Genomic DNA, 56,901 nt, shown 5'->3' on the forward strand with positions numbered 1-56,901 from the left:
GCTATGTTGCACACAATAGGTGGCGAGACGCTGCCTTGAAGTTCGCGGCTGACTTTATGCGCTCGCGACCGATTGTGTCCCGAGAGACAATGGAGCCGGCGTAGACGTCGGAAGGCGATGACGATTCCCCTTAGCGACGATTGGATCATTCAACGCTTTGTCCGGCTCGTGCGACCGGGCGAGGGAGAGGATATCTACGAATCATGGCCCGGCTACGATCGGGCGATGTCGCAAGCCGATGCCGAGCGGGCGCTGGATGAGTGCGCGCATCGGTGGCCGGACTTCGAGTTTCGTGCACATAGGATTCGCGTCCACGAGAAAGTCGCCGCCGATGCGATAGCTCGCGCACGTCGTAGTGCGAGCAGCGAATAACCCGGAAAACGGACTGGCGCGCGGCGCCGACTAGGTGATGGGATGACCCTACATGCTTTCGACTTCTCTGAAACGCCTATTGTCGAGATGTGGCTGACGCGACGATTGCCGTTCGATACGAAAACGGTCGAAGAGAAGGGCGTGTGCGCACGTCTAAAGGCGGCCATAAAGCGGATGCCGAACAATGAGTCGAAAATATTGTCCGGGGTCTACACTTCGCGTCAAGCTGGTCGATTCGACATTGAGAATGTCTTGGCCTACAACGTCGGCATGTCCGCGTTTGCGCAAGCGGGCCAAAACGGTATGCGCTTCCAACGCGTATGGGCCGCGCCGTCTGCTTCGCCTTCGGGCGAGCAGTTCGAACACCACCACGCTTACGAGCTCGTGCTCCCACCTCAGAGACCGATGAACGGAGCAAGCCTTGAAGTGCAATTGACCACGCTCGACGACGTGGCGCGAGTCTGGTGGGCAGTGTCAGGTACCTCAGCTGTCAGTATATCCTCGGACGTTAAGCTCCCGATTGCGGGCAGGTTCGCTATGCACGTCGAAGTTGGAATGTTCGAAAAAAAAGCGGCTTCATAACATTGTTAAAAAGTTACTCGATGGCATCGTCGCCGGTTTGCGGCCGAGGCGGTAAATCGCCTAGCGTGCTGCCTGTCACTCCCTGCTGGCGATGTCGAAAATCGCCTGTCGAAACCGGCAACCGCGTTGCTCGGGACTCGAGGCGGGCTCGTCCGTCCATACAGAGATTTTGTGCAATGGCACCCGGAGGATGACCGATGTGATTCGATTACCGTTATTGTGGGTGGCACACCCGGAAGATGCACGATTACGGTGACGGATCTGAATGACGTGGATTCGGAAATCCGCTATAACGCTAGCAAAACGCTATGCGAATTGACCACGAATACATTAAACGGATGATCGATATCATCCTGAGTCATCCGAGCCCTACGTTTGCCATCGAAGATTTCGACGACGCTGGACTTTCGTTTCAAACGGCCGAGTTCGAATTTCACATGAAGCATTTTGAGGACCAAGGTCTTATCGAGCAGGACGACGGAGACCGCGGATTCGGTTTGACGAAAAGCGTAGATGGATACGCGTCATGGTCGGTTTTGCCGCTTCGGCTGACTTCGAAGGGGCACGACTTTGCCGAAGCGGTCTCGGAGAAGACTGTGTGGGATAAAGTAAGAACGGAGTTGCCTGGCGCGGCTATGTCTAGCCTGGTTACAGTTTCGGTCGGCTTGTTCCAAGCGTACGCGAAGAAGAAGCTTGGTCTGAGCTGACGAAGCGCATCGGAAAACAACGGAGGAAAGGAATGCAGGAAGGGACGGTTGTTGCGGTGAATCAAAGGCGCGGCATGTTTATCGCTCAGATCGACGAAGGCGACTTTGCCGTCTTCGAATTGCTCGCAGGCATAGACATCGCGATTGGCGATCGAGTTGCGGGTGACCTCGAAGCGTTGGGGCGCGAGGAATTGCGGCATCTTGGCCAGCGCCGCCGTTTCGCGGTGTATGGCCAGAGCGGCCCGAGTAGTCTCGCGGCGTGCCGCCGATTGGTTGGAATTTGATCGCAAAATTGGCGGGCACGGCAATGGACGACAAGAGCAAGGTGGTGCGTGAACTTAAAGATGTGCTGAAAACTATAGAGTCTGCGCAGAGCGTTGTGGCGAACGAACTCAGCAAAGGCGGGAATCTCCCGTACGCATACAGCGAGTTGCGAGACGCCCACGACAAACTCAAGCGCGTGCTTCGGAATCTCGCATAGGAAAACAGGATGCCCGGCATCGAGAGGATCGAAAAATGAAGCGCGTGATAGCTGTGTTATGGATCGCTGCCGGGTTAGCCGGTTGTGGCGTAGCCGCGGCGCCTTGCCGGATTGCGTCGGCTGGGCTGAAGGTTATCCCGCTGGTCGGGCACGTTGCCGCCGCGCCAACGGATGCGTGCGCTGCGGCAATCGATTGAGACCGGAAAACGAGGGATAGGTGAAAATGGATCGCGCTACTTCGTCGCGGCTGCGTCAATCTATTGATGATCTCGACCGCTTAACATTGACTCTTCCGCAAGAGAGTGATGGATTTTTATTCCTGACTCAGATCATCCAGCAGTTGCGGATTCTTCAGGACACAGTGACTGCGGGGGATGCCCGTGAAACTGTGTTTGTGTGTTCAGAGCAGATTGCATCGCTTGGGCGAGCGCGTGCTGTGTTCGCGCATTTTGGTGGCCTCGGCTTGTGTGACCAAACCCTTGAAATTGTCACGGCTCTACAGAAGGAGGCGCATGTCTTCGCCGCCATTCAGCCCCAACATCACAGCCCCAGCAAGATGATTCACGGGTAGTGATCGGGGAAGCGTCTGAACAGACCGGGAAACAGGAAGGTAATCGGAAGAGCCTCGTGATGACCACTCTGCACTCATTGATCCCCGATGTGGACGTCCTGCTCGCGCTTGCGCCCATTCTCCTACGCTTTGCCAAGCAAGCCCGAGTGAACAATAACAATATGTTCACGACAGCCAGCCACCCCATACCCTGACCTGACCGAGCACGTCCTGTACGCCGTTCGGGTCGTCGAGCACGGGTCGTAAGGAAATGACCGACGAAGCTCGCGATCCGGTGAGTTTCCACAGAGTCCAGGAGCGCTTCAAGGAGGTGCTCGAGATGCCTGACCTGGACGCGAGCCGCACTATTCGCTCGCTCAAGGAAAACGTTTGGCAGGTCTACGGCAAGCTCACAAAGGCGTATCCGCAGTTCGACGACGCGCAGCTGGCGGCGCGCGCCATCGAGGCCGTCCGCGGTGCCTTTGATAATCGCGAGACGGGCAGCACCTGAGCGCCCTGGCAGGCGTTGTAAGGCGCGCTGCAGGACGAAGACGCACGCCTCAAAGATCCGGCCACGCCAATCCTCCCCATACGTTGCGTCATCAACTGTCCCGGGTAAAATTGCCTGGCAGGGGAGTTCGATAGAACCGCACCGCGCCGCGGCTCCTTGGGGGGAGCACGACCACGCAGCCGACGAAGCCCTGCAAAAATATAACTAACCTGAGAATACCGATGGCCAATACGCTTAAGCAATTCCGATCCATGATCGAGCATGTCGATCTTCCCGGACATGACGAGGTTGTCCGGATGGTCCGGCGATGGATGACAGCGCAGGAAGTGCTCGGATCTATTGTTCCGATTCTCGTCGTGTGTGTCGCAGTCAAGTTTTTTTCGGGCCCAACATGGGCTGTCGTGCTGTCTGTCGCAGGTCTTCTGTTTGCCCGCTTCCTCGCCTGGCTATCCGAGACGATCGACCCATTCAAGATGATCGCCGCGAGCGTCCCGATCGGGGCGGGTATCGCGTGGCTGACGACAAAAGACAGCGGCGCGACATTCGAAGTCGCCTTCATCTCCCTGTTCGTGCCACACGCCTGCATGCTGATTGGCCTGCTGTGGCATTGGTCAACGTTTCTCGGCACGCCGGTGACGGCGCCGGTCGTGGCGTTGATATCCAGCTCCATGAACCGGACGGTGGAGCGGAAGTTCCCGGCATGGCGCGCGTGCTCGCTCGTCTTCCAGCGAAACGCCATCCGGTTTAATACGGGCAACAAGCCGGTCTTTGTCGCTAGCAAGTCGCTACGGCGTGAAGGCGAAGCGCAACGCGTCGGCACGCCGGTATTTACCTATGCGCAATTCTCCAATCGGGCACTCGTCGCCTCCACGATGCAAGCCGCCATCGATCAAGCGCAGGCAAGCGGCGCGGAACCGCCCCAGTGGTTGAATCCGGCAACGGGGTTGCCGACTGTCGGCAACATCGCCGGTGGGATCGATGTGGGGGGAAATCAGTGGGGGCACAACCAGCTCGTCGACATCAATCCGGGCTCCGGTTTGCCAACGATCGGAGGGCCGGGGACCATCGACGTGGCCGGCAACGCCTGGGGTCACGATAACAACATGTAAGAGGGCGAAACTCGCCGCTGTTTGCCGCGGCGGAAAATTGAAGGGCCGGCAAAACACGAACTGTTCTGCCGGCCCTTCATGCGTTCGCCAATACCGTGAACGACGTCGCGAACGTCTCACGTTGTTGGGCGCGTGTAATACGTCTAGGTGGTTGAAAACCGCCTAAACTCGCAAAACGCGTGCCATTGGCTTTCGTTCAAATGTTCTGTTACCTTTTGCGCCACTAGCTGGGCATCCGAAGACGTTAGATCTTCCGCCGGTATTTTTCCTAGCTCCTTGGTCATCTCCAGGAACTCGGGGGGGAGCGTGACGAGGTATTCGGCCGGAATTTTAGGAATTTTCCAGATCGGCGACAAATATTCCCGTGGAATTTTGCTGATAGTTGTCCGCAGGTATTCTTCTCTTACCAGGCGCTTCCATATTTCACGCGCCTCCCCTAGTTCGGTTGCTTGAACACCGAACAGATATTCCGTCGGTATCTGATCAAAAGCCACGTATGCCTTCACGAACTCACGCGGAATGGAGTGGACAGCTATCGAGGTGCCAGGCTCGGCGTTGATTCGCCATTCGGCCTTAAAACGCTCCAGGTACTCCGGAGGAAGGTCCACCAGATACTCCGCTGGAATCTCGGAGAATGGTCGTCGGTATTTCCGATAGTCCGAAGGGACGCCTTCAGTGACCTGGTTGATGAAGTGTTCCGCCCGACTATCGTTCCATGAATACTCAAGCGCCTTTTGAAGCGTCGGGTCAATATCGGCCAGATATTCTGGGGGAATCTGATCGAACGGCACGTAAGGAGGGCCCTTATACTTCTCCGGAATGCTGTCGATGAACGATTTCCAGTCCTCGTACGGTACATATGTCCACTCGATTGATTCATCCGGTTCGCCAGTGTTCCGTGGATCGAGCCCGATCGATGGGACGTCCGGCGCGAAGTCCACCGGGAACATGACCCTGTCGTAATCGGGATCAAAATCAATGCCCAGCACTGGAAACTCCTTCATCAAGAGGTAGTTAAGAAAACCTTGATGCTGACTGTCGGTGATCGTGCCCGCGTGAGCCAGTGCGTTTCGCAGCTTCCGTATGCCGAGAACGTGGAATTGCTTGTACACCGCACGAAAAGCGTGCTTCAACTGTCCGCCACGCTGGTTCATCTGATCGTGGAGGACGTTCATTTTTTCGGTCAGGTAAAGGGTTCGGATCTTGTCCCTTTCGGCCGTGACGATCGTCCCCTCGGCATTCCTGTAGGAGCCGTGGATCCCTTGCTCGTGTTGATCGATGATCAACTGGGTAATTTTCTTCTCGAAGACACGCAAAAGCTCCAAAGCCTGGCTTTCCATCCTGTCCTGGAAGTCTTCAGCGTCTTTGTCTTGTTGATGGTCCATTTTTCTAGTTCTGGTCGCGAGTTACAGCCCAGGCCGGGCCACGCTTAAATCTATCCGAGGGCACGAAGTCTCCCTACGGAGTCGGTCTTGATAAACCCGTCTGCCGAGTCTGCGGCGATTCTGTACAGCTCTGTGGCCCTTACCGGATCGCGCGGCACTCCTTGGCCAAGATCGTAGCACTGGGCGAGCGAGTACACAGCAAATGGCCACGCCCAGGTATTGCTGAGCGCCCCCTGATCGACGGCCCTTTGGAACCAGTGCGCGACGCGTTATGAGTTTTGCGGGGTACCTCGTAAAACTCATAACGCGTCGCGACACAGAATTGTGCGTCCAGATGTCCTGTGCGGAACTGCCGTCCGAATGTCTGACAACGGAATCGGACCAAGGTCTCCTCTTGGCCGAATGCTGCTAGGACGGCCTTGGCCGGGCGACCCAAAGCGAGCTCTTAGCCTTCGACCGTCCGGTCACTCGTTACGGCTTTTTGCTTGAATTTTTGGTGGCCTGGGATGGAATCGAACCAACCCGTGGCGCGCGAGCCGGCACAGCGCACACCGTCAGACTGTGATCAACGTCTGCTCGCCGGGTTTCATTACCGAGACCTGCAGCGAGGGCGCCACGTGCGAGGCAGACTGGCGGTATTGCTCGGCCGCCTCGACACCCAGCACCAGCCCGTTGTGCGCATAATGCACCGGGATGCCATGGGAAACCCCCGCCCACGCGCTGGCCCGTGAGGTTGCAGACTTATATCCGGCCTGTGCTGCGGACGATGATCCGCTGGGCCCTGATGGAATCTGCTGGGGAAGGCCTCATCTCCGACGAGTCCTCGAAGGACAAGACGACGTCCAGGTTTGCTTCCCCACGGTCCGACCTGTTTCGCCATCACATGTGTATCAGCCTGCGCAACCTGTTAGCGACCACATCTCCATAGTTGGTTGATCTTCTACGTAGCATGCGCCACGTAACCGGGTTGATACGCACAAGCATGGGCAAGCAGCACCCAGATCGTGCGTGCCATCTTGTTGGCCAGCGCAACGACTACCACGTTGAACGGCCGTCGCGCGAGCAAGCCCCGCAGCGAATTACTCACGTGCTTCGAGTGCCCGAGCACCGCTATGCGCTGCAGCCTTCGTGGGCTGCACACAAGCAAGAGTGAAGTGAGCAAGGAGGTGGCCAGCGCATCGCGCGCCACCTCCTTCCATCAATTCTCCTTCTTGTAGACAACGGTGAGATGGTTCTTCACCTGATTCTTGCCAAGTTCATAGTCGGGGTCCACCGTCGCGAGATTGTGAGCCGCGATGGCCCGCCGACGCCACGTCGGCGAGCGCCTTCACGCCGCCGAAGAGCGAGCCTGCCATTGCCGCAGAACGGTGTTCCGTATAGACCTGGCAGCTCAATCCGGCTTTCTCCATGTGGTTCTCGACTTTTTCCGCCACCGAACTCATAGGCTGAATGCTGATGATCTGAAACGACGTCCTCGAAGCAATCAGACTGTCCAGCTTCTCGCTGGTCAATTCGTCGGGGGTGTATCGCGCCTCAATAGACATTGTATTCCCCTGGTTTGACGTGACGATTCAAGCACCTGGCGTTGCGGCTATCCTCGCGCCAGGTGAGCTCGCACGCTTCGATATGTCGGCGCAGCAGGTTTGGACTTTAGGCGTGCGCGGATCCAGCGTCTCATCACTAGTCGGGGTGCTGTTCGTAGTCCGCTGCCGCGGAACGCACCCGCGGCCGCATGACATTGACGAACGTATTCACGCGCTCCGCGAGCCACCCGTATGCTTGTTCCCGTATTTCAGGCGTGTCGAGTCCGGGAACGGTGCGGCGGTCCACGATCAGAGGACGTCCGTCCCGTTCGGTCAATTCCGCCGTGCCCCCGAGTTCGACCTTCACGGTTGGCCAGTCGTCGGCAATGACCCGTCTTGCGTAGGCGCCCGCTCCGCTTGCCGTCGAGAGCAGTTCCACACCAATCTCGCTCAGCTTGCGGTTTCGATAGACGTTTATCCAGGATGTGCCGCCGGGTGCCGGCATCATGAAGTTGAGATATCCCTGGCGGGGGGCCCCCGGAACGCGTTGTTCTGGATCGTCGAGATTCAACCGGTCGAGCAGCCCCTGCCAGAACTGCTGTTGCTCGCTGCCGAGCCCAGAGTTCGCATTCAGCGCCACCTCGGTCGCTTCTTCGTCTGTCGGCTCGAGGGCAAAGCCCTCCGGGACAGCGACCACGGTGCGTGTGACGACTGTTGTGCGCGCAAGCACGCGGGGCACGACGAGCCGGCTGCCATCGGGCAACGCGAAGATCGGAAGCTCGACGAGCCCGAGGGAAAAGTGAAGTCCGGCGTGAGCCTGCAAATAGTCGCCGATTGCCTCGACTCCTTCGCGGATGCCGTCGCCGACGATGAGCAGGAGAAAACGGCCGCGACGCAGATTGTGGGTCAACGCATCGTTGAACAGTACCTCGTCGGTTTCCGGGGCAATCTCTCTTACCTTCTCGAGCACCGGGTCGCCAGTGCACTTCAGACGCTGTCGCACCGCCCGCTGTAAATCGGAAGATGACCAACGGCTGAGTTCCTTGGCGTAGTCGAGAATCTGTCCGACTACCTCGCGGCGCGCTTGCGGGTTGCGCCAAAGCTTGCATTCCACGAGCACCGGCAAGCCGGCCGGCGTCACCATGAGGTTATCGATCGGACCTGCCGGCGTGGGAAGCTCACGGCAGATCGCCACGGGATTGGCAAAAATCGGATCGATCTCGGCGATGGGAAGACATCCAGGCTGCGCATGAACGTAGTTCTGGATATCGGCCTCGCTGACATCGCTTGTGCCATCTTGTCCGGCAATCGAGGCGAGGCGAACGGGCTGGCCGCCGTCGGCGGGAATCAGAAGCGGGGCGAATCGTTGTCGGGTCATAGTTGGTTGTCAGGGCTTGCTTGCAGCGTCGGCGCAACAGCAGTACGCGTTATTGCTCGACCAGGCCGAGTGCGCGCAGTGCGAAAGCTAGCGACGGCAGCATACGCCAGCGCCAGTGCGAATCGTCTTCGGTCGCAGTAGGCGCGAGGTCCGGTGAGTCCGCCAGGGCGCAGGTATAGATGAGCGTCCCATTGCGACGCACGGGCAGATCGACGGGGTGATGCTCGTGCAACGCTTTGCCGAGATTGCCGTACTGGAGGTTGGCTCCGCTGTAGTTCGAGTAGCCGGCGGCCTTTGCCAGCTCTGTTGCAGTCATGATGTGCTCGGGCGCGCGATAGTGGGCTTGAAGCATTTTGAGCTGACCCGTGCTGAGTTCAGGCAAGATAGCCTCCAGCGCGCGCGTGTATGCCTTGTCTCCGGCCTCGCCCTCGCGCGCGGCCACGCCCAGCGCCGAATCGATTTCCTTACGGGCCATTTGAATGGCGTCCGGCACGTCGCAACCGGTCAGTTTGTGGACGGGCACGCCGTCGCGCCAGGCCCAGCATTTTGCACCGTTCTCCGCTGGTTTGGCCACAAGGCGGTATCCCCGATATTCGTGTGTTTGGTCCTGGCTCATTTTCGCTTTTATGACGTTATTTTTTCTGTGGGGCGCATAGCAGTGCCGCTCATTGCCAACGAGTATGGCTTAAAGGGTTTTGCACGGAAACCTTTTTCTATCTCGCGTCACTTGCCCGTTCCGCGTGCGCATCCGACTTAGTGGACTCTGGACTCTAGAAGTTGTCGGCAACGCGCTCCCAAAAGCCGGGCTCGTCATGGTGGGAATTTTGCATGGCCGTTTGGAGATCCAGCACGAAGAAACTCGTATCGGGGAAGCGAACTGTGCCATCCGGATATTCGAGAAACGACTGCAGCTTCTGGTACACCGGATCGAGCACGTCGTACGCAACATCGATATAAATCGCACCGTCGTAAGATGCGAAGCGATACTCCGAGGCGATTTCACCACACGGTTGCCACCCTATACCGGCCGCGTCGAGCCATTTCAGTATCTCGATACGACTCCCGTTCTGCGTGAATCGACTTGAATCGCGCTTGCCGTCATGGGTAAACGTCAGGAACAGGACATCACGCTTTTTGGAGCGCGCAATCGCGTCGATGTGTTCGATGAGTTGGGGCATGTTGGTGCTCTCAAGCGGGTTGGCGGGGCAGCAATGGCAATAGGATATGCGGGCACGCGAGCAGGATTCCCAGTCTTTCTCTCCGGTGAGGTACGGGATTCTTCGAGAGTTAGATGCATGTGGTCGCTACTGGAAGATGAAAAAGTGTAGCGGACCTTGGCGGTCATGGGTTCGCCGGCGCAAGCCGCCGGGAAAGTTCGCGGTCAATACGCTGAAGCACCGCGAGCGCCGTTCCCTGAAGGGTGACGGCGGTTGCTATGGCCGCATGGACATCGTGCGTATTGATACGGATAAGCGGAATGCGCAGACTTTCGGAAAACATGCGTACCGAAGGGAGCGCGAGTCCCGCGCCAATTTCGATGACCACGGGATTCTCGGGGGCGCTGCGCCAGACCTCCAATCTCAGGCGTTGCGCATTTGTGCGTGAGACCAGCCACGCCGGGTCCGAGAACAGAAGAACGTTCGGGCGCGCAGGTCCGCCGCAGCGGGCGCAACGCGGCCAATCCGCGGAATGCGTGGTTCGCATCGACTTGCTGATTTCGCTCGCGGGCCAGATATGCGGCGAGCATGGCCGGGCGCACTGGAAATGATGAATCGAGCCGTGGCATTCGAGAATGTGCGCCTCGGTGAATCCCGCAGCCTGGAATTGCCCGTCAACGTTGCTCGTGTAGACGAACGCGCCGTGCGCCTTCTTGCGGGCCCATCCGAGCAACAGGCCGTATCCCTGATGAGGTGTGGTCCTTCGGCATACGTCCAGTGCACGGCCATAGAACTCCATTGCCATCCTCGAGTTGGCCGTAAAGCAACTTCCCTGCAACAGTTCGTGCAGGCCGTCGTTCGTCGCGCCAGGGGAGCCGAGCGTCGTCCAGACACCTTGCGATCCGCGAAAATCCGGCAGTCCGGAATCGACGCTCATGCCTGCGCCAGCGGCAATGATCAACGCGTCCGCGTCTGCGATCAAGCCGGCTGCACGGTCGATCTCGTGGGTATTCATTTCGGCTTCTCCGTCGATTGATGACGGTGTAAGCATCCGGCATCAACAGGACAGATGCTGTCCTGATGCGAAGCACGAGGCGAGCGGCGACGCGCGTGAGACTGCAACTGGGCGATCAGGACATCGATTGTCCAGATGATGCTGGATAATCGGCTGCGTCGCAGGATGGACGCCTATTCAGACCGTACGGGCGTGCGCGCTCGCCGCAATTAAAGTCGCTAACCGGGACGCCGATATCGAGCGGTGTCCGTGAATGTTTGAGAGTTAACGAATGACGAAAGACGAATATTTGACTGGGGAAGTGAAGAAGTTCGTTGTGTGGATGAGCGAGCATCTCGATAGGAAAACGTTTGCGCATGCATATCGCAACAGGAAAAGCGGCATGAAGTGGGAGTGTCGCAGCCTTTACGACGCCTATGTCCAGTACGCCTGGCGGCACGACGCCATCGATCGCCTTGGGGTGGAGGAAGGCAACACGTTCACATCGAATGCGAAAGCGCTGGCCAAACTGCAGTCCGATCTCCTGGCCGCGCTCGACTCGACGTGTAGCAACCGCGACGCGGCTGCTGCCGCAATCGACGTCATGATCTGGGGCGGTGTACGGCGCGGAAACGTTAACTGGTTGCTGCGAAACGAGGCGGGACTCGTCAAACTGATCAACGCGACCCGCCTGGCTTTCGAAGCCGGTGACACGACCCATGCCATTCTCAAGTCTGGCGAGTTGCGGTTCAACGCGGGCATGACGAAAGTCTATTCGCTGGTATGTGGTGACTTCATCATTTACGACAGCCGGGTGGCGGCGGCTCTCGGATGGGCGGTGGTCAAGTATTGCCGGTCTCGCGGCATTTCAAGGGTGCCCGATGGACTGCGTTTCCCCTGGGCGCCGGGCTACGAGGCGACCAACGCGCGAGCTCCCAAGCAGCGCAATCCGCGTGACGGAGATCTGACTTTCCCTCGCTTGCAGTCGGGGCCGATGCATGCCGAATGGAATATGCGAGCCAACTGGATCCTGACCGACGTCCTGGCGCAGGAAGATTCGCGCCTTAGCAGCTTCTCGCTGATTGCCGATGAGGGCACGCGACTTCGAGCGCTCGAATCTGCACTGTTCATGATTGGCTACGATCTGAATCCGGCATCGGCGGGAGACGCTGTATTGGGGGATGACGGTCCGTCCGGCAATCCGCCGATTGACGACGAAGTCGCTGTCTCGGATGAACCGAGGGACGGCTGGGTTCCATGCAAGACGTTGGGAAGGGCGACGCCCTTCCGTTACCGAATCGACGCCGCCAGTATCGAAACGACGGCTGACGACGCGGTTCAAGTGCTTGAATTTAGCGACGAGATCGTCAACAGGACTTTGACGCTTCTCGTTTCCGCGGAGGAAAACGGCGAGAAGCCATTCGGATTGCACAATAGCGCGACTGAGGCGAGAGACCCGAACGGGCGCTGGGGCATGGGCAAAGCCTACAGGCTGGCACGAAATGGGAACGGAAATGCCCCCGATACCAGCAGGCTGGTCGCGATCCTCGAGGAAGTTGGCGTACTTGAACGCGTACAGGATGAGCCGCACCTTGCATGGTGGCTTGCTACCCAAGTGGACGTCGAAAATGGTCGCGTCGATGTACGGCCGCTCCTTGATCGACACCTCTCACACGAACAGGAGGCTTGAATCGGCAGCTGCCGTGCGGCGAGTGCCTGCTCCAACGCCCGAGGCAAGGCGAAGCGTTGACTGCTTGCGGGTACCGTCGCGCGCAGCATGCATGTCAGTCCGCTTCGCCCGAGGTATCGCCGAGTTCATTCAATAGCGCGTCGAACGCCTGATTGGTCCATTCGACGATCACATTGCCGTTTGCGCTCAGTTCGATCGTCACGAAGTCCTGCGGGTGGCTCGAACGGATGCGCCAGACCAGTTGTGGTTTCGTTCGAGGGTCGACCCATGCTTCGCGGGTGGCAAGGCCTTCCAGCCTATATCGGACGAGGTAAGTCGGCGCCCGATGGCTTCGGGCTTGGCGTCGTGTGCGGTACCGTGCGAGGCGAACGAATTCCACGCTGACGAAGTCCAGACTCCCGGCTTCGATGATCAATGTGCTCCTCCTGCGACGGGTACATCCCGACTATCCGTTGGATTTCGATTGTCCAGCGCTGTTGGGACAAATCGTGTCCTTGTCGTGCGAGGGCTTCATTCACTGCGACGATCGACTGGCACCATGGCGTCAAACAAGACGCGAAATGACGCGAGCGGCGTCTATGCTACTGGTTTGGTTGTCGAGACCCATCACAATCCCGAGGTTGCCTTTCAATGACCGACAGTCAATGCTATGAGCGCGCAGTGGACTGGCTGCGTGATGCGGACGGTCTGCTGATTACCGCGGGCGCCGGAATGGGCGTGGATTCCGGCCTGCCCGATTTTCGCGGAAACGAGGGCATGTGGGCCGCGTATCCCGCCTTGGGTGACGCGAGAATCCCGTTTCAGTCCATCGCGAATCCGGATGCGTTCAAGACGGATCCGACGCTGGCCTGGGGGTTCTACGGCCACCGCCTGTCACTCTACCGTCATATTGAACCTCGTGGCGGCTTTGCCATCTTGCGTCGTTGGGCGCAACGCATGGAGCAAGGTGCATACGTATTTACGAGCAACGTCGACGGGCAATTCCAGAAAGCGGGATTTCCTGAGGAAACTGTCGCGGAGTGTCACGGCTCCATTCACTTCCTTCAATGTGCTCAGCCGTGTTCGCAGGCTATCTGGCCGGCGGATGGATTCGAGCCGCAGGTGGACCCCGTAGCCTGCCGCTTGCTGAACGCGTTACCGCGCTGTCCGCGTTGCTCTGCTCTGGCCCGGCCGAACGTATTGATGTTCTACGACTGGAGTTGGCTCGACTCGCGCGAGGAACGCCAGCGTGCGCGGCTCGACGCCTGGCTGCGAGGATGCACGCGTCGCGTGGTGGTTGAACTGGGCGCGGGCACTTCGCTCCCTACTGTCAGACGCTTCAGCGAGCGCTGCGGACCACGTGTCATTCGCATCAATTCGCGGGAGCCCGATATTGATCCAGACCGCGGAGTCGGGCTTCGCGGCGGCGCGCGCGACGTACTCGCGGCTCTTGACCGGCTCTGGACAGCGCGATAGCGCGACCGCCGCCGAGGTGCCACGCTCAAGATTCAGGGCGTGGCGCCGATATTCCTGAAACCGCTCATTCCAACCCAGCGCCCTCTCATGCAAGAGCTCGACCGCGACATCATGCGTGTTCTGCCCGACGCGGCTACGCAGGACCACTATCTCACCACGCCTGAAATCCACAAGCGCATCATGGAGGACGCGCTGATGTCGGAGACGGTCACTGTCAGGACCATCAACCGGCATCTTACGAAGCTCGAAGCGAGCGGCCTGGTCGAGATGCGGCCGAGCGGCGTCGCGCTGGAATGGCGCAGAAAGGCCGGCGCAAGTGGCATGGCCGCGCGAGCGGGCGCGATGATGACATTTGACGAGGCCCTTGCGCTTCAGACACTTCGACGCTTCTCGTCGCGGCAAATTCCGGGTCTAGTGGCCGATGCATTGTCTTCGATGTTCGATGTCGCGCAAGCGCGTTTGCAGCGCACCAACAACTCGACCGAGCAGCGCTATGCGCGTTGGGCGAGCAAGGTCGCGGTGGAGAGCGGCGGATTTGCGCTCGACTATCCGGCCATCAACCGCGAAGTGTTTGCGATTGTCTCCAGGGCGCTCTTCGAGGAGCGCAATCTCGAGATGATATATCGGCGTCGCGACAACGCGGACAACGAGACCCCGAAGACCATTCTTCCACTCGGCCTTGTCGAAGTGGGCGGGCTCGTCTATCTGGTTGGCGCGACGCCAGGCAAACCCGAGCCGACAATGTACCGGATGGATCGCCTGTGGCGGGCGAAGGCCTTGCCGGACACGTTCGTGTATCCGCCCGGTTTCTCGCTCGACGAGTACGTGAAGAGGCAGCGTCGTTTCGATTTCATGATCGAAAAGGAAGTGCTGCTGAAGTTGAAATTCGTCGCGAATGCGGGCGATCACTTGCTCGAAGCCCCCATGGCACAGGACCAGAAAGCGTCGAGCAAGGGCGGTGCCCTCTATGTTCAGGGAACCGTCATGTTGAGCCAGCGCCTGCGCTGGTGGTTGCGCTCGTTTGGACCCAAGGTCGAAGTGCTTGGTCCGGCACCCCTGCGTGCTGAGCTGGTCGCGGAAGCGGCGCAACTCGCCCGCATGTACAGCGCGTAATGAGCGTAGGAAGTACAGGCACGGCCCACGCATTGTCGTGCTGCGACGCGGGGCGCGCTACCGCTGCGGCTAAGCTTGAAGCCTTGCGTGCGCCTCAGCGTGATTGTGCGCAGCCCACTCGTGAACCGCATTCACGGCGCTGGCGTAGTCGCGCCTGAAGAACCAGCGCGCGCGGGAAAGCTCCCACGAATAGCCAAAACAGCCCTTGCCGTCGACGATGAAGTACGGCTGCCGCGCCTTCACGAGGAAGCCGAGCTCCAGCTTCCACGCGAGCCGTGCCAGCCACTGTTCCAGCTCATCGAAGCAGGCGATCTGGCTGAGGCGTTTGAAGCGCAGGCCGCCTTCGCTCAACACCTCCAGCATTTCGTGGAGGTCTTGCGAGATCAGATCGCGCAGTGCGCCGAAGAACATGTCGTCGCACAGCGCAGCGTCAAGGTGAACGATGTGCTCGATTCTCACGGCGTGAGCGAAGAAGCGGCGATGGGGCGACGCGTTGTCCATAGAGCTCTCCTGTGCGATGTGAGTCTGCCGCGCCGGGGTGCCGTATCAGCCCGGTGGTCCCAATGCTATGTGGAGGTACCTGAGGGAGCCGGTCCAGTAGCGCCTGTAATCGGCGAAGTTGCGCGTGCATGAGACCGGGCGTCGCCTCGATCTGGCGGATGCGCGAGTGCCAGTAGCCGGAACCGAAAATGGCCAGCGCGTCCGCGCACAGCACCCGCTCAAGATGGGCGATAGCTGCGTCGAGGTTCTTGACGGTGTAAGGGCTCGGCCTGTCCGATACTGGCGCATCTCGCGTTGTGGACGACATTTGGCTCGTCGCATTACGCGCCACGGCACGGCTCCGAAATACTGCAGCGCGAGATTTCAACCGAGATCTCGCCGATCCGGACGAGTTCGTTCCAGTCGCGCGCAACACCATGTTCGTAGAGGTCGCGAAAGAGGTGGCAAATGCGCATGTCCGACAACGGGTGCAGTGACGGCTCGAGTGCGTCCCGCCAGTCTGCCCCGTACGTTCCCGCGCCCACCGCGAGGACGGGGAGTCCGTCGAGATTCGCGACGACGTTTTCATTGCAAGGATCGAAACACGGATCCGATTCGCGAAGGACGCATTGAACATCGATTCGCAAGCCTGTCGCGTTTGGCGAGCAATCGTCACTCAGTCGCGCCGGGCGGGCTTCGTCGGGCAGAGTCGCGCAATGTTGACGAATCCAGTATTCGGCTTTCGAAAGACCGTTGTTGAGCATGCGGATTGCGACAAGATCCCTCGCGGAAAGGTCGATGAGACTTCGGTGGCCATGTGTCAATGCTGTCATCCGCTTCCCCGTGCAGTGGCAATGACGCAATGATGAGGCCGCATTCGGACACATCATGTCCCGATGACATCGCGGGACCTTGTCTTGGCTTTCTCATGCTCGCGACACGCTTTGTCCTGATGGTTGAATACGCTGATGACGTTGGGACCCGACATCGAGGTGGATCGGTGCGCGGGCAACGACCACACTTATACGAGGCAATGCGATGGCAATGGAATATCTGCGTGACGATCACTTTCGTGTGATTGGCAGCATCGAGACGAACGCTAGCGGCAAGCAGGTGGGCCGTGACGCGAAATATCAACGGGTAGGTGAGTACGACCCGCGCACGAACCAGACGCGCGACCGGCAGTTTCGCCTCGCGGGCACGGGTAACCTGCTGGCGGCCATGATCTGGCGGACGGTTGAGGAGTAGGCCACAGGGCAGCGGATGCGGTCAGGGCGCCGTTGCCGACGCCTGATCGAGGTTTGGGACAGAAAGCGCAAACGCCGATGCAGGGCGACGTGAGCCGCCGCGCGCCGGGCATCGATTACGCGGTTGCGGCGCTGACCATGGATGGCTCGACGGCGACGACGGCGCCTGTCGTCACAAACACGATCAGTGCGCGTTCTGCTCCCGTCATGTCGAGGTAGGCGCGCACCTGCGCGCGATAGTGCTCGACGGTTTTCGCATCGGGCCGCACATCGCTTTTCCAGTCGATGACGACGGCCGGGCGGCCGTCGGGCCCGAGCGTGACGGCGTCGGCGATGCCAGCAGTTGCGGTCTCCTTGTCGTCGACCTCCTGCGCACGATAGACCGGATATTCCGCGACGAGCGCAGCGCGCAGCGGTGTGATCTCGGGCAACCCGAGCGTTCGCATGACGCAGTCGGCAAGCTCTTGTGCGGAGATCGCACTCGCGGCGTTGTTAGCGGCGAACCGCGGGAACATGCCGATCAGTTCGTTCGCGCGCGCGCTGAGCGCCGTGGCGTCGTCGTCGGTTTCGCCGCTCAGCACTTCCTCGAAAAGCTTGTGCAGGATGAGCCCGCGCTCGCGGCCGCCTTGAACCGTGGCGCTCGAGCCGGCTGCCAACGCCGCTTCGACGTCCGCGGACGCTTCTGGCTGCACGGTCTGGAGCACGGGCCCAGAGGTGCTTTCGTCGCGGCTTGGCGCAAGCCACGTCAGCTTGCGTTTCTTGCTGGCAATGGCTTGCGCCTCGGCGGCGAACGATTCGGCCGTCTGAACATTTTCCGCAACGGTCTCGGTCGCCCTGGCAGCTACGCTCAATTGCGCGACGTCGAGCGAGGGCAGGGTATCGATTGCAAGATCGAACAGCCCGATCCAGGCGTTCGCGGGTGCCTGTGCAGCGACGCGCGGCAGCACGAGCAACTCGCGCGCACGGGTGGCGGCGACATACCAGAGCCGGATGCGCTCGCGGGCAAGCTCGTTCTTCTCGTCCTCGCGAGCCTCTGCGTAACCAGCGGGTGCGATGCCGAGAATCGGGCACCGGAAGGTGTCGGTTTTGCGGTCAGTGACTGAGCCGTCGGCGGCCTTCACGGCCGTCATTGTGTTGACCGGAATGACGACGGGCCATTCGAGACCCTTCGACGCGTGCATGGTGAGGAGCGCGACGGCCTCCTCCTGCGCGTCCGTTTGACCTTCGACCACTTTCTCTTCGTCCGACCACGCGAGCGTCATTGCTTCGGCGAATGCGCGCAGGCCGCGAACCGAGTAGGCCGTCGACAGACTGAGATACAGGTCCACGTTGGTGAGCGCACGTTCGGCCTCGCGTCCGTGACGCTCCCGCAGGACGTGACGCACACGCATGGTGTCGATCGCCTGCGAGAGCAGATCGTGCGGCGTCGTATGGTGGCTGCGGCGCGCGAGCGTCTGCAGCTTGCCGATGACCTCCCGTGCGAGCGGATGCGTGATGGCTTCGGTGTTCACGCCGAGATCGAGGCGTGCGACGCGTGCGTCTGCGTTGCCGACGCGCGGGAGTGCCCACACGATATCGAGCAAGTCCTCGTCTGTGAGACCGACCAGGGGCCCGCGCAATAGTGCGCCGAGCGCCAGCGTGTCCTTGCGGTCGGCAAGGACACGTGTGATCGCGATCAGATCCTGGACCTCCTGGCGGCGAAAGAGCCCCTTGCCGGCTTGCGTCGCAACCGGAATTCCGCGGCGTTCCAGCGCTTCCTCGTAGCGCCAGAGGTCGCTGCCCGTCGGCGCGAGTAAGGCGATATCGCCGGGCCTGCACGCACGCGCTTCGCCCGTGCGGCGATCCAGGACGGTTCCGCTGCCCACAAGACGCGCGCACAAATCCGCGACGGACTCGGCTTCCGCATCACGTTGCTGTGTACTGTCAGGCTCGCCGCCCGTACTCTCGACGGCGACGGCGACGGCGACGGCGACGTCGAGCGCCGCGACGCACGGCTCGTCGCCGCGCGCGTCATGGAATGCGTCGAGCGCGGTGAAGCCCGGCTGCCCTTTGTCCGAGAGCACCGCTGCGAAACGCGCGTTCACGTAGTCGAGTATTGGCGCACACGAGCGGAAGTTGGTCGAAATCGACAGCAGGTTCTTCGCGTCTTGCGCGCGGAACGCGTCGCGTGCCTGCAGGTAAGCATTCACGTCGGCGCCGCGAAAGCGGTAGATCGCCTGCTTCGGGTCGCCGACCAGAAAGAGGGCGCCGGGTCGGATGGTGAACTGTGTCCAGTCCGCGCCGGCTGGACCGTCCGTCGGATCGCCGGACAACCGCCAGAAAATCTCCGTCTGGAGCGGGTCGGTGTCCTGGAACTCGTCGACGAGCACATGGCGGTAGCGCTCGCCGAGCGCACGCCGCACGGGGTCGTGGTCGCGCAGCAGGTCCCGCGCGGCAAAGATCAGATCGTCGAAATCGAGCAGCGCCGCTGTGCGTTTGTAGTCGCGATAGCGTGCGAGGATCTGTCCCGCGTCGTCGACGAGCGCCGCCAGTGCCTGGCTCGCGGCCGCCTCGACGAGTGCCGCCCAGGCGTTGCCACAGGCCTGGTAGCAGTCGCTCGCCGCATCATTGAGCTGTGCGCCGTCCGCCGGGCGCAGGCTTTCCTCTCTTGCAACAGCGGACCACTTGCCCTTCTTCTTGTAGGCTCGGAATGTGCCTGCCTTCGTGTACACGCTCTCATCGGGACGCGTGACGAGAATGCGTACGAGGGCCGCGGGCGTCGTCGCAGCGGAGCCCGCCGCGAGCGTGGCGGCGAGCGCCTTCAGGTGGTCCACGATCTGCGCCGTATCGGGTTCCATCACCGCAGCGCTGCGCGCGAAGTCAGCAAAGGCCGTCGTCGCGCGCACGAACGCGTCGAGGCGTTCAGCGAGTGCCGGCGCCTCCGGCGCGCGCAGCGTGCGCCGTCGCCGCAAGTTTTCAGCGACTTTCTTGACGAGTGCCACTGTTTCGGTGGGCTTTTCCAGCACCATCTCGGCGAGCACGCTCGTCTGCGTGCCGGCGAGGCGTTCGCGCAGCCAGCCATCGACGATTTCGCCGAATACGAGGTCGCCCTGATTGCGGTCCATCACGCGCGCACCGGGATCGAGATCCGCTTCGACGGGGTAGGGCTTGATCAGGCGCTGGCAGAACCCGTGGATCGTCGAACAGGTGATTTCGTCGATGGCCGCGGACGACGCAGCGAGATTCGCGAGTTGGACTGGCGACAAGCCGTCAGGCAATGCGATCGCCAGTTCGGGGCCGATGCGGGCCGCCGAGAGTTCGGTGACGAATTCGCGCACGCGCGAAATGAGTTCGCTTGCGGCGAGTTCGGTGAACGTGACCGCTGCGATCGAGCGCGGCGCGACACCGTTGGCGAGCATGAGCGCGATGCGACCCGCCATGACGGCCGTTTTACCGGAGCCCGCGCCGGCTTCGACGAGGATCGACTGGTCGTGGGCACAGATCGCGATGCGGCGGGCGTTGTCATCGTTGAGCGCTTTTGTCTTGCCGTGCGTCATTGGGCCTCCCAGATCTCGGTGAAGGTGCCGAGCCGCTCGGCGGCGGCTTGCGCCTTGCGTTTGCAATAGGTTGCGCTTGCGTTCGCGGGCAGGGCGAAGGCGAGGGCATTGGTGCTTGCGGCAGCGTTAGGGCCGGGCAGCGCCGCGCCGGCGGCGAAGCTCGTACGCGCCTCCTTCAGCCAGCCCACGAGCTTGCCGAGTACGGCGTCTGCGTCTTCGAGTACAAAGTTGCTTGAGTCGCGCGGATAGAACAGCGACGCGCTGACCGTCACATCGTCGTCAAGCAGCACTTTCACCGCGAAGGCGTAGAGACAACGCTGCAGCTCACTGCCGCCATTGACCTGAATGGATTCATCCGGCGTGCGACCGGTCTTGTAGTCGCGCACGTGCGCGCGTTTGCCGTTTCCCGCAATGTCGAGCCGGTCGATGTAGCCGGAGATATGAAACCCCGTGTCGGGAATTTCGACGCGCGCTTGTGCGTCCCACGGAATATCGGCTTCCGATTTCGGAGCCGAGCCGCCGAATGGCACTTCGGCATAGGCGCGTCCGGCCGGCAGTGCGTCGTCGTGCCAGTTCAATGCAGTGCGGGCCATCGAGCGCGCGTCGTCGAGCGTGCGCCTCCATATCACGCCCGGCGGCAGCGCTTGCTCGCTTTCCCATTCGCCGGCGACGACAGTCGCCGCGCGCTCCACGGCCGCTGCGACGGCATCGGGGGCGGCGTTCGCCGCGCCTTGCGTGCGCTCGAGATCACGCAATGCGAGATCGAGTACCGCATGGACGAGGTTGCCGATGCTGAGCGCGTCGAGCATCAGTGGTTCGGCGGCGCTCTTCTGCTCGCTCCAGCCCAACGCGTAGGTCCACAGGTAGCCCAGCGGATCGCGCAGCAGGCGCTGCAGCGAACTGGCCGACTGCTTGCGCTCGAGGATCGCGAGCACGAGCGGATGGCCGTCACGCACGAGACCGTCGTGCGCCGTGATTTCCGTGCTGCGCCAGTCGTTCCAGCACGCCTTGGCGCTGAGCGCTTGCGGCAAACTGCGAAATTCTGAGGGCCGGCTCATGAGCCGGTCGGTTTCGCTGAATGCATGGACCGGAATGCCGTGGCGGCTGAGAAACGTCTGCGTGCCGTACGCATTGAGGAGGGGGCTGCGTCCAAGCTGACGGCCCTCGCCGTTGCGGCGCGCGTGCGAAAGCACCACCTGTGCAACTGTCGTCGAAAGAATCGTTTCGAAGTCGAGTCGGTCCGCGGCGCCGACGGGCTGAGGGTTGAACTCCGCGCTCGCGATGATGTGTTCGGGAATCAGTGCGTCTTCGGCATTGTCACGCGGCCAGCGCGAGGCGTTCAGGCCGAGCAGCCGGACGAAGCGGCGCGGCGAGCCCGCGAGCGCGCTGGCGGGCATCCACGCGACGCTGACGCATGCTTCGCGCTCGTCGCTGCGCTTCAGACCTTCGAGCGTCACGTCGATCGACGTGGCGGGTCCGGCGAGCAACGCTTCGCGCCAGATTGCGAGCGCGCGCCCCTTGAGCAAGGCCGCGCCGATCTCGGGAGCGGCCTCGGGGCCGCCGTCGAGCCGCTCCACGAGCGCCAGCATGGCCGCGCCATGATCCTGGCTGTCGGGCCAGTCCTCGGCCTTCAGGCGTGCAAGCAGACGCTGCCACGCGGGCAGGGACGAAAGGGGCGCGTCGGCCGGCATGATCCGCATCCACCCCTCGGGCAACGCCTCGAACAATGCGGCGTCCCTGCACAGGGTGGCGAGGCGGCGCAGGCGCGACTGCGAGAGTCCGCGCACGACGATCTCGGCCAACGCCGCGGCCGCCTGGCCGTCGCGCGTCGCGACACTGCGCACACCGTGGACAAAATGCAGATCGAGATTGGCGTCGGCGCTCAAGCTGAGAAAAAAGTCGTCGTACTCCGCCGTCGATGCGCTGGCGATGGCGATTTCCGAAGGCGCGGCTTGCCCGGACGCGAGCAGCTCGCGCACCCAGCGCAGCGCTTCGACCGCTTCGTGGTAGGGCGTCGCTGCGCTCACTGCGGTGACAGCGGGTGCGGTGGGCGCTGCGCGCGCGATGGCGATTGCACTGCCCTCAAGCCACGCCGGCGTCGGGCGCGGGCCGCCGGACCATTGGACGGGGATGTGCTCTGCAAGGGTGGCCAGCAGCGACCGCCAGCACGGTGCGAGGTCGGTTTGCCCGGCGACTTCCACGCGTCCGAGAACGGCAGCGGCGTGAGCCATGCGCCGCGTAGCCGCAGCGACGAGATCCGCCGGTCGCATCATGCCTGGCGGAAGCTGTGCCAGCGCGGCGCCTTCGAGCTTCGCCACGGCGTCGAGCCGCGCATGGGCTTGCGCGCGTGCCGCCAGGTCGATGCCCGCGCGCCAGGCCTTTTGCAGGGTTTGCGCGGCGGCGTCGATCATGCCGGGCAGCAGTTTGATGCTGTCCAGCTCGCCGATCTGCGTTTCGCGCAACGCGGCCTTGAGCGCGCCGCGCAGGCTTTCGCCGTCGATAGGCCGGGCAAAGCCGCCAGCAAGGCGCGCGGCCAACTGCTCGATGGTCATGACCTGCTTACCGTGCCGTTGTTCGCGCGCGGCCGCAAGGCGGGCCTCGCGCGCAGCGAGACTGTCCTGCACTACCAGTGTATTGCGAGCCATGACGGCTTTCCTCACTGTCGGGATGAAAAATGCCGGCCTCGCGGTGAGGCCGGCACGTTGCTACAGGCTCATCAGGCTGCGGCTTTGTCGTCGTCTTGTGCGAAACGTTGGAGCCAGGGCTCGATATCCTTCGCTGTTTTGGTGACGAATGCATTAAGCGCTTGCGCGAATTGCTGCGCGTCGGGCTTGTCGATGGCGCATCCAATTCGGGTGGTCACGAGCGCCTGCACCGTCGGGCTCAAGTCTTTCGCGATACCCCTGGCGAAGAGCTTCGGGAATTCGTCGATGAGCTTGTCGTTCTGAATGTCTCGCACCATCGCGACGCGCTTCTCACGATAGTGCTCATGTCCGTACCGCTCCTCACCGAGATGCATGACCTTGAGGCTCACAGAGACGTTGTTCGAATCATCCGATTGGTTATAGATCTCGAACCGCAAACGAGGCTGCTTCGGGTTTGACGGTTCAAAGATTCCCGGGAAGCGTTGCGCCCAGTCCGAGGCGATGAAGAGCAAATAGGAGTTGTCGCTCCTGACCGGAACGAGGCCCAACTGCACGAGCTGATTGCGGATGAACGTGGCGCGATCTTCGAACCCCCGGTTGACGTATCGCAGCAGCCGGTCCAGCAGGAGCTTGTTGCGCTCGTACAGCACGATCCAGTCGGCGTTCTGCGGGGCATCCGTGTTCGAGGCCGCCCTGAGGGTTTCCTTGAGGAAGCGCAAACCCTTGACGTGCCGGGTCGCCAGTTCCGAAAGATTGCGCTTGACGAAACCATCGTCGTCTTCCGCGATGTCGCTCAGGACGTCGAGATAGCTTGCGAGAAACGCGTGCTGCTGGTCACCCAGTTGGGCCGATGCCCCCGACGCATTCAGCACCGTGCGTAGCGGCTGCGCGACCGACGTGCTCCATTGCGCGTTGATCCAGTCAGCCCGTTCGAGTTCCTGTTCGTCGATCGTCAGGTACACGAGCAGCAGCTTGCGGTTCGATTGCTCAGCCCACGCCTGAATTGTCCTGCGATAGTCGTCGAGTTGCCCGTCGCCTTCGCCGGCGCCGATCTTCGCCTCGATTGCGACGGCCCAGCCTTGACCTTCGACGAGCACGTCGATGCGGCGCTTGCCGCGCACGTTGGCACCGCTTGCGGACGTGTCCTGATCATTGTCGCCTTCGAACTCGGGGATGATGCGATCGCCCTTGATCTTCTGCATCTGCAACTCGGAGTGCACCCGGACGATGGCGTCGTTGTCGGTCTCGTAGCTCAGCAGCGTAGTGTGATCGCCGGCGGCCTCGCAAACGTTTTTCAGGAACCCGCGCAGGAAATGGTCACCCAGACCGTGATTTTCCCGGGGGTCGAGCAGCCAAGCGAGTGTGGTCGTGTGCTTCACCTCGCGCTTTTCGGCCTTGAGGACACGAAACGGGTTGAAGGCTTTCCAGCGCGCGCGCAGTGCAACGGCGAGCGGGTCATGAAGCACATCGAGGAGACTCTTGATATCGGCGGAATCGGGCATGGCGTTGTAGTTGTCTTCCAGAATCGTGGGTGAAACATCGGGCCGCGGTAACGCGCGCGGGCGCAAGGACATGGCGCCGCCTCAGGGGTATCGGCACAGATCGCGGTGTTCTTTAGCGGTGCATTAGTGCAAGAAGCCGATCGGCGACGAAGCGCGCTGGCGCGAAGCACATTCACACTCGAGTGCTTCGGCGAATTCGAGCGCGCACTTGAGCGGGTGGAAACGGTGGCGCCGGACCACGGCGGCGAAATCGCCGGGCGTGAGCGAAGTGAGCCGCGACAGCACGCGATCGCACGCCATTTGCACATTGGCAAGTCCGAGCGCCTCGCAGCGCTGCGCAAAGAATGCCGCGGCCTGGGCCGGCTTCAGGTAGCCGAAGCGAAGCTTCGCGTCGAAGCGGCGCAATGCGGCTTCGTCGAGCGAGCCGTACAGATTGGTCGACATGACCAGTACGCCGTTGAAGTACTCGATCTGCGTAAGCATTTCGTTGACGGCGGTGACTTCCCAACTATGCTGGCTTGCCGCGCGCTCGCGCAGGAAGCTGTCGGCTTCGTCGATAAGAAGCAGTGCGCGCTCACGCGTCGCTTCGCGAAACACGCGTGCGATGTTCTGTTCGGTTTCGCCGACGTAAGGGGAAATCATGTCGGAGGCGCGTCGCAGCATCAGCGGGGATTGAAGCTCCTGCGCGAGCCACGTACCGAATGCAGTTTTGCCAGTGCCCGGGGGGCCGTACAGACACAGGCGCGCCGCGCGAGCATCCGCGATGCCGCGCGCGAGCGCAGCAAGATCAGCGTCGACGTTGACGAGTTCCGGTGCGAAGGCGCCCGTCACTTGGGCTGCGCCGTGCAGCGCAAGCGGTGCATGGCCTTGCGCCTCCAGCGTGCCGTTGACGAGCCGCTCGAGCGCGGCCCCGAAGCGCTGGGGCGTCCAGTCGTCGGCGACGTGTTGCAGGACCGTTGCTGCACGTGCGACCACGCCGGGCGTGAGCGCCGGATGCGACGACAGGCGGTTCAAAACCGGCTCGGGGACGCGGTCGTTACTGGCGCGGGCGATGATGCGCGAGCGCACGCGTGCCGGCGGCACGGGGACGTTGAGCACCATGTCGAAGCGCCGCACGAATGCGGGATCGATGCCCTCGACCGAATTCGAGAGCCAGATCGTCGGCACAGGGTTCTCTTCGAGCGCACGGTTGAGCCATGCCTTGTGCGCCTGGGCAACGCTACGTTCGCCCGGCGTGCCGTCGGTGAAGATGTCTTCGGCTTCGTCGAACACGATCAACGCGCGGCGTTCCGCAAAGAAAGCCTGCGCTGCACGGAACGCACGCAGACGCTGGGCGCCGGGCACGGCATCGCCGTCCGTGTTCTCGCCCGTGACATCGTAGAGGCTCAAGTGCATGGCGCGGCCCAGCACGCGTGCGAGCTGGGTTTTGCCGGTGCCCGGGGCGCCGTGGATCAGAATGTTAGCGCCGCGTTGCTGTGCCAGCGAGGCGTGTTCGATCCACGAACGCATCAACGCGACCTCCTGCTCGATGTGCGAGAAGTCTTCAAGCGTCAGCACGGGAGGCGACGCAAACGTGATCATGCCGCGCAGAAGCTCGAGCGTATCGACGGCATCCGAGACGATGCGATCCGCGAATTCTGCGGAAATCAGGTCGAGTTTCGTCGCGAGTGCCCAGCGCTGCTTGCGGTCGATGCCGAGCAGCCCCGAGCGCGCGAGGGTGCCATGAGGCGAGAGGGCCCCGCGCACTGCCTTTTCGTCGATGCCGAGCACTGCGCCCAACGCGTAATAAAGGCCCGCCGACGTGAGTTCGCCGACCCAGTCGCTCATCTTGTCAAGCACGCGATCCGTGTGCACGAGCACCGCGAACGTGAGAATGCGCGCCTCGACCTCCGTGAGGCCAACCAGTGTTTGCAGGTTGCCGATATTCTGTGCGACCACGGACGGCGGTTGCGCGGCAAGGGGATTGGCTTCGATGGCGCTGAGGCGCGCGTGCAGGAGAGCGAGCGCGGCCTGCGTGTCGAAGGTGTGATCGGCGCTCCCGGGCGGCTCCGCTCCGTCGAGGTCGAATTCCTCGGCCGACATGCGAGGAGCCAGCCGCGCCGCGCCGGGCCGGTGCAGCTCCGGAAGCGAGAGCGCCTGCGCGACCAGATCGCTCGACCACCCGTCCGGCTTGACGAAGTATCGGTGCAGTTCCAGTTTCACGAGGAAGCGCAGCGACCAGAGCTCGATGATGGGCTCCACGTTGCTGCACCGCTCAGGCGCGCAATCGGATCGAAGAAAACGATGGATCATGGGTGGGTTGTGAACTCCGGTACTCTGTACACGTCGAGTATGAGCGGGCATTGGGACAAATTGTGTCTCGATGCCGGCACGGCAGCGGACACGACAGATGCTGAAGCCACGTCTATGCGTTTTCGTGATTTCCGGCGTCGTGCACGACCGGCGAGTCTGTGGCCTGCATGATTCGCTTTCGCACCGAAGCTATGTTCCCACTCTCTGGAGGCGGTTGTTAGGCAACGGTCGTGAGTCACGGGTCGAACAAGTTAAGCGGTGCAGGTTCGAGCTAGGGCGTCCAGCAGTTCTGCGAAATGGGGCAAAAAGTCGATCTCCCGAAGTTCGTCGGCGGGCTGATCCAGAACGTGTTCCAGGCGATTGTCGATTCGTCGGTCCAGCAGATGGCGCGCTAGCGGCAGCAATTCCTCGCATCGATGGTGATGCTCGGAATAAACCGCATCGTGATAACAGATGGCCACATCAACGCGAAGGTCGTATTCGACATGCGTGCTTCCGATACCGCGGGGCGCGTCTCCAAGGCCTCGCTCTACGACCTGAACCGCGATACGTCGACGACGAGCGCAAGCGTGAGCACCGGTGGCTGGTTCAATCCGATCCAGGCCGGCATCAGTACGACGCAGACGAGCGATCACATGACCACGGTATCGGCTACCGTCGATGACACGTCCGAATCGAAGGCTCGGGTGAAGGCGCAATTGAGCGGCGAAGTGCGGGTGAACTTCAAGACAGGCGGCAATCCGGCTGCTTCAGCACGCGTCTGTGCAGCGCGCCTTCGGCACGCACGACCTGTGGGACGCCGTGCGGTCGCTGGCGCGACGCTACCTGCGCACGCAGCCGGTCATCGAGTCGCGGGTGGAGCGCGCCAAGGCCGGCTTTGCGGTGCTGACCTGGCTCGCGTCGGTCGCTGCGCCGCTCGCGGGAGGCGCGACTCCCGTTCTCGCGCCCGGCGACCCGGTGCACGTGAACGCGATGACCTGGCTGCAGTCGAGTCTCGACCTCAGTGAAAAGTTGGGCGGCGCGGCCGGGAGCTGGCATGCATGCCGTTGCCCGCGACCCTCAGCCGCTGCCCGCGGTGCGCCTCGCGGTGCGAAATCTGCTGTCCGGGACGCCTGGGTTCCGCTCGCTCGCGGCGGATGACAGGAAGGCGTTGGCACGGCAACGGTGCGTGTGTGCGCCGCCGCGATGAACCTGTTGCTCGAAGAAGCCAGCGGCGACGCCGACGCGCATCGCGTACTGTGTCAAACGCACGATGGCGGCACGCAGCGCACGCCGGCGGCGACTGCGCTGGGCAATGCGGGACAGGCGTTCAGCGGTGTGGCGACCGACCGGCTTGCGAGCACGACACAACGGATCCTGAACGCGGTGTCGTTTCCGCGCTTCGTAACGGTTCTGATCAACAGCGTGTTCAAGGCGATTACCGAATCCAACCAGCAGCAGATGCAGTCATTTCTCGATCTGCTGCGCAACGTTGCGTCGAGCACGGACGATTTTGCCGACGCCAATCTCAGCACGGACCATGCGCGGCAGTGGCTCGTCGACAGTTTCCCGGGCTCGTTCGAGCTGGCGGGCGACGACCCTTTAAGTGACGATGATGGCGACCGGACGTCGGGCGATGCAGACACGTCGTGCACAGTGCGCCTGAAAGATAGCGCGGCAAAGCTGCCAGACGGCGCGCTACGCATGGTACTTGGGCTGGGACCGAACGAATCGGTGCCGAGCGGCGATCCGGAAGCGGTGCTCTTGCCATTCGCGCGCCGGGAGTTGGCGCAGGAACGTCAGCATCCGGGGTGCGGAGGCGAAGATGACCAACACAATCGCCTACGTTTCGACACAGAGGACCCAGACCACCGAGGAAATGAATACGGCCCGCGATCTGAATTCAGCCGTCGAGCTGAATATCGAAACTGACTACCTGCCACTCGACCGGTTCGTGGGGAGAGGGTAGGTGGACCGCATTAAGGCCAATACGCTGAATCCCGACGCGGAAGAAAAGGCCGCGATCGCGAGGCAAGTGCAGAAAAGGCACAGGCGTCGCGGCTTGCGTCACTGGACAGCGATCTGGCGCCGGCGCCCGCAACTCGTCCTGCGCCGGCGTCTTCGAATACGCAGGCGTCGGGCGCAAATGCCGGGACAGGCACTCGCGCGGCAGCGGGTACGGCGGCCGCCGCAGCTGTTCCGGGCGCGGCCAGCAGCCCAGGAAGTGGTGTGTCGTCTTGAGCTGTCGTCCCACGATTGACTTTGGCGCCGCCCGCTGCGAGCACCGGGCGTACGGCGGCAAATTGAATTTTCTGGCGCAGTTAGCGGCCCCACAGCGGTCCTCGGGCGTGTGATCACGCACAGCGCCCGAACTCTGGAATAAACGCTTAAGAATTCGAAAACCCAGTCGTTAACTAAAAGTATTCCATCTGAACGGCTTTTCCGAACCTACTTTCGAGATGCTGGACCGAGAAATTATGCTGGTTCTGCCCGATGCGGGCAGAGATGACCTACCGCTTTCGACTCGAGAGATCCACCGCAAGCTCAGTGTCAACGTCCTCGATCCACGGTCCTTGCGGACGGTGCATCGCGAGCTGGACGAGATGCTCAAAAGCGGGCTGGTCGAAGTGGAATGGCGCGGGCGTGCCAAGTATTGGCGCAAGGTGGCAGGCGCGAGTGGCCTTGCCGCGAAGGCGGCCGGGATGATGACGCACGATGAGGCACTGGCCCTTCAGACCTTGCGGCGCTTTTCAACGTGGCGAATTCCGACGCTGGTCGCGGAAACGCTGGCGCCGTTGTTCGACGTGGCGGGCAAGCGGCTGGCGGCGGCCAACAGCGAGCATGAGCGTCGTTACCGCAAGTGGATCGACAAGATCGAGGTCGAAACTGGCGCCTTCTCGTTGCAATACCCCGAGGTCAACCGCGATATCTTCGCAACGGTTTCGCAGGCGCTCTTCAACGAGCAGCAACTCGAAGTCGTCTATCAGCCTCGCACGAAAACTGACAATGCAGATGCGAAGATCGTCTACCCGCTCGGGCTGGTAGAAGTGGGCGGGCTGGTGTACCTCGTGGCGGCGATGCAGCGCCATCCGAAGCCCGCGATGTACCGGCTGGATCGTCTTTTGCGCGCAACCATGTTGCCCGAGTCGTTTGCCTATCCGCGTGGATTCCGGCTTTCGGTATATGTACGGGAGCAACGCCAGTTCGACTTCATGGTAGAGGGCGAAATCGACCTGAGGCTACGCTTCAGGAATGGAGCAGGGAACCATCTGATCGAAGCACCAATGTCCGACGATCAGCAAACCGTCCAGAATGGCGACACACTCGATGTTCGTGGCACTGTGCTGTCAACCCAACGGCTTCGGTGGTGGCTGCGCGCGTTCGGCCCGAACATCGAGATCTTGCACCCAGCGGCCCTGCGGGCGGAGTTGGCGGCGGAGGCCAGAAAATTGGCCGCACTCTATGAGGGATAGTGGACGCTCGCTCGCCGGTGTCCATTTGGGGCGTCGGACACGATTTGTCTCACACGGTTGCTATCTTGAGAGGGCAGCACACCGATGCTGTCCTATCGAACCCATGGTCAGGAGCGAACATGTTGACGAGTTGCCAATCTTCCCCCCTGCAACATCTGGCGGCATTTGCGATTGTTTTTGTGGCAGCGGTGGTGGGGACTGCTGCAGTTGGCGCCTATGTCGATTCGGTGAAGGCCGACGCGCAGCGGGGATAAATCGATCTGTGGGAATGGATGGAGGGTTTGACGTAGTCCTCCGGATTCCACGCAACGCTTGCCAGACTTTCTATGCCAATACGTCCAGCACCCTTTACGTTGAAATGCGGTCAATGCGGATGGAAACATACGTTTGCCCCGCAAAGCGATGTTTTACTGCCGCAAATAGATATTCGTTCGCGTTGTCCGCGCTGTGGAGCCGTCGAATTGGCACGGTCGCGGGCGAATTTGATCGAGCAGGTGTCGAGCCGGTTGAGGCACGTTTGGCCGCGCACATGAGTGCACCGGGAATTGATTTGCGCCCGTTCTCCAGGATGGATGATTAATGGCGCGTATTCTTCCCGACGGCTGGAAGGCACTACGCGCGACAGGAGGGGCTGCGCGCGAGATCGAAACGCTGGAGCAGCTCGAAACCGGCTTGCCCGATGGCTACACGGTCTATCACTCGGTGCACTGGACTCGACTCGCGAACGGTTTCTCGGTGTTCGGAGAACTCGACTTCGTGGTTGTCAGCCCATCCGGCCGGATCATGGCGATCGAGCAAAAGGCGGGAAGCCTGGAGGAAACCGCCGAAGGCCTCGCGAAAACCTACTCCGGCAAGCCGAAGAGCGTGGCGCAACAGATATCCCGCTCGGTGTCGGCGTTGCGCGGCCGTCTGTCCGACGCGTTCGGGCCACGCAACTACGGCGTGGAGGAACTGCTGTATTGCCCGGACTACACCGTCATCAATCGCGACATTGCGGGTGTGCCTCCTGCTCGTATCGTGGACGCGACTCGTGGCAAATGGCTGGCAGACATCGTCCAGCAGATATTGCCCGCCGACGAGCCGCTGCTGCCCTGCCATGACAGCATTCATCCGTTTCTGGCAGGCGAGTTGTCGTTGATGCCCGACGCGGGGGCGATGATCGGTACGGCATCGCAGCTTGTGACTCAGGTGTCGAGCGGATTGGCCACGTGGGCGCGCAATATCCATGTCGAACCCTTCCGGCTGCGGGTGAACGGTACGGCCGGCTCGGGCAAGACGCAACTCGCGATCGGCGTTCTGCATGACGCGGCTGCGGCCGGCAAGCGCGCGCTGTACGTGTGCTTCAACCGGCCATTGGCCGATTACATCGGGTCTATCGCGCCGGTTACCGCGAGCGTGATGTCGTTCCACAAGCTCTGCCGTGGACTTGCCGACGACCTCGGCGTGCGTGGTGAACTTGATCTCGACGACGAATCCGTTTGCTCGGCCTTGAGACAAAGGCTGCGCGAGCAGGAGCAGCACTCGCTTTCGCGCTACGACGTGATCGTGGTCGACGAAGGACAGGACTTCCTGCAGCCCTGGGTCGACCTGATGGAGGGACTGCTGGCGCCCGGCGGTAGCTGGTGGTGGCTCGAAGACCCGATGCAGAACCTGTATCAGCGACCGGCGCTCATCTTGCCGGACCGTTGGGTCGAGGTTCGCGCGAAATCCAATTACCGGAGTCCACGCGACATCGTGCGACTTCTTGCGCAGTTGCAGGGACTTCCGCAAGACGTGGAGGCAGGAAGCCCCATTGACGGCTCGGATGTGGAGATCGTGGCGTACCCGGATGGCGCGGTCGTCGAGTATACCCGTCGCCAGCTGGATGAAGCGATTGCGCTCGGCTATCGTCCATCGGATATCGCGGTTCTTTCGTTTCAAGGGATGAAGAAGTCGGTACTGACTGGCATGGACCGCTTGGGCGAATGGAGTCTGCGTCATCCGACCGGCGGGTATGACATGGCCGGCAATCAACTGTATCGGGATGGGGAAGTGCTGTCCGATTCGGTGTTTCGCTTCAAGGGGCAAAGTGCGTCTTGCGTGATCCTGACCGAGGTGGACTTCTCACAGTTCGATGAAGTCGCGCAGTGCTTGCTGTTTGTTGGCGCGACGCGGGCAACCATGAAACTGATGGTGGTGATGTCGGAGCGAGCGGCGGGCGTATTGCTGGGTCGGGTGTGACCGGACGTCAAGCAACGTGGAGCATGGAAAACATGGCAGTGCGAACAAATGGCGAGTCGATGGATGGCGCCAAGAAGGTTTCCCGCAAGTCGGGTTTGCAGGAAGTGCAACAAGCGCTCGACCTGGTGCGCTCGCAGATCCGACAATTCGATTTCACGCCAGAACAGGTGTTCGGCTATCACGGCAAGGCCGACGTTTCGAACCTCAAGAGTGAGGAGTCGGGCGCGTCAGTGCCCGCTGTTGCGAAGAAGGCGGCTAGGAAGACCGCCGCAGTGAAACGCGCGGCGTCAGGAGACGCCCCCCGCAAGACTGGTGAAGGCGGCCCCGCGGCGAAGCGTACCGCAAAGGCGGCCAGCGTTGCAGAGGGCGCGCCGGCGGTCCCAACAGCTTCAAATACGGTCAAGACATCGCTCAACCCGGCGTCGGCCTGGCCGTTTCCGGCCGGCAGCCGCCGCTAACGTGCGCTCAACCCGGGCGGGACGATTCGACCCGCCCGCCTTTCGTCATTCATTGTGCTGAATTCATGGACTTGACAGTGATTTCAGAGCTGCTTCCGGAGCGCGCCGCCGACGCGGCTCGCTTCGCACAGCTCGCAGATGCCGGGAAGTTGCCGGTCGTGACGGTTTTGGGGAAGTTCAATCACGGCAAGAGCACGCTGCTGAACGAGTTGATTGGTCAGGGTGTATTCGCGGTTTCCGATGTGCGTCAGACGACGGATCTGGATGCCTTCGACCAGGAGGGCGTGCGCTGGCTCGATGCACCGGGACTCGACGCCGACGTCCAGATCGAGGACGACCGGCGCGCATTGCGCGGGAGTTGGGAGGAGGCGGACATCCGGCTCTTCGTCCACTCGGCGCGCGAAGGCGAACTCGACGGCAGCGAAAAGGCGCTGCTCGCCCAGCTTGCCGCCGAAGCCGCGCATTCCCGGCGCGAGGTGCTGGTGGTCATCACGCAGATCGAGGAGGTGGGTGAAGAGACGCTTGCCGACATCCTCCGTATCATCAAGCAACAGGCCGCTTCACTGGAGATCCTTCCCGTTTCGGCGATCCGCTACCGGCGCGGACGCGAGGGCGGCAAGCCACTGCTGATCGAGAAGAGCGGCATGCTGGCGCTGAAAGACCGTATAGCCCATGCTGTCCGCCAGGTTTTCTCCGCACGGGCCGAAGAGCGGCGGATGACGGGCATCCTCCTGCGCGCGCAACTGGCCTCCGCAGGGGCTGACCGTTATGCGCGCCTGAAGACACTCACGACCGAGCGTAACAGGCTGATGACGCACTTCAAGAACGAGTTTGAGTCGCTTCAAGCAGATATTCACAGAAAAATCGGGGCGATCTAGGCATGGGCTTCTTTTCCAGTTTGGGCAGTATGCTGGAGTCGGTGGCAGACACGGCGCTCGAATCCATTGCCGACGGCATTCAGAAAATATCGGACGCGATTCCATCGCCAACGTCGTCTTCGTCCAGTAGCAGCTCGTCGTCGGCTTTCCAGGCGGAGGTCGCGAAACGGGCGGGCGCACGCCGTATTGCGGAAAGCGAATCGGCGGTCATACTGAAGAGCTTCTTTCAGAAACACCAACTCGCCGTCACGGATGCGGAAATCAAGGAACTGGTCACGGCGTGCTCAGCCACGTCGACGCCCGCGGTGTCGATGAAGTTTGAGATACGGTATCAGGACACGGCTGAGATGCAGGTGCGTGTGGCCGAGATGGATAGCCTGAACGCCGAAATCGAACGTTTCGAGCAGGCCGCGCAGGCGATTCGTTCGTTGATGGCGCAACAGGATGCAGCCGCGAACGGTGAGGGAAGCGTGGTGGCTCAGCCATGAGCACCGGCCGCATGACTGAAACATTGAATCGAATAACTCGCGGGGCCGGGAAGTGAACGGGACGAAAAAAGCGCCGACATCAGAAGCGCATTTCATTGAGAAGTTGAAGCAGTTCGAGTTCGTCACACAGAACATGCAGGTCCGGGTCGACGAACTGAACGGCTGGAAGGACAAACTGCAGGCGAAACTCGTCCTCGAGCCCAATGACGTCAAGGGGATCAAGACTGACGGCGCACTCGCGCGCCAGATCCACGAGCTTCGGCGTCAAATCGGCGAATGCGTCGCTGGATGGGCGCACGGGCTCGACAGTAGCGGACCCATGCGACGCCTTAGCGAGCAGTTTGGCGGCCAGGGCATCCTGCTTGTCTTCGGCAAGGTGAATGCTGGCAAGAGTTCGTTCTGCAATTTCCTTGCGGAGCGATTCAAACGCCATGGCGAGCCAGTCCAGTATTTCTATTTCGAAAACGGCAAAAGTATTGATACACAGGGGCCGTTCGTCGAAGCGGCAACGGAAGCAACGGCACGCATTCAAGGAATCCGACTCGGTAGCAGGCTTATCTTGCTCGACACGCCGGGCCTGCACTCGGTCACGGACGAAAATGGCAAGTTGACCAAGAGCTTCACCGACAGTGCCGACGGCGTTCTGTGGCTCACGAGTTCGACGTCGCCGGGCCAGGTGCAGGAACTCGACGAGTTGCGCGAGGAGCTCAAGCGGGACAAGCCGTTGCTTCCCGCTATTACGAAGAGCGACATGTCGGAGGAGGACGAGCTCGACGGTGCCATCGTTACGATTCTGAAGAACAAGACGGCGGAAAACCGCAAACTGCAAGAAGGCGACGTACTCCAACGTGCGCGAGCCAAACTGCGTCAGGCTGACATGGACGAGGGCCTTGTGCGTGCCCCCGTATCGGTTTCGGCACTGGTGGTTCGCAAGAGTCCGGAGCCTGATGAGGCCCTGGAGGGGGCGGGGTTTCAGCGTCTGTTCGGCGGGCTCACCGAGATCACAGAGGCCGCGACGGAAATCAAGAAGCGCAAGGCGGCCGTGCTCATGCTCAGTCACCTTGAAAAGGACGTGGTGCAACCACTGAGCGAGAAGATACGGCCGCAGCTCAAGATCATGCGCACGAAGGCAGCGGAAGCGGCGAAATCGCTGGACGCTGCAGCACCAAAAATCGGCAGCAGCGTGCTGGATGAGGTGCTCGGCGAACTGGCCGATCTGCTCGAACGCCACAAATCGACGCGTGACACGGCCGCGGTGCATCGCGAATTGAGCGCTCGGGTTCACAAGATCGTGCAAGAGCACGTTGCGCGCGAGCTGGCGGAATACGCGCACGAGATGGACGCTGCCTTGGTCGCCCTGAAGGATGGCCAGTATGGCGCTTTCGACGATGTCACCGAAGAGTGTGATGTCACGCGGGGCCGCTGGAAGAAGAGCGCGGTCGCCGGGGCGGCGGGGATAGGCGGCGCAATCCTCGGCGGACTCATTGGTTCCCTGTTTCCGGGAGCGGGAACGATCGCGGGCGTGGGTGTGGGCGAGGCCGTTGGCGGCCTCCTGGGCGGTGTGGTGAGTTCGTTGCTGGGCGAAAAGGGCGGCGACTATCTCGTCGAGACAGAGCGTCTGAGCATTTCCGTGGGCGTGAGCTACACGCGCCTTTATGAGGCGATCTCAGAGGATCTGCGCAAGCGCCTTCCGGGTGCGGTTGCCAAGGTGGTCGAGCGGTGCAGGGAGAGCGTCCAGCAGGTGATGGCCGAGGTCACGCGCATCGAACGCGTCGTCGACGAAAGCGAAGATGAACTGGAGAGGTTGAAGGAGGCGTGCAAGTGAATCCGTTTGAACAATACAAGTCGCTGCTCGAACAGGCCGCGCCAGTGGCAATGAGATACCATCCGGACGCCGAGGCGATCATCGCCGAATGGCAGGAGCGTATCCAGAAACAGAAGATTCACGTCATGTTGTTCGGCGCTTACAACGCCGGCAAGAGCACACTGATCAACGCCCTTGTGGGGCGCGAGGTGGCGAAGGCCGGTGACGTGCCTACGACGGACGTCGTAGACTTCCACGAATGGGATGGCCACATGCTGCTCGACACGCCTGGGGTCAACGCGCCGATCGCGCACGAGGAAATCAGCCTCGAGCAGTTGCAGCGCGCCGATCTGATCGTGTTCGTGCTGCGCCAGGAAGATCAGGATGCGAGTGACATCATGAATCGCATCTTCGAACTGCTGGAACAGAACCGGCCTATCTTCATTGTCCTGAACTACGAAGATGGTGACCCCGCGCATATCGAAGCGATTCAGGCGCGCTTTACCCATATGCTTCTCACGTACGCCGGGCGGCGTGGATTCGACAAGGCGGCCCTCGGCACGGTGCCTACGATCCTCATGAACGTCAAGTCGGCTTGTCGCGCACGACTCGAAAACAAGGCCGTGCTGCTCGAGCATTCGCGCTTCGACGTCTTCATGCTGCGATTCCGCGAATGGCTTGTGCAATACAACAGCGAGAAGCAGCTTCTGCAACAGATCTACGCGGGGCTCGAACGCTCACTGCTGCAAACGGTGTCAGCGTCGATCGTCCGTGAGGCGACACCGCAAGGGGATATGCAGGAAGTCGACGCGCAGATCGGCCACATTACACGCGAGTACCGGTTGCTCACGAACGCGGCGTCCAGCAAGATTCGCGCGGAGCTGACGCTGCGGCGCCCGATGATTAGCGAAGCCATTGCACAAGGCGGTTCGCGCGACACGGTGATGGCCGCGTTGACGCAGGTTGGCGAGTCGGTGAGCGAGATCGTGCAGACCTGGCTGGAGAAGGAACTCAAACAGAACGTCAAGGGGCGTATTGGCGCGGCGCTCGTAGCTGACGGGCTCGAGCTTCCCAAGGGAAGCGACGCTGGCGGCAGCGAGTTCGGCAACAAAATGCTCGACGCTGCGCTTGGCGGGATGAAAGGCGTCCACAAGGAGCATGTGCAAACGCTGCTGGAGTTCGGCCGCAAGCTGAAGATTCCAGGCCTCAAGGGCCGCTGGACCAAGACGCTTGGCCGTTGGGCCGACAAGGCCGCTCCCGTGATTCAGGTGGTTGCCGTGCTGGCGGAAGTTGCCGTCGACTATTACGGCGAGGAGCGTGACGTGCAGGAGAGCCAGGACCGGACGTTGCAGCGCGGCCAGTGGCTCGATGAAGCGTACTCGCAGCTTTACTCGGGGCTGATGCAAAGTGTGACCGATGTGATTGCGCACGTGCAGCTAGAGGATTTGCAGCCTGTGGAAGCGCGTCGCAGCGAATTGCGCGCGAAGTTGGGCGCGAGCGATAAGGACCGAAGCGACTGGGCGGCGTTGACGCTAGCGTTTCAAGACGTCGCATTTTAGTGAATGAGCGCGCGTTCGTTCCTTGATCGTCGGATCGGTACGATATCGCCGGCTAATTGACAAACAAAACGAGGTTGAGCATGGCCGCATGGGACATGGCGAAGTCCGCCCTGAAATACGCAAATCCAACTGCGTGGCTGGTCGTGGAGGGCGTTGAACTGGCAGCCAATGCCGTTGCCAAAGCCTCCGCGCAAGGTGTCGATGAACTGCGCGCCGAAGTTGCGAAGCAGGATTTGCAGATGAAATTTGCTCAGCACCAGGCGCGCGTTGCGCAGGAACTGGCAATCGCAAGACGAATCGATAACGCGGAAGAAGTCGAAATCGAAGAGTTTTATAACGTGTCGGGAAAGGGCAATGTGGGGCTCACGGTGGACGCTGAGGGAGGCACCGGAACGTTGGGTTTGGGTGGAGAAGGCAGCAAAGTGACAAAGCGGATTTACCGGTTCAAGGGGCTCAACAAAGAGATGCAACAAGTGTTCGTCCAGAATCAGAGCGACGACACTTCTACGCCTTGACGTTTTACGGCACTCGTGTTGCAGGAGCGTGGGATCAACGATCCCCGCTCCCGACGTTTTCAAGGAATCGATAAATGGCCCTTCCCCGACGTTCCAGATGGGCGCGCATTGACGCAATCAAAGCGCGGTTCATCAGCCGCTCACTCTAGATCCACGTGCCGGATACGTGACATTGATAAGGCAACCCGCAATTACCGATCAGGTCGCCGATCGTAGTGGGCACGCCAGCCATCAGTGTTACGCTGCTCTCCCACAACGCCGGCGATCGAGTGGCCGTTTCGTGGGAGAACTGCTACCCGAAGATCGCGACCCAGTAGCGATCGAACGATTCTTGATCCCCTCTTCGACATTGCCTGTAAGAGCTGCTCGCCACCCCGCATTGCAAATTGCATTTTTTCACGCTGAATCAGTGTATTACGTCGAGATGCGGCGGATTTTTTGCGTTTGCCGGCCAACCCTCCTGTCGTCCTGCGCTTTCGTACTCGCGCTGGTGCTTTATGACAGGTCATGTCCAGGTTGTTGGGCGCTATGGGCTCAGTCGTTAGACAGCGAACCCAGCAATGTCGCAACCTTCGCCTTGCCGGTTTTCTGCAATCGAGCCATGAGGGCGTGATCGATTCGCTTGAGCCCGTAAGTTTGAGCGATGTCGTGCTGCAATCGGCACCATAGATGGCTGGTGACCTCAGCGTCAACCATCGCCCGGTGAGCACGACCCGATTTCGGTAACTGAAGCATCTCCGCCAAGCTAGCCAGGCGGTGACTCTGGGCGCGTGGGTAGACCCGCCTGGCGACGAGCATCGTGCAAGCAAATGAATGCTCCGCTGGCACTCCAAGCAGCCCAAGTTCTGCCTGCCAAAACCGCTTATCGAAACCGGCGTTGTGGGCAACGACGGGATGGTTTCCGACAAACGCTGCAGATTCCCTCATGACTTTCGATACAGGAGGAGCCGATGCAATCATGTCGTTCGTGATGCCGGTGAGAGCAACGACATCGGACGGGATGCGTCGTCCTGCGTTCATCAAGCTCTGGTAACGATCAACAATCTGGCCGTCACGCAGAAGGATGACGGCGATCTCGGTAGCGCGGTCGCCCAGATTCGGCGAAAGCCCGGTTGTTTCGAAGTCGAGTACCGCAACGGTTTGCATGTTTCTTTCGTTCACTAGTCAGTTGATGCCGTACTACGCACGCTTCCCCACGCCTGACGAGCCACCCAGGCAAGACGCCCATATCCCGGTGCCTGGCTGCATGGAGAACATCCTTATACAAAGCCAAATGGAGCGCTTCGTTTCTTCTTGCCGTCAAGCTGATAACGCCTTAGCTTGTTCGCCCGCTCCGGCCAGCTCGCCAACCAACGACACACCCAGAGCCTGAATTTTCAGGGTATTGGTGGCGACGCGCCCGGATCCGGACGCGTTGAATGAAGGGCGTATTCTACGCCTCGCGAACCGGAATTTTCTTATATCGGCTCTAGCGCCGTCGCGAGTGAGTGGGGCGAACGTGAGGGTCGACAGATGAAACGCCTGGACTGACGCGAAGCGCAGGCGCTGCGCGTTCATCTCGCTGGAGTTGAGGATTGCGAGTTCACCGGCACCGGGAAAGCCGACAGGTTCAGCGGAGGGCGGGGCGTGCGACTACATCCGGCGTTTTTTGAAATCGCTTAGTTTGATAGAAAAACATGCATCTTGTGATAAGAAGGATTATCTCAATGGCTCGGTCAAACGTCGAATTTTCGAGGAGAACTTGAGCCTGTTCGATGCCCCATTGCTGCCCACCCCCGTTGGGACGTTTCTGGCGCGACTCGCCGCCAGGGAACGAAGATTCTCGTGTTCGCTAAGGCGAACAGCCCGCTTCGCGAGCAGCGCGAGAATTACGAGACCAGCTGCGGTCGGGAGACCGCGCCAAAGCGGGGGCTGGAATCGGGTCTGCGAATATGACTCAAGGATGTGTCTATAGTGCTTCGATGGACTCCGACTCTTCCGAATCGATTTCTGTTCTCCAGTTGCGAATCAGTCTACGCGGGGTCAGCCCGCCTGTCTGGCGGCGGCTCCTGATTCCCGAGCAGATCACGATTGCGCAGTTGCATCAGGTGATGCAGCTCGCCATGGGCTGGAACGACGAACCCCTGCACCGGTTTGTCATCCGCCGATGGCGTTACGGCGAACATCGCGACGGCGCGTTGCAATTCTTCGACGGACCCGACACCCTGTCCCTCGCGGCGTTTGGCCTGCACGAACATGAGCGCTTTTGCGTACCTCTGCGACTTCACCTCGTGGTGGTTACATGACGTGCGCGTCGAGCGGCGCACGTGCGCCCAGCGATCAAGCCAGCTGCCGCGCTGCGTCGCGGGCGCCGGGCGTTGCCCGCCAGAAGACACCGGAGGTCCCGAAAGATACATGAACGCACTGGAAGTTCATGGCGAGCACGAATTTTTCGAGTGGATCGAGACTTTACGCGAAGGCCAGATTGACGTTAACGATCTACGCGTTGAGGCGGACGAATGGCTGATCTGGCTGGATCGGTGTTTCGACCGTCGGGCGGCGAATGAACGGCTGCAGACGCTTGCGCGGCAAGCTGACCGCCTAGGCGACGTGCCGGGCAGGAGGCTGCGATGCAGATCAGCGTGCAGATTGTGGTTCAGACTGAGGTCGACGAGCAGGCGAACATTACGGAGATAGCCCGCTTCCAACGGGAAGGCTTCGATGCGGGCTCTCTCGGCTTGCATCTTGAGGAGGCGAAGGCGCTGCTGGGCCGGCTGCAGCGCTCGATGATTGACGCGCAGGCCGCTGAAGCGATTGCGCGGCTGAGCGTGTGCCCGGAGTGCGGCTCCCGTTTGACCGTCAAGGGCCACCATCGCCTGGTTTGCCGCTCGGTGTTTGGCCGGCTATCGATCGACAGCCCTCGGTTGTATCAGTGCCGGTGTTCCGGAGCGGGGCGACGGTCCGTCAGTCCACTGGCCAGTTGCCTGTGTGAGCGGACGAGCCCCGAACTGCAGTATCTCGAGGCGAAATTTGCCGCGCTGATGTCCTATGGGCTGAGCGTCCGGGTACTGGAGGAGGTGTTACCGCTTGAGCATGTGCTCGCGGCCACCACGATCCGGCGGCGCGTCGCCACACTGGGTGGTCGCCTTGAGAGTTCGAAGGCAACGGTCGCCTGTGAGCAACGGCGATACGTCGATCTGCCCGCTGGCCGATGCGCTATTCCGCAGCACACCTCAGTACGCGCCGTCGGGATCGACGGCGGCTATATCCGGCTTGCTGGACACAGCAGTCGACAGGACGGCTGGTTCGAGGTCATCGTCGGAAAATCACTGCGCGATGACGGTCGCGGACACAGCTTCGCTTACGTTCACACACTCGAGCCCGAGCCTGCCGATCGGATGCTGGCGTTTCTTGCGCAGGAAGGCGTCGGCGCGGACCAGCCGATAACTTTCCTGTCCGACGGCGGCGACACCGTTCGCCGCGCCCAGCTCGACTTTGGCGATTGCGGCGAGAGGGTACTCGACTGGTTTCACGTCGCCATGCGGGTACAGAATCTCGAACAGATGATCAAGGGATTACGGGGCCGCAACGAACGGCCATGTGTCGACACGCTGATCGATAAGCTGCGCAGTGCAAAGTGGCACCTGTGGCACGGCTGCCCTTATCCGGCGCTGCAGCGGCTTGAAAGCCTGGGCTGGGAGCTCGCCACGGATGACTGTCCCGAGGAGGCCAGGCTGCTGGCCAGAGTAGAGGAGTTCATCGGTTACCTCGAGAACAACCAGCGCTTTATCGTGAACTACGGAGACCGCTACCGTCATGGCGAGCCGATCACCTCGAGCTTCGTCGAGTCGGCGGTCAACCAGGTGGTCAGCAAGCGCTTTGTGAAGCGGCAGCAGATGGCGTGGCGACCCGCTCATGCGCAAGGCCTTCTGCAGGTGAGGACGGCCGTTCTGAATGAGCAGTTGCGATCATGCTTCGAGCGATGGTATCCGCCGCTCGCTGGCAATGATCGCGCTCACGATATCGCGGCATAGAGCCCCCGCTTTGGCGCGGTCTCCAGATTACGGTCGAGGCGACCGTCGAGTGCGAGGGCTTGCCCAAACCTGTCTGTGTCGCGGCGATATTGCTGAACGAGCAGCGCCAGGGCAGATGATCTGGAATCCGAACGGAGAGTGCACTATGCGTTTCACGGACAAGGTGGCCATCGTCACCGGCGCGGCCAGCGGCATCGGCCGGGCGACGGCCCGGCGGCTCTATGACGAGGGCGCGACGCTTGCCCTGTTCGACCGCAATGCCGACGCGCTTGCCGCTGCGGCCGAAAGCATGGAGAGTGCGCGCGTCTGGTACGCCGGTCTCGACGTCGCGCATGAAGACGACGTGGCGAACGCCGTCGACCAGGTGTTGCGTCGCTTCGGCGCCATCGACGTGTTGTGCAATAACGCGGGTATCGCAGGCGGCGACTATTCACCCGTTAGTGAAACGCGCACGGATGTCTGGCAGCAAATCCTCGCGGTCAATCTGATGGGCGTTGTGCATTTCACCAAATGGGCCTCGCGCACGATGATCGAGCGTAGCCGTGGCGCGATCGTCAATACCGCTTCCGTGGCCGGTGTGCGCTCGGGCGCGGGCGGGAACGCATACAGCGCCTCGAAGGCGGCGGTCATCAACCTCACCATGACGAGCGCATGCGCTCTTGCGCCGTGGCATATCCGCGTCAATGCGGTGTGCCCCGGGCTGATCGAAACGGGTATGACGGCCCCGGTGTTCGAACGTGCGCGCGCAGAGAACAAAGAGGACCGACTCGGCTACCGGTGCGAGTTGCGCCGTCCTGGGCGCCCGGAGGAAGTGGCCTCCGCCATCGCGTTTCTTGCGAGCGACGACGCCAGCTATGTGACAGGTCAGGCGCTTCCGGTGGATGGCGGCAACACCGCTTCGCTGAATCTGCCGGGAATGAAGGTCTGAGGCCGTCGAAGGTGAGCGGGTGGAAATGCCCGCATGAAGACCTGTGGGCCAACGGATTTGAAAGGTAGGGGTGCGAAACTGAGGGCAGGCAGCAGGGATGCCCATGCCGGTGTTGCCATGCCTGCCGGGAGATTCTAAGTGACTGGCGCGCCTGACTATCCCATCGAAGGCGGTTGCGACTGCAGGTTCATTCGCTATCGCCTGCTTTCTTCGCCGCTTTTCGTTCATTGTTGCCATTGCCGCTGGTGCCAGCGCGAGACCGGTGCGTCGTTCGCACTCAACGCGATGATCGAAGGCGACCAGGTCGAATTGCTGAGCGGCAACCTTGCCTGGGTCGATACGCCTTCCGAAAGCGGACGCGGGCAGCAGATCGGGCGCTCCCCGAAGTGTTCGGTGGCGCTCTGGAGTCATTACGCCGGCGCTGGGCCGCTCATTGCATTCGTTCGGGTCGGCACGCTGGATAATCCAGATCTGTTGCCGCCCAATATCCATATCTTTACTGTTTCGAAGCAGCCGTGGGTGGTGTTGCCGGAGTCGACGCCTGCGGTGCCGGTTTATTACGATCGGAAGCAGTATTGGCCGCCGGCGAGTTTGGCGAGGCGCGAGGCGTTGCTGCCGCGTATCGAGGCGTGGGTTGCTTCGCAGCGAGATGGGATGAGTTGAGAAATTTTTGCACTGACTTCGGGAAGGGCCTGATTCAAGTCGGCACCCTCGTGGTGCGCGCTGTCACTCGGCTCGTTGCGGCGCTGGAACGTGAGGGCGACGCTGAGGCATAATAGAGGGATAAGGTCAATTAGAAAGCGTCGTCGCCCGGTGCGAGCTGCTCAAAGCAGGTCACACTCCCAGACCTCGCAGCTTAACGAGCAAGACGAAAAGAGCATGTTGTTTGCAAAAATACAAATCCTGTTTTATGTCACGTCATTTGCACTGGCTGTATTGATTATTTTGCCATTCGGCAGGATTTTTAAAATACAGGAAGAGAGCCGCAAATATGAATTTCTCGATGGTCTCCGGGGAGTTCTTGCCATTGCAGTCAGCACATGTCACATTAATCAACATCTACTCGTTTTCTTTGGCTTCACTCAATTGCCAGAGGTTGCGAACAGGATCGGCGCCTTGGCGGTCCAGGTTTTTTTCGCCATAACCGCATTTTTATTCACAAGGCGGGCGCTGAGTGGAAAGCTGGATTTCCGGTCGTTCTACATACAACGGATTCGAAGAATCATGCCGCTGTACCTGTTTGCGTCGGCGGCTACCATCTTCTTTTGCCTGTACTATTCTCCTTATCCGTCTGAGGCCTTTGGCAAGCTGACTTCGCAGTCGCTTAACATAGTGTTATATGGAACGCTTGGAGGCATTAAAGATATCGAGGTGCAAGGGTACAACGCGTTACCGTTGATTGGCGTTGCCTGGTCGCTTCCTTATGAATGGCGATTCTATATCAGTCTACCAGTGCTCTTTTTTATATGCAGGCGCTCCAGAGTCGCTTGCGGTCTGGCAATGGTGACAATCCTTTCGCTCGGCACCTATGCCTTCGCCGAATCGCCGGAAGTGATCTGGCCATTTTTTGCTCCGGGTGTCATCGTGGCCCTGCTCGCGGAGAGAACGCCTGTGCTTTCGAAGCCGTGGAAAGTCGCCTTTTGCGCCATTGCGGTAATTCTGGTCATCCTGGAGGCAAACACGGATGGTTACTACACGTACTGGCATCTGCTGATGTCGTTCGGAATTTTCTATTGCATATTTTTTGCCGGCCCCCGCATTTTGACCTCGCAACCGCTGAAAATGCTCGGTCAGGTCAGTTTTAGCATTTATATGCTGCATTATCTTGTTATGACACCCGCTCTGGAGAACTTCTACCGATATCACGGTCCGTCCCTGAGCTCGCCGGCAAAATTTTCAATCGCCGTTTTGATAAACATCGCCGTGATTCCGCTCGCTTGTATCAGCTACAAGCTGATTGAAATTCCGGGAGCAAGAATCAGGAGAAAGACGGCCAATACCGACGATCGTCTAGCTTTGTCGAATTGACAACACGCTGTAGCCTGGGCGAGACCAGTGACAAACACGACACCCTGATGAGCGTCCTGTTTGTCACGTCACTGCACCGGCATCTCTTCTTCTAGCTGACCTGGTTGACTGGGGGCGACTAACGGGTCAATGGCGCTGGGTGTGTCCTTCTGCGAAAGCCAGGGCGCGGCTGGCGCGACTTGAGCCCCGGTGCTCGCGGCGTCCTGCATGGGCAGGGCGGCAACACCATGTTGTTTGCGAAAAAGCTTTCGGTTGTGCGGCGTAACAGTTCGAAGCAACGTCTCGATCCGGTCGACCAGCATCGGGAATTCAAATTCCTGACGGCAGTACGCCTTTCCCGCGTGCCCCATCTCTGCCCGTTGCTGAGGTGCCATGCCGACGAGCGCAACGACGGCGTCGGCCAGTCCGCGGCTGTCGCCCGCGGGGCACGTGAATCCGGCGCGCGCTTCGAGAATCACGCGCGCGCCTTCTCCGTCAAGCATGCCGACAATGGGAACGCCTGCTGCGAGATACGATTGCACCTTGCTCGGGATCGTCATGGCGAACAGCGGATCACGTTTGAGCGACACCAGCAGCGCGTTGGCCTCGCGATGAAAGCGGGGCATCACTTCGGATGGAAAGGCACCCAGCAGACGGACTCGTGACTTGAGCCCTCGCGTTTCGATTGCGTCACGAATCCAGCCCGCCTGTCGGCCGTCGCCGACCAGACACCACTCGATATCATCGCGCTCACGCAGAAGTTCGACTGCTTCGAGGACGGCCGGAAAGTCTTGCGCTTCGCCCAAGTTGCCAAGATAAAAAATCTTGAACGTGTTGGTCCTGGCGACCGGCCCTGCAGGCAGCGCGACTGGCTTGGTCCGCTGCGTCTCTGCCCAGTTCGGCAGGTAGCTCAGTGGTAACCGAGCGGGCGCCTGCTCACGCAGTCGCGGCATCATGGCCCGAGACTGGGCGAGAAGATGATCCGTATGAGCGTAGAACCACCGCATCCACCGGTCCACGAATCGCAGAAGAAAGCGCGAACGTACAACGCCCACAGCTTCCAGGGTGTCCGGCCAGAGATCCTGGACCCAGAATAGCGTGGGGGCGCGCTTGATGCGGCGAAGGATGACAGCCGGAAATCCGATGGTCGCGGGAGACAGTTGATAGACGAGGATGCGGTCGAATGCGCGTCCGCGCAGCTTCCAGATGCCCAGCACCGACGCGCTTGCCGCGAACGACAAGTAGTTGAGTATCAACCGGATTGCTCCAGTTCCGCGAGGAACCAGAGGAACCCGAATGATTTCGACGCCATTGAAGCGGCTGAAAGCAGCCGGATCATGGCGATAATCGTCGTAGACTGCGCCGCCGGGATAGTTGGGCAGGCCAGTGAGTACCGTAACCTGGTGTCCGCGTTCGACGAGCTCTTGCGCCAGTTCATTGACGCGGAAATTTTCTGGCCAGAAATATTGGCTGAGGATCAGGATTCGCATAACGGATCGACAGTGCTCTTGTGCCAGACCGTCCGGTTAACGTAGTCGGTATAGCTGAGGATGATGCGCAGCACCTTGTCTGACACATTCTCCGGCGAGTAGTCCGCGACGAGCCGCAACTGCCGCACGTCGCCGCGCTGCTGCTTATCGAGAATCTCGAGTCCCTGCAGCACGCGTTCGACCGAAAGCCCGACCATCATCACGGCGCCTTCTTCGACGCCTTCGGGTCGCTCGTGTGCTTCCCGCAGGTTCAGGGCGGGGAAGTTCAGTAGCGACGATTCCTCGGTGATTGTGCCGCTATCGGACAGCACCGCGCGCGCATCGGACTGAAGTCGCACGTAGTCGATGAAACCCAACGGCTTCATCAGACGCACGCCCGGGCCGAACGTGAGGCCCAGCGCTTCGATGCGTTTGCGCGTGCGCGGATGGGTCGACACGATCACCGGAAATCCGGTATCCGCCGCGATCCGCGTCAGAAGATCAGCGAGATTTCGCAAGCGGATGGGCGAATCGACATTCTCTTCGCGATGCGCGCTGACGACGTAGAACTGATTCGGCTTCAAATCGAGCTGATCGACAATCGTCGAAGCTTCAATTTTTGGCTGATAGAACTTGAGCACTTCTCGCAGCGGGCTACCGGTCTTGATGACACGGTCGGGTGGCAGCCCTTCGCGTAGCAGGTACTCCCGCGCGATGTCGCTGTACGTGAGGTTGATATCCGATATGTGATCGACGATCTTGCGATTGATCTCTTCCGGAACGCGTTGATCGAAGCTACGGTTACCGGACTCCATATGAAAGATAGGAATCTTGCGACGCTTCGCCGAGATCGCGGCGAGGCTGCTGTTGGTATCGCCCAGTATCAATACCGCGTCGGGCGCTTCGGCCTCGAGTACCTCGTCGATCGCGGTGATAACCTGGCCGATGGTCGCCGCAGGGGAAGGGCGCGCCGCATCGAGAAAATAATCTGGCTTGCGGACTTCGAGTTCGTTGAAAAAGACTTCGTTGAGCTCGTAGTCGTAATTTTGCCCGGTATGGACGATACGATGGTCGAAATGCTCATCGAGCCGTGCCATGACTCTCGACAACCGGATGATCTCCGGCCGCGTGCCGAGGATGGTCATTACCTTAAGCCGTTTCATTGGTGCTCCTCAGCGGCTGTCTGAAATCCGCGTAACCTTGCAGATAGTCCTCGTGCATATCTGCGACGAGTGTTTCCCATACGGGTGGGCGATAACCGCTAATGTCGCGCAGTCGCGTCGAGTCGAGCGAGCGATCGATCTTCGGCGTGTCGGTCTGCATGATCGGCACGTCATGGCCGTAAGCCTCGGCGACGAGCCTCAGCAGTCGATCCTTGTCTATCGCGTTGACGCTCAGGTGGAAGAGCCCCTGCAAGTCACGGCGCGGCAAAATGAACATCTTCAACACGCGAGCGACTTCTACCGTTGGCAGTCCAGAAAATATTGCGCTCGTAAAGCCGCGAACCATCCCCGTTTGCGACAGGAACCAGTCAACGAGACTGACTCTGCTAGTCAGTTCGTGTCCGATCAGCGAGGTGCGCAATGTCAGGTGGCCGTCGTAGTCAACCTCACCTAGACGTTTTGTGCGTCCGTAGAGATCGTCGGCATCGCAGCTGTCGGATTCACGATACGAGCCCTGCGTTCCGGCGAACACACAGTCGGTGGAAATGTGAATCAGGCGGCTGCCACTCAGGCTGCACTGCGCGGCAAGCTGATGCGGAAACAACGCGTTGATCGCAATGGCCGCGGCGGGGCGATGTGCTTGTTCGAGTTGCTTGATCAGGCCGATGCAGTTGATAACCACGTCCGGCTTCAGACGCTCGATCAACGCGAAGAGTCCCTGTGGGTCGGTTGCGTCGATGCCGGTATGGAGCCGTACACCGGGTGGTGTTGGATAACCGCCAGGCAGAGCGGCGCCTCGCAACGTACCGTGCACCTCGAAGTCGCCGTTTGCCGGCAGATGCCGCAACAGTGTGTAGCCGAGCATGCCGCTTGCTCCGGCAACGAGAACAATCGGCATGCCTTAGACCTCCAGTTCCTGAGGGAGGTCGTTCAAGACTGACTGCACATAAGGCAGCTTGAGCAGCATCGCTTTGGTTTGCTCGATATCCAGTTGACGCGTGTTGTCGGAGTTGTAGTCGTCCGCCTGCGTGATGAGCGTTTCGCCTTCCTCAAAGAACTTCGCGTAGTTCAGATCGCGAGTATCCGGCCGGATTCGGTAGTAGCGACCGAGATCCTGAGATTGCGCCATTTCCTCCCGGCTCAAGAGCGCTTCGCTGCGCTTTTCGCCATGCCGTGTGCCGATCGTGATGATCGGATGATCCGGAACGTCGAAGAGTTCGCACAAAGCACGCGCCAGCGTACCGATCGACGCGGCGGGCGCCTTTTGCACGAAGATGTCGCCATTCGTGCCGCGATCGAACGCGTACATCACCAGTTCCACGGCTTCCTCGAGCGTCATCATGAAGCGCGTCATCAATGGATCGGTAAGCGTGAGTGGCCTGCCTGCACGAATTTGCTCGATAAACAGCGGAATCACCGAACCACGCGATGCCATCACGTTTCCGTAACGGGTCGTGCAAACCACGGTGTTCGAGTTGTCGAGCGTGCGGGCTTTCGCCAGCACAACTTTTTCCATCAGGGCTTTCGAAATGCCCATCGCGCTCACCGGATAGACAGCCTTATCCGTGCTGAGCGCGACAACCCGGCTGACGTTGCAGGCGAGCGCCGCGTTGAGCATACATTCGGTGCCCATCACGTTGGTCTTGACCGCTTCCATGGGATAAAACTCGCAAGACGGTACCTGCTTGAGCGCCGCTGCGTGAAAGACATAGTCGACATTGCGCATCGCACCGAGCATGCTCTGGTAGTCACGCACGTCGCCCAGATAGAACTTCAGTTTCGAACTCGAATAACGCAGACGCATGTCGTTCTGCTTCTTCTCGTCCCGGCTGAAGATTCGAATCTCCGCCAGATCACTGTCCAGAAAGCGGCTCAATACCGCGTTGCCGAACGACCCCGTTCCGCCGGTAATCAATAAGGTCTTATCTTTAAACATGCTTTTTTTAATGTTCCTGAGTAGATCGGCCTGGAAGCGCACCGTCCAGCAGCCGTGCATAGAGCGCGACGCATTCGCGGATCAGGCTGTCCCACGTATAGTTATGTACAACGAATTGCTGCAACCTTGCTCCCATTACAGGGAGCGTCTCGGACGTACTGAGCAGCTCGTCCAGCGCGACGGCCAGCGCGCTGGCATTGGCCGCTACTACTCTGCCGCCGTCTATCCGCTCGACGTCATCGAATCCGCACTGATCGGTCAGCAGTGCTGGCGTACCGACAAGCCCGGCTTCAAGGACGACGAGCGACATCATTTCCTGGCGCGACGGAATCACGAGCAGGTCGCTCGCCTGGAGCAGTTCGAACTTCTCACGTACCTCCAGGTGGCCGGTGAACTGAATGCGTTCTTGCAGCCCCAGTTTGGCGATTCGTTTAGCCAGCGAATCGCCGAGCCCTGCATCGGGTCCGGCGAGCAGTAGCCGCGCGTGCGGGTGACGCGCGGCGAGTGCGCCGAAGGCCTCGACTAGCAGATCGGGGCCCTTGATGACGTTCAGGCGGCCGAGGAACAGCAGAAGCGGCGCATTCCCGATGCCATATCGTGTGCGTGCGCGCTGCGCATCGAGGCCATCGGGCACCTGAGTTGAAACGCCGTTGGCAAGCAACGCGATGCGCTCGTCGCCCACACCGTACGCGTGAAAATGCGCACGCTCCAGTTCGACGATCGCCATGCAGCAGGCCGCGTGGCGCACGAGGCGATTGCCGCAGATACGGTTATAGAGGCGTTTGATGAGTGCCGAACGGCCGTAGACAGGCAGTGATCCGGCGGGACAATAGACGTACGGTTTCTTGTAGTACCTTGCGAGCGTCCCCACGAGTGCGCCAAGCCAGCTCCAGTGCCCGGTGATATGAACGATGTCGGCCCGGCGAATCATCGTGGCGATCTTGAGGGGCGATACGAGCGGCACGAAGAAGCGTTTGCTCAAGCTGCGCGGCAGCAGCGTGTCGAATCCGCGTAATTCCGCCCGTCTGCGCTCGCCGAGTGCCGTGGAGGTTGCGATCAGCGCACACTGCACACCCGCGGCTCGCAACGCCAATGCCATCTGGAACGTACGCTCTGCCGTTCCACCTCCGAGCGCTGGATCGATCGCGTCGCACACAAGGAGTACGTTCATTCCCGTTCACCCGCACTGTCGCCGTACCCGCGCGCGAAACGTTGCACCGCTTCGCGGAAGTCAACGCCGCTGCGAATGCCGAAAGCGCGCAACTTGCTTTCATCGAAATGCAACGAAGGCTCACTCTGCGACCGGCCTGCTGCGCGCAACCCCAGGTTCAGCAGGCTGCTGGGCAACGCTGCGGAGCGCTCGGGTAACGGTTTGCCCATTGCCTCGCCGAGCAGGGCATCGACGGCCTGGTAGTGATTGTCTGCATGATCGTCGCAGGCAACGAGATAAGTCTGGCCGGCGAGTTCGTGTGTCGAAGCGAGCAGCTGCATGATGGCCCGCACCATATCTTCAACGGGTAGCAGATGCATGCGCCGACGTCCGTGAATGAAGCGCAGCAGGTGGCGTTTCCATGGCGGACCGTATGCGATGGTTTGCGTGAGCTTGCGCAGATTCCGCGAATTCGGTCCAAACACAGCAGTGGGACGCAGTACCGCGAAATCGATCCGGCCGGCGAGCCCTTTGGTGAGGCGTTGTTCTATCAGCCACTTGCGTCGCTCGTAGTCACTCGCGGGGCAACATGGCGTAGTTTCGTCGACGCGTTTAGCCGGTGTCGTGCCGACCACCGTTGCCGTGCTGACGTGTATGAAGCGCAGAACCGATGCGGTGCAGCAGGCATCCACGAGTTGGTCGCAGAGCGCTTCGGCAGCGGCGTCCGTGGACGTTTCAGGGTGCGCGAGATTGATCAGGTAGTCGAGCCCGTCGAGAAACCCAGACAGACTTCGAGCGTCGCCGAGATCGCCGATGAAAGCGTCGACGTTAGCGCCTGGGGGAAACGCATCGGGACCCGTGCTCTCGCGACTCAGCACGCGCACACGGGTTCCCGGACGTTCCAGTAACGTGGCGACAAGGTGGCGACCGATGAAGCCGCGGGCTCCCGTCACCCCCACCGTCAGTCCTGCTTGCATGCTCACTTCGTACCCACCTCGCGGAACCCGCGCAGGAGCAGGCCGAGGAGGAAGATGGCGACACTGCTCATAACGACGAAGATCGCTCCGAGGCGAGGGAAGCTCATCTGGCAGATGGAATTGGCCAGCAGAACGCTGAGGAAGGCCGCAAGCAGAGGGCTGCGTGTGCTCCACATGGCCAGCGCTTCGACTCCCACGACCAGCCCGGTGAGGGCAAACATCCCTACCAGGACGACAAGCAGTGAGCCGCTATAGAACAGTACTGCCGGCGCACCGGGCAAGGTGAGATACGTGAAATCTGGCTGAAACTGGTATTGCGTGTGGGAAAGTCTTTGATAGAGGGCTTTAACACCCAGGGCAGGATCTTCTTTCAGGCCGCGTACGAACAGCGCGATGCTTTGCTCGTGCGACGCGGAGAGTGCGAGCATGGCCTCCAGCCCGATCCATCGGTCGACGCTCAGCAGCATGACCTGTCGAACCATATGTGGTGCGTCCATCTGAAGCTTTTGCTGAGCGACCGGTGGGACTGATGCCTGTGGCGCAACCGCGGAAACGGGAGTGGTCACACTGGCTACAGGCGCCGGCGGCAACGCGGGTTGCTCCGTGCGAGCGACAGCGACTGCCGGCGCTTGCGGTACTTCATAGACCTGCAGCCGCACGGCGGAGACCAGCGTCAGGCTCGCCACGAATGCCAGGGCCAGCGTAAGCGGCAGCCGCCAGCTCCACCGCTGCCAAAGCACCGAGATGCGTACTGGCTGTCCGTCGACGCAGGCGAGCAACAGCGTGGCAATGATGAACAGCATGCTTGCACGACTGGCCAGCGAGACCGACATCGCGATGCCTAGCGCGCACAGGCTCAGAACCAGTGGCCAGGTGTATCGCGGCCTGCGCTGCGACTCCCAGTCGGCAAATAGCATGAAGATGAGACCAATTCCGCAATAGGCTGCCCAAGCGGACACCGCGTTCAATTTGAATGGGAGCAGGTGGCGGGGGTTGACCCCGGTTTGATAAAACGCCCAATGGAAATTGCAGGCGTACAAAGCAAGCGATAACGCGAGTAGAAGGGTCCAGGCGCGCAAAGGCGCACGCGCATACCAGCGCGGTTGCAAACTTGCAACCGGTAGGGCCACGGCCGCCTGGCGTACTCGCAGCAGATGCAGCAAACGGAACAGCGCAGCGCCGAGCGCTGCGCTCGCCGCTGCAGCCAACGCACGATCCCATTGGGCAGGAGTCGCGGCGAAGTCACCTATCGGCTCAATGAACGGGTATTGAAAAATCTGGTGAACAACGAATTTGGCCCAGAAGCCGAGGAAGAGGAACGCCGCGAGGAACGTATACGCAAACACGCGCGGACGCGGGAACGCCAGTCCGAGCATGAGCGCACAGCTCAAATGAAACATGAGCAGCGTAAGCAGACTGCCGGAGAAGGCGAACAGCGTGACGATGACAAGTAGCAACCATGCGCCGACGGCGCACCCCGCCAGCCACTTGCCACGCGATGACATGGCGCCGGCAGCCGCGGAAACGGCCGGAATTTGCAAAGCACTCTTCAAAGCGACTTCCTTCTTCTGCCAATTAGATTCATTCGAAGCTGCCTGATGTAGTGAAGCGGGCGCCCCACCAGGCCATTCGCCAACAATGCCAGGCTGGCTAGATGGAGCAGCACAGTGGGGTTGAGCCGGATTGCCCGGCAAATGCACACCGCGCCGCGAACAAAGCGCTGCGCACGCAGATGCAGCCGCGCCATCAGGATCAGTGCTTGTGCTTCGGCACGCGGGCGCGCGACGCGCAGTGCCTCCGGAACGTCAGGGCGCGCGAAATAGCGCTGCATGACATAGGTGTATTCGGCGGTGCGAGCCTCGCTGGATACCGCGAATGACTGCGAGCCTTCATGAACGCGGAAGCTTGCGAGCAGCTTCCGGACCTGAAGCGCAGATCCGAACAGCCCAAGCCGCATCAGAAACTCGTAGTCGGGGATCTGGCGAAGCAGTGCATCCCAGCCACCGGCACGGCGATAGACGTCCCGGCGAAACAGCGCTCCGGGGCCGACGGGGCAAACGCATTTAAGGACAATGTCCTCATAGTTGAACGCAGGCGCCTCGACGGCCCGCAAACGACGCGACTTTTGATCGATCAGCCAGTAGTCGGGATACACGAGAACGTGCTCAGGAGACCTTTCGAACGCCCTAACCAGTTCTGCGACTGCAGTGGGTTCCAGCAGGTCGTCGGCGCCGAGATAGCCGAGCAGTTCACCTTCGGCCATGTCCCAGCCGCGATTGAGCGTGACCGATTGCCCCTGATTGGCTTGCTGGATCAACGTGCAGCGGTCCGCATAGGGGGCCAGCAACTGCCAGGATGCGTCGGTCGAGCCGTCATCGATTACGATCAACTGCAGGTTCGAATAGGTCTGCGCGAGCAGGGATTCGACGGTCTCAACCACATGTTCGGCACCGTTGAAAACCGGTACCACCAGTGTGACTCGGGGCAGTGTCATTGCAATGCCCTCATGGCAGTAAACGGGCGCAACAAGAGTCGTAACGGCGCGTGAGTCCAGATACCGAGTGCGGTCTTGACCCGCACCCACATAGCGACACTTTGCAGGCAAAGAGAGAGAGCCGCGGCGCATGCCACGCCGATCGCACCGAACGGCTTCACCACCACCAAAGCCAGTCCGATCATCAGCGCACCGGCCGCCGCGGTGTACCACATCATTTCCTTCTGATGCCCGGTCATCATCAGCGTATAGCCGGCGCTGCCGCAGAGAATGTTGGCCAACTGTCCGAGCGAGAGGATCAACAGCAACGGCATCGCTGCTCCGTAGCCGGCACCGTAGAAGAGATGCAGGATGGGCCTACCCCAGATCATGAACGCCATAATCGCAAACAGGGCGGGGGCCGCTGCGAGCGCCGCCGCGCCGCGCAAGTGCTGCTGCAGGCGAGCGTGTTCGCCCAGCGTGTGACGCGTGGCTATCACCGGCATCAGCGCGCTGTTCAATACGAGGAGCGGCAGCGTGAGGAACTGGGTAAGGCGAGTAGCGGCCCCGTAGAGCGCGACTTGCGCACTGGCGGACTCGCTATGGAGGATCCACAGATCGGCTTGCATCAGCATTGCGAGCATCAGGTTCGTCAGCCACAAAGGCAGCGAAGTGGCCGCGAGCCGGCGCCATTGCAGAACCGGAGCGCCTTCCAGCGAACGCGTGGCGCGCCACATCAGCACGGCGGCCAATGCCGCCCCGACAAGCGCGCCAATTGCGACGATGGCGAGGACGAGCATCAGTGTCGGCGTCACAAACAGGCGGCTGACTGCGAGCAGAACGAGGGTGATCATGCTTGCCAGAACGCCACTGAAAATCGAGGCTCGCAGGATCATCTGCATCCCGCGAAACAGTTCGGCAAATACGGTCTGGAAGGCCAGGGCAAGAGTCCAGAGCAGAAGCACCCCTGCCAGCGCCGGGGTGCTTGCCTGAAACAGATGTCGCTCCAGTGCTGCCAGACCCCAGTCCGAGATGAACAACAAGCCGAGCAGTGTTCCCGAGCCTGCCACGGTAAGGAGCGCCGCGAGTATGACCCCTTTGGTCAACGCGGAATTTTTTAGCGCTTGCGCTTCCGCAACGAGACGAACAACTGAAAAGTTGAGACCACAACCAATGATTGTTGCGCCAATTGACACAACACTAAGCATGACGAAGTATTCGCCGACCGCGTCGCGGCTCAGCATGCGGGTCAACATGGCAGTCAGCATCAACCCCGAAAGCGAGGCGAGCAGTCGCATGAGCAATGTGATTCCGCTTCCGGTCAGCAGGGTGCTGCGGAGAATGGGCATCCGAAGGATGTGCGACGGCCAGTGAGCTATCGACTTTACAGATTTCCTCAACATGAAACCGGAGTTGCATGCAGCTTGGTCGGTAGGCTCGGTATGGCACACAAGGTCAAATACGCTGGACGTCGCCTGCTGGAACATGAGCGCCGTTTGCCGGCGGACTTTTTTGAGATCCGCGAGTTTAGCATCATATTTCCATTTATGTAAGTAAATGTAAGTTCTTTGGTAGAGGCGTCGATCGGTCAGAGATCTTGCGCGATGAGGTTGTCCAGATATTGGGCTTTTGGTGAGCAGCTGAAACCATTCAGCGTTCGTGCACCTGCGCCGCGTCGGTCAAGGCCTCTGCCGGCAAACGCAAGATGCCTATGCGGTCGGCATAGCGGCGTACTGCTTGCATGTGCAACGGCCCAGTCAAACAGACTATGATGACCGCTGTCGGTGAACCGCCTCCGCGCACGTGCACTCGCGGGCCTGCGGGCGGTCGTTGGCACACGCACACACGCGCACCACGATCACGCCATGCGGCAGCCGACGTGGGCATGGCGGGAACGCCAGTGCAATCACGACTTCCTAACCGCACCATAGTACGTTCGACGTAAAGTCCGCCGCGAGCGTCATCGCGGCCCATAAGCGGCGCGCGTGATCGTGCCGCCGTTGCTGTTGTCACTTCAATTACAAAGGCAGAAGTGGACATGAGCGAAAAATCGAAAAGAATCTCCGGCAGAACGTTCTTCCAGTACGAGGATGAGGATACCGTCTACACCTACAGCAGCCTCAACGAGATCGTCCTGACCAATGACAACACGAAGAAGTCGGACAATCTCGTCTATCTCCATCCCAACAAGCACAACAAGATCTTCGCGGACGCAATAGCGCTCTATGGCAATCTGACCGTCAATGCAAATTACTCGTTGACTCTCTTTGCACGGGAGATCCGATGCCCCGTCAGAAGAAAGACGATCATCCGCGCAAGTGGCAGGCATGGGACTGCCCTGGCGGAGAACTGGCTGGAAGCACCGCCGGCAAACGTTCGGCCGCACGCCAGGGCATCAGTCGTGCCTCGGCGACTGCCTCGATCGCCTTCAGGCGGTCCAGCTCGCGCATGCTCATCGTGATCATCCCGGTACAGGCCATTGGCGGCTCCACGCATCGGTGAAAAGCGCGCCAGCGTGTACCTCAAATCGGACCGGGGTACGACATCTGTACTTTGCCCAAGTACGACACTACTACTTTGCTGCTACAATTAATGTCATGGCCAGATAGAGATGTCTGGTCTCCGGCTCAATAGAAATGTCCGGTTTTAGAGAGGTTTGCTTCTGTCTTTCCCGGGTTTGATCTCCATTCCGTGTTGAAGGA

Annotated in this window: 53 protein-coding genes and 1 pseudogene (1 of these 54 cut by a window edge); 30 read left to right on the forward strand and 24 right to left on the reverse strand. The window is 60.7% G+C overall.

Annotated elements, in window-relative coordinates; translation table 11 throughout:
- The 9 genes from JMY28_RS34280 to JMY28_RS34315 all read left to right on the forward strand — a co-directional run.
- Positions 1–104, forward strand: the 3' end of a protein-coding gene (locus JMY28_RS34280) for a hypothetical protein (RefSeq protein WP_201700320.1). The gene continues 658 nt to the left of window position 1, outside the view; the window shows 104 of its 762 coding nt (coding positions 659–762); the start codon falls outside the window, past its left edge; it ends in the stop codon at positions 102–104.
- Between the two features lie 13 nt (positions 105–117).
- Positions 118–372, forward strand: a complete 255-nt coding sequence (locus JMY28_RS34285; protein ID WP_201700321.1) for a hypothetical protein — start codon at positions 118–120, stop codon at positions 370–372.
- Between the two features lie 42 nt (positions 373–414).
- Positions 415–954 (forward strand): hypothetical protein, encoded by a 540-nt coding sequence (locus JMY28_RS34290; RefSeq protein WP_201700322.1) that lies wholly within the window; start codon positions 415–417, stop codon positions 952–954.
- 338 nt (positions 955–1,292) lie between these two features.
- Positions 1,293–1,661: a DUF2513 domain-containing protein gene (locus JMY28_RS34295; RefSeq protein ID WP_201700323.1), complete on the forward strand. Its 369-nt coding sequence runs from the start codon at positions 1,293–1,295 to the stop codon at positions 1,659–1,661.
- A gap of 32 nt (positions 1,662–1,693) precedes the next feature.
- Positions 1,694–1,945 (forward strand): hypothetical protein, encoded by a 252-nt coding sequence (locus tag JMY28_RS34300; protein ID WP_201700324.1) that lies wholly within the window; start codon positions 1,694–1,696, stop codon positions 1,943–1,945.
- Positions 1,946–2,177: 232 nt separating this feature from the next.
- Positions 2,178–2,339: a DUF6726 family protein gene (locus JMY28_RS39470; protein ID WP_328809858.1), complete on the forward strand. Its 162-nt coding sequence runs from the start codon at positions 2,178–2,180 to the stop codon at positions 2,337–2,339.
- A 20-nt stretch (positions 2,340–2,359) separates the two neighbouring features.
- A complete protein-coding gene (locus tag JMY28_RS34305; RefSeq protein ID WP_201700325.1) occupies positions 2,360–2,713 on the forward strand; it encodes a hypothetical protein in 354 nt (117 codons plus the stop codon).
- 250 nt (positions 2,714–2,963) lie between these two features.
- Positions 2,964–3,203 (forward strand): hypothetical protein, encoded by a 240-nt coding sequence (locus JMY28_RS34310; RefSeq protein ID WP_201700326.1) that lies wholly within the window; start codon positions 2,964–2,966, stop codon positions 3,201–3,203.
- Between the two features lie 221 nt (positions 3,204–3,424).
- Entirely contained in the window at positions 3,425–4,312 is an 888-nt protein-coding gene (locus JMY28_RS34315) for a hypothetical protein (protein WP_201700327.1), read from the forward strand.
- A 143-nt stretch (positions 4,313–4,455) separates the two neighbouring features.
- On the opposite strand, the gene JMY28_RS34320 is transcribed toward JMY28_RS34315, so the two are convergent.
- The 8 genes and pseudogenes from JMY28_RS34320 to JMY28_RS34355 form a co-directional block, all read right to left on the reverse strand.
- Positions 4,456–5,697, reverse strand: coding sequence for a hypothetical protein (locus JMY28_RS34320; protein WP_201700328.1), 1,242 nt, complete (start codon positions 5,695–5,697; stop codon positions 4,456–4,458).
- 50 nt (positions 5,698–5,747) lie between these two features.
- Positions 5,748–5,894, reverse strand: a complete 147-nt coding sequence (locus tag JMY28_RS39590) for an SEL1-like repeat protein (protein ID WP_201700329.1) — start codon at positions 5,892–5,894, stop codon at positions 5,748–5,750.
- A 743-nt stretch (positions 5,895–6,637) separates the two neighbouring features.
- A pseudogene (locus JMY28_RS34330) lies at positions 6,638–6,808 on the reverse strand (IS110 family transposase); the annotation flags it as partial.
- 145 nt (positions 6,809–6,953) lie between these two features.
- Entirely contained in the window at positions 6,954–7,241 is a 288-nt protein-coding gene (locus JMY28_RS34335; RefSeq protein WP_201700330.1) for a hypothetical protein, read from the reverse strand.
- Between the two features lie 136 nt (positions 7,242–7,377).
- On the reverse strand, positions 7,378–8,598 hold the full coding sequence (locus JMY28_RS34340; RefSeq protein WP_201700331.1) for a PDDEXK family nuclease: 1,221 nt from the start codon (positions 8,596–8,598) through the stop codon (positions 7,378–7,380).
- 49 nt (positions 8,599–8,647) lie between these two features.
- Positions 8,648–9,073 carry a hypothetical protein gene (locus tag JMY28_RS34345; protein WP_201700332.1) on the reverse strand — a complete coding sequence of 142 codons (426 nt, stop codon included), beginning with the start codon at positions 9,071–9,073 and terminating at the stop codon, positions 8,648–8,650.
- A 295-nt stretch (positions 9,074–9,368) separates the two neighbouring features.
- Positions 9,369–9,776: a hypothetical protein gene (locus tag JMY28_RS34350; RefSeq protein WP_201700333.1), complete on the reverse strand. Its 408-nt coding sequence runs from the start codon at positions 9,774–9,776 to the stop codon at positions 9,369–9,371.
- 163 nt (positions 9,777–9,939) lie between these two features.
- Entirely contained in the window at positions 9,940–10,770 is an 831-nt protein-coding gene (locus JMY28_RS34355; protein ID WP_201700334.1) for an SIR2 family NAD-dependent protein deacylase, read from the reverse strand.
- A 271-nt stretch (positions 10,771–11,041) separates the two neighbouring features.
- Between JMY28_RS34355 and JMY28_RS34360 the strand changes: the two genes are divergently transcribed.
- Positions 11,042–12,439: a hypothetical protein gene (locus JMY28_RS34360; protein WP_201700335.1), complete on the forward strand. Its 1,398-nt coding sequence runs from the start codon at positions 11,042–11,044 to the stop codon at positions 12,437–12,439.
- A 94-nt stretch (positions 12,440–12,533) separates the two neighbouring features.
- Here JMY28_RS34360 and JMY28_RS34365 read toward each other — a convergent pair whose 3' ends face one another.
- Complete coding sequence (locus tag JMY28_RS34365; RefSeq protein ID WP_201700336.1) at positions 12,534–12,854, reverse strand: hypothetical protein; 321 nt, start codon at positions 12,852–12,854, stop codon at positions 12,534–12,536.
- A gap of 215 nt (positions 12,855–13,069) precedes the next feature.
- Here JMY28_RS34365 and JMY28_RS34370 point away from each other — a divergent pair, with 215 nt between their 5' ends.
- Both JMY28_RS34370 and JMY28_RS34375 read left to right on the forward strand, forming a co-directional pair.
- The gene (locus JMY28_RS34370; RefSeq protein ID WP_201700337.1) at positions 13,070–13,894 is read left to right on the forward strand and encodes an SIR2 family NAD-dependent protein deacylase; all 825 of its coding nucleotides are present in this window, start codon (positions 13,070–13,072) and stop codon (positions 13,892–13,894) included.
- A gap of 87 nt (positions 13,895–13,981) precedes the next feature.
- Positions 13,982–15,007, forward strand: a complete 1,026-nt coding sequence (locus JMY28_RS34375) for a helix-turn-helix transcriptional regulator (protein ID WP_201700338.1) — start codon at positions 13,982–13,984, stop codon at positions 15,005–15,007.
- A gap of 69 nt (positions 15,008–15,076) precedes the next feature.
- Here JMY28_RS34375 and JMY28_RS34380 read toward each other — a convergent pair whose 3' ends face one another.
- The gene (locus JMY28_RS34380; RefSeq protein ID WP_201700339.1) at positions 15,077–15,508 is read right to left on the reverse strand and encodes a hypothetical protein; all 432 of its coding nucleotides are present in this window, start codon (positions 15,506–15,508) and stop codon (positions 15,077–15,079) included.
- Positions 15,509–16,525: 1,017 nt separating this feature from the next.
- On the opposite strand from JMY28_RS34380, the gene JMY28_RS34385 reads away from it, so the two are divergent.
- Complete coding sequence (locus JMY28_RS34385; protein ID WP_201700340.1) at positions 16,526–16,735, forward strand: hypothetical protein; 210 nt, start codon at positions 16,526–16,528, stop codon at positions 16,733–16,735.
- 115 nt (positions 16,736–16,850) lie between these two features.
- On the opposite strand, the gene JMY28_RS34390 is transcribed toward JMY28_RS34385, so the two are convergent.
- The 4 genes from JMY28_RS34390 to JMY28_RS34405 all read right to left on the reverse strand — a co-directional run bounded on the left by JMY28_RS34390 (position 16,851) and on the right by JMY28_RS34405 (position 26,658).
- On the reverse strand, positions 16,851–20,270 hold the full coding sequence (locus JMY28_RS34390; RefSeq protein ID WP_201700341.1) for a UvrD-helicase domain-containing protein: 3,420 nt from the start codon (positions 20,268–20,270) through the stop codon (positions 16,851–16,853).
- Entirely contained in the window at positions 20,267–22,915 is a 2,649-nt protein-coding gene (locus tag JMY28_RS34395; RefSeq protein WP_201700342.1) for a PD-(D/E)XK nuclease family protein, read from the reverse strand. Before JMY28_RS34395 ends, JMY28_RS34390 begins: the two co-directional genes overlap by 4 nt.
- Before the next feature lie 71 nt (positions 22,916–22,986).
- Positions 22,987–24,489 carry a PD-(D/E)XK nuclease family protein gene (locus tag JMY28_RS34400; RefSeq protein WP_201700343.1) on the reverse strand — a complete coding sequence of 501 codons (1,503 nt, stop codon included), beginning with the start codon at positions 24,487–24,489 and terminating at the stop codon, positions 22,987–22,989.
- Between the two features lie 51 nt (positions 24,490–24,540).
- Positions 24,541–26,658, reverse strand: coding sequence for an AAA family ATPase (locus tag JMY28_RS34405; protein WP_201700344.1), 2,118 nt, complete (start codon positions 26,656–26,658; stop codon positions 24,541–24,543).
- Between the two features lie 1,236 nt (positions 26,659–27,894).
- Here JMY28_RS34405 and JMY28_RS34410 point away from each other — a divergent pair.
- The 10 genes from JMY28_RS34410 (at position 27,895) to JMY28_RS34450 (ending at position 38,083) form a co-directional block, all read left to right on the forward strand.
- Positions 27,895–28,620, forward strand: coding sequence for a hypothetical protein (locus JMY28_RS34410; RefSeq protein ID WP_201700345.1), 726 nt, complete (start codon positions 27,895–27,897; stop codon positions 28,618–28,620).
- 545 nt (positions 28,621–29,165) lie between these two features.
- A complete protein-coding gene (locus JMY28_RS34415; protein ID WP_236597178.1) occupies positions 29,166–30,161 on the forward strand; it encodes a helix-turn-helix transcriptional regulator in 996 nt (331 codons plus the stop codon).
- A gap of 119 nt (positions 30,162–30,280) precedes the next feature.
- The gene (locus JMY28_RS39400) at positions 30,281–30,415 is read left to right on the forward strand and encodes a hypothetical protein (protein WP_268960696.1); all 135 of its coding nucleotides are present in this window, start codon (positions 30,281–30,283) and stop codon (positions 30,413–30,415) included.
- Positions 30,416–30,740: 325 nt separating this feature from the next.
- Entirely contained in the window at positions 30,741–32,381 is a 1,641-nt protein-coding gene (locus tag JMY28_RS34420) for an ATP-binding domain-containing protein (RefSeq protein WP_201700347.1), read from the forward strand.
- Between the two features lie 23 nt (positions 32,382–32,404).
- A complete protein-coding gene (locus JMY28_RS34425) occupies positions 32,405–32,839 on the forward strand; it encodes a hypothetical protein (protein WP_201700348.1) in 435 nt (144 codons plus the stop codon).
- 65 nt (positions 32,840–32,904) lie between these two features.
- Positions 32,905–33,717 carry a GTPase gene (locus JMY28_RS34430; protein WP_201700349.1) on the forward strand — a complete coding sequence of 271 codons (813 nt, stop codon included), beginning with the start codon at positions 32,905–32,907 and terminating at the stop codon, positions 33,715–33,717.
- A gap of 2 nt (positions 33,718–33,719) precedes the next feature.
- The gene (locus JMY28_RS34435) at positions 33,720–34,205 is read left to right on the forward strand and encodes a hypothetical protein (protein ID WP_201700350.1); all 486 of its coding nucleotides are present in this window, start codon (positions 33,720–33,722) and stop codon (positions 34,203–34,205) included.
- A 52-nt stretch (positions 34,206–34,257) separates the two neighbouring features.
- The gene (locus tag JMY28_RS34440; protein ID WP_201700351.1) at positions 34,258–36,030 is read left to right on the forward strand and encodes a GTPase; all 1,773 of its coding nucleotides are present in this window, start codon (positions 34,258–34,260) and stop codon (positions 36,028–36,030) included.
- Positions 36,027–37,568 carry a GTPase gene (locus tag JMY28_RS34445; protein ID WP_201700352.1) on the forward strand — a complete coding sequence of 514 codons (1,542 nt, stop codon included), beginning with the start codon at positions 36,027–36,029 and terminating at the stop codon, positions 37,566–37,568. Before JMY28_RS34440 ends, JMY28_RS34445 begins: the two co-directional genes overlap by 4 nt.
- An 80-nt stretch (positions 37,569–37,648) precedes the next feature.
- The gene (locus JMY28_RS34450) at positions 37,649–38,083 is read left to right on the forward strand and encodes a hypothetical protein (RefSeq protein ID WP_201700353.1); all 435 of its coding nucleotides are present in this window, start codon (positions 37,649–37,651) and stop codon (positions 38,081–38,083) included.
- A 534-nt stretch (positions 38,084–38,617) separates the two neighbouring features.
- On the opposite strand, the gene JMY28_RS34455 is transcribed toward JMY28_RS34450, so the two are convergent.
- Positions 38,618–39,229 carry a 3'-5' exonuclease gene (locus JMY28_RS34455; RefSeq protein ID WP_201700354.1) on the reverse strand — a complete coding sequence of 204 codons (612 nt, stop codon included), beginning with the start codon at positions 39,227–39,229 and terminating at the stop codon, positions 38,618–38,620.
- Between the two features lie 815 nt (positions 39,230–40,044).
- Between JMY28_RS34455 and JMY28_RS34460 the strand changes: the two genes are divergently transcribed.
- The 6 genes from JMY28_RS34460 to JMY28_RS34485 all read left to right on the forward strand — a co-directional run bounded on the left by JMY28_RS34460 (position 40,045) and on the right by JMY28_RS34485 (position 45,052).
- Complete coding sequence (locus JMY28_RS34460; RefSeq protein ID WP_201700355.1) at positions 40,045–40,368, forward strand: plasmid pRiA4b ORF-3 family protein; 324 nt, start codon at positions 40,045–40,047, stop codon at positions 40,366–40,368.
- Entirely contained in the window at positions 40,319–40,759 is a 441-nt protein-coding gene (locus JMY28_RS39595; protein WP_201700356.1) for an IS1096 element passenger TnpR family protein, read from the forward strand. The genes JMY28_RS34460 and JMY28_RS39595 overlap by 50 nt, the downstream gene beginning before the upstream one ends.
- Positions 40,693–42,096 (forward strand): ISKra4 family transposase, encoded by a 1,404-nt coding sequence (locus JMY28_RS34470; RefSeq protein WP_201700357.1) that lies wholly within the window; start codon positions 40,693–40,695, stop codon positions 42,094–42,096. The genes JMY28_RS39595 and JMY28_RS34470 overlap by 67 nt, the downstream gene beginning before the upstream one ends.
- Positions 42,097–42,241: 145 nt before the next feature.
- Positions 42,242–43,024 carry an SDR family NAD(P)-dependent oxidoreductase gene (locus tag JMY28_RS34475; RefSeq protein WP_201700358.1) on the forward strand — a complete coding sequence of 261 codons (783 nt, stop codon included), beginning with the start codon at positions 42,242–42,244 and terminating at the stop codon, positions 43,022–43,024.
- A gap of 138 nt (positions 43,025–43,162) precedes the next feature.
- A complete protein-coding gene (locus tag JMY28_RS34480; protein WP_201700359.1) occupies positions 43,163–43,687 on the forward strand; it encodes a GFA family protein in 525 nt (174 codons plus the stop codon).
- A 216-nt stretch (positions 43,688–43,903) separates the two neighbouring features.
- Complete coding sequence (locus JMY28_RS34485; protein ID WP_201700360.1) at positions 43,904–45,052, forward strand: acyltransferase family protein; 1,149 nt, start codon at positions 43,904–43,906, stop codon at positions 45,050–45,052.
- A gap of 68 nt (positions 45,053–45,120) precedes the next feature.
- On the opposite strand, the gene JMY28_RS34490 is transcribed toward JMY28_RS34485, so the two are convergent.
- The 9 genes from JMY28_RS34490 to JMY28_RS34530 are packed head-to-tail and all read right to left on the reverse strand — an operon-like array spanning position 45,121 to position 55,686.
- Positions 45,121–46,521: a glycosyltransferase family 4 protein gene (locus tag JMY28_RS34490; protein WP_201700361.1), complete on the reverse strand. Its 1,401-nt coding sequence runs from the start codon at positions 46,519–46,521 to the stop codon at positions 45,121–45,123.
- The gene (gene wecB, locus JMY28_RS34495) at positions 46,509–47,663 is read right to left on the reverse strand and encodes a non-hydrolyzing UDP-N-acetylglucosamine 2-epimerase (RefSeq protein ID WP_201700362.1); all 1,155 of its coding nucleotides are present in this window, start codon (positions 47,661–47,663) and stop codon (positions 46,509–46,511) included. The genes JMY28_RS34490 and wecB overlap by 13 nt, the downstream gene beginning before the upstream one ends.
- Positions 47,650–48,561: a dTDP-4-dehydrorhamnose reductase family protein gene (locus JMY28_RS34500; RefSeq protein ID WP_201700363.1), complete on the reverse strand. Its 912-nt coding sequence runs from the start codon at positions 48,559–48,561 to the stop codon at positions 47,650–47,652. The genes wecB and JMY28_RS34500 overlap by 14 nt, the downstream gene beginning before the upstream one ends.
- A 3-nt stretch (positions 48,562–48,564) precedes the next feature.
- Entirely contained in the window at positions 48,565–49,599 is a 1,035-nt protein-coding gene (locus tag JMY28_RS34505; RefSeq protein WP_201700378.1) for a polysaccharide biosynthesis protein, read from the reverse strand.
- A gap of 7 nt (positions 49,600–49,606) precedes the next feature.
- On the reverse strand, positions 49,607–50,770 hold the full coding sequence (locus JMY28_RS34510; protein WP_201700364.1) for a glycosyltransferase: 1,164 nt from the start codon (positions 50,768–50,770) through the stop codon (positions 49,607–49,609).
- On the reverse strand, positions 50,767–51,726 hold the full coding sequence (locus JMY28_RS34515; RefSeq protein ID WP_201700365.1) for an NAD-dependent epimerase/dehydratase family protein: 960 nt from the start codon (positions 51,724–51,726) through the stop codon (positions 50,767–50,769). The genes JMY28_RS34510 and JMY28_RS34515 overlap by 4 nt, the downstream gene beginning before the upstream one ends.
- Positions 51,727–51,728: 2 nt before the next feature.
- Positions 51,729–53,279: a hypothetical protein gene (locus JMY28_RS34520; protein WP_201700366.1), complete on the reverse strand. Its 1,551-nt coding sequence runs from the start codon at positions 53,277–53,279 to the stop codon at positions 51,729–51,731.
- A complete protein-coding gene (locus JMY28_RS34525) occupies positions 53,276–54,220 on the reverse strand; it encodes a glycosyltransferase (protein WP_201700367.1) in 945 nt (314 codons plus the stop codon). Before JMY28_RS34525 ends, JMY28_RS34520 begins: the two co-directional genes overlap by 4 nt.
- On the reverse strand, positions 54,217–55,686 hold the full coding sequence (locus JMY28_RS34530) for a lipopolysaccharide biosynthesis protein (protein ID WP_328809867.1): 1,470 nt from the start codon (positions 55,684–55,686) through the stop codon (positions 54,217–54,219). The genes JMY28_RS34525 and JMY28_RS34530 overlap by 4 nt, the downstream gene beginning before the upstream one ends.
- A 551-nt stretch (positions 55,687–56,237) precedes the next feature.
- Here JMY28_RS34530 and JMY28_RS34535 point away from each other — a divergent pair.
- Entirely contained in the window at positions 56,238–56,660 is a 423-nt protein-coding gene (locus tag JMY28_RS34535) for a hypothetical protein (protein ID WP_201700369.1), read from the forward strand.
- The last annotated feature ends 241 nt before the right edge of the window (positions 56,661–56,901 follow it).

This window comes from Paraburkholderia hiiakae, assembly GCF_904848665.1.
Classification (GTDB): Bacteria; Pseudomonadota; Gammaproteobacteria; order Burkholderiales; family Burkholderiaceae; genus Paraburkholderia; species Paraburkholderia hiiakae.

What these genes read in the sequence shown, in the direction of transcription:
- JMY28_RS34340 (WP_201700331.1), bottom strand. Translation starts at nt 8,598, where the DNA reads ATGACCCGACAACGATTCGCCCCGCTTCTGATTCCCGCCGACGGCGGC.
- JMY28_RS34485 (WP_201700360.1), top strand. Translation starts at nt 43,904, where the DNA reads ATGTTGTTTGCAAAAATACAAATCCTGTTTTATGTCACGTCATTTGCA.
- JMY28_RS34500 (WP_201700363.1), bottom strand. Translation starts at nt 48,561, where the DNA reads ATGCCGATTGTTCTCGTTGCCGGAGCAAGCGGCATGCTCGGCTACACA.
- JMY28_RS39470 (WP_328809858.1), top strand. Translation starts at nt 2,178, where the DNA reads ATGAAGCGCGTGATAGCTGTGTTATGGATCGCTGCCGGGTTAGCCGGT.
- JMY28_RS34345 (WP_201700332.1), bottom strand. Translation starts at nt 9,073, where the DNA reads ATGGCCCGTAAGGAAATCGATTCGGCGCTGGGCGTGGCCGCGCGCGAG.
- JMY28_RS34415 (WP_236597178.1), top strand. Translation starts at nt 29,166, where the DNA reads ATGCTGGTTCTGCCCGATGCGGGCAGAGATGACCTACCGCTTTCGACT.
- JMY28_RS34290 (WP_201700322.1), top strand. Translation starts at nt 415, where the DNA reads ATGACCCTACATGCTTTCGACTTCTCTGAAACGCCTATTGTCGAGATG.
- JMY28_RS34475 (WP_201700358.1), top strand. Translation starts at nt 42,242, where the DNA reads ATGCGTTTCACGGACAAGGTGGCCATCGTCACCGGCGCGGCCAGCGGC.
- JMY28_RS34315 (WP_201700327.1), top strand. Translation starts at nt 3,425, where the DNA reads ATGGCCAATACGCTTAAGCAATTCCGATCCATGATCGAGCATGTCGAT.
- JMY28_RS34510 (WP_201700364.1), bottom strand. Translation starts at nt 50,770, where the DNA reads ATGAACGTACTCCTTGTGTGCGACGCGATCGATCCAGCGCTCGGAGGT.
- JMY28_RS34435 (WP_201700350.1), top strand. Translation starts at nt 33,720, where the DNA reads ATGGGCTTCTTTTCCAGTTTGGGCAGTATGCTGGAGTCGGTGGCAGAC.
- JMY28_RS34335 (WP_201700330.1), bottom strand. Translation starts at nt 7,241, where the DNA reads ATGTCTATTGAGGCGCGATACACCCCCGACGAATTGACCAGCGAGAAG.
- JMY28_RS34400 (WP_201700343.1), bottom strand. Translation starts at nt 24,489, where the DNA reads ATGTCCTTGCGCCCGCGCGCGTTACCGCGGCCCGATGTTTCACCCACG.
- JMY28_RS34320 (WP_201700328.1), bottom strand. Translation starts at nt 5,697, where the DNA reads ATGGACCATCAACAAGACAAAGACGCTGAAGACTTCCAGGACAGGATG.
- JMY28_RS34285 (WP_201700321.1), top strand. Translation starts at nt 118, where the DNA reads ATGACGATTCCCCTTAGCGACGATTGGATCATTCAACGCTTTGTCCGG.
- JMY28_RS34295 (WP_201700323.1), top strand. Translation starts at nt 1,293, where the DNA reads ATGATCGATATCATCCTGAGTCATCCGAGCCCTACGTTTGCCATCGAA.
- JMY28_RS34470 (WP_201700357.1), top strand. Translation starts at nt 40,693, where the DNA reads ATGCAGATCAGCGTGCAGATTGTGGTTCAGACTGAGGTCGACGAGCAG.
- JMY28_RS39400 (WP_268960696.1), top strand. Translation starts at nt 30,281, where the DNA reads ATGTTGACGAGTTGCCAATCTTCCCCCCTGCAACATCTGGCGGCATTT.
- JMY28_RS34515 (WP_201700365.1), bottom strand. Translation starts at nt 51,726, where the DNA reads ATGCAAGCAGGACTGACGGTGGGGGTGACGGGAGCCCGCGGCTTCATC.
- JMY28_RS34370 (WP_201700337.1), top strand. Translation starts at nt 13,070, where the DNA reads ATGACCGACAGTCAATGCTATGAGCGCGCAGTGGACTGGCTGCGTGAT.
- JMY28_RS34380 (WP_201700339.1), bottom strand. Translation starts at nt 15,508, where the DNA reads ATGGACAACGCGTCGCCCCATCGCCGCTTCTTCGCTCACGCCGTGAGA.
- JMY28_RS34385 (WP_201700340.1), top strand. Translation starts at nt 16,526, where the DNA reads ATGGCAATGGAATATCTGCGTGACGATCACTTTCGTGTGATTGGCAGC.
- JMY28_RS34425 (WP_201700348.1), top strand. Translation starts at nt 32,405, where the DNA reads ATGGAAAACATGGCAGTGCGAACAAATGGCGAGTCGATGGATGGCGCC.
- wecB (WP_201700362.1), bottom strand. Translation starts at nt 47,663, where the DNA reads ATGAAACGGCTTAAGGTAATGACCATCCTCGGCACGCGGCCGGAGATC.
- JMY28_RS34455 (WP_201700354.1), bottom strand. Translation starts at nt 39,229, where the DNA reads ATGCAAACCGTTGCGGTACTCGACTTCGAAACAACCGGGCTTTCGCCG.
- JMY28_RS34355 (WP_201700334.1), bottom strand. Translation starts at nt 10,770, where the DNA reads ATGAATACCCACGAGATCGACCGTGCAGCCGGCTTGATCGCAGACGCG.
- JMY28_RS34420 (WP_201700347.1), top strand. Translation starts at nt 30,741, where the DNA reads ATGGCGCGTATTCTTCCCGACGGCTGGAAGGCACTACGCGCGACAGGA.
- JMY28_RS39595 (WP_201700356.1), top strand. Translation starts at nt 40,319, where the DNA reads ATGAGCGCTTTTGCGTACCTCTGCGACTTCACCTCGTGGTGGTTACAT.
- JMY28_RS34410 (WP_201700345.1), top strand. Translation starts at nt 27,895, where the DNA reads ATGAACCTGTTGCTCGAAGAAGCCAGCGGCGACGCCGACGCGCATCGC.
- JMY28_RS34350 (WP_201700333.1), bottom strand. Translation starts at nt 9,776, where the DNA reads ATGCCCCAACTCATCGAACACATCGACGCGATTGCGCGCTCCAAAAAG.
- JMY28_RS34310 (WP_201700326.1), top strand. Translation starts at nt 2,964, where the DNA reads ATGACCGACGAAGCTCGCGATCCGGTGAGTTTCCACAGAGTCCAGGAG.
- JMY28_RS34375 (WP_201700338.1), top strand. Translation starts at nt 13,982, where the DNA reads ATGCAAGAGCTCGACCGCGACATCATGCGTGTTCTGCCCGACGCGGCT.
- JMY28_RS34505 (WP_201700378.1), bottom strand. Translation starts at nt 49,599, where the DNA reads ATGTTTAAAGATAAGACCTTATTGATTACCGGCGGAACGGGGTCGTTC.
- JMY28_RS34535 (WP_201700369.1), top strand. Translation starts at nt 56,238, where the DNA reads ATGAGCGAAAAATCGAAAAGAATCTCCGGCAGAACGTTCTTCCAGTAC.
- JMY28_RS34525 (WP_201700367.1), bottom strand. Translation starts at nt 54,220, where the DNA reads ATGACACTGCCCCGAGTCACACTGGTGGTACCGGTTTTCAACGGTGCC.
- JMY28_RS34460 (WP_201700355.1), top strand. Translation starts at nt 40,045, where the DNA reads ATGGACTCCGACTCTTCCGAATCGATTTCTGTTCTCCAGTTGCGAATC.
- JMY28_RS34430 (WP_201700349.1), top strand. Translation starts at nt 32,905, where the DNA reads ATGGACTTGACAGTGATTTCAGAGCTGCTTCCGGAGCGCGCCGCCGAC.
- JMY28_RS34390 (WP_201700341.1), bottom strand. Translation starts at nt 20,270, where the DNA reads ATGACGCACGGCAAGACAAAAGCGCTCAACGATGACAACGCCCGCCGC.
- JMY28_RS34530 (WP_328809867.1), bottom strand. Translation starts at nt 55,686, where the DNA reads ATGTTCCAGCAGGCGACGTCCAGCGTATTTGACCTTGTGTGCCATACC.
- JMY28_RS34300 (WP_201700324.1), top strand. Translation starts at nt 1,694, where the DNA reads ATGCAGGAAGGGACGGTTGTTGCGGTGAATCAAAGGCGCGGCATGTTT.
- JMY28_RS34450 (WP_201700353.1), top strand. Translation starts at nt 37,649, where the DNA reads ATGGCCGCATGGGACATGGCGAAGTCCGCCCTGAAATACGCAAATCCA.
- JMY28_RS34360 (WP_201700335.1), top strand. Translation starts at nt 11,042, where the DNA reads ATGACGAAAGACGAATATTTGACTGGGGAAGTGAAGAAGTTCGTTGTG.
- JMY28_RS34490 (WP_201700361.1), bottom strand. Translation starts at nt 46,521, where the DNA reads ATGCGAATCCTGATCCTCAGCCAATATTTCTGGCCAGAAAATTTCCGC.
- JMY28_RS34395 (WP_201700342.1), bottom strand. Translation starts at nt 22,915, where the DNA reads ATGGCTCGCAATACACTGGTAGTGCAGGACAGTCTCGCTGCGCGCGAG.